This window comes from Pectobacterium jejuense, assembly GCF_026800125.1.
Classification (GTDB): domain Bacteria; phylum Pseudomonadota; class Gammaproteobacteria; order Enterobacterales; family Enterobacteriaceae; genus Pectobacterium; species Pectobacterium jejuense.
This window is the reverse complement of record NZ_JAPQKX010000016.1, coordinates 1-57,671: the sequence shown is the minus strand read 5'-3', so window position 1 is coordinate 57,671 and position 57,671 is coordinate 1. Positions and strand designations below refer to the sequence as shown.

Below are 57,671 nucleotides of genomic sequence, written 5' to 3'. Positions count from 1 at the left end.
TTTCATGAGTCGGCTTTTGGGGTGTCCACTCGGTAACATCATTTACGATCTCCTCTGGTTGAACCTTCTTTTTAGCAGAGAATGGCAATTTATCAACCACCTGGCGTCAGGTTACTGCCCGACGCCCGGCTTTTCTGCTTTTACACCGGCGTGCTCCTATGCGATCGGTTGACGCTGCACGGCAAAGCGTGAAAGCCCTGTTTCAGCGTGTGGCGCAGGCAATGCCAGCAGCGTTTGCAGGCGTTCAGCAAAATAAGCATGAACCGGATGTTTGCAGTCCAGCACGCTTCGCAGCTGTTCTTCCGTAAACGGCGTCAGCCTGAGCAGCGCTTCGAAGATCTCTTTCCGCTCGTCCTGCACGCTGAGTGACAGCGGCGTGATTCCATCATCATTGCTTTGGCGGAGATCCGCACCGTAGACATGCAGTATCGCCAGCATGCGGGCAGATACCGATTCAGGGCGCGGCGGGAAATCAATAGAGCGGCGGCTCGTTATCGCACACAGCGCGGGCGTCATTCCGTCTGCGCCACGTGCATTCGGATTTGCGCCATAGCGCAGTAGCACTTCCAGACAATGCTGTGCGCCCTGTTTCGCCGCCAGCATCAGCGGCGTCATCCCGTGTTCGCCCCACGCGATGTCTTTCTCCATCCCCAGTTGTAGCAGTACCTCAAGCGTTGTTTTACGCCTTTCCGACGTCACGCCCACATTATAAATAACGCGATGCAGCGGCGGAGCAAGGCGGCTTGCGGTTTCCGCACTGAGGCTAACGCCTTGTTGAATTAGCCAGTTCAGCACCTGTGGACGACACCCTGCCGCAGCGGCGTAAGCCATGTTCATCCCGTCTGGTGCCGTGCTATGCAGGTTCATTCCACAGAAATGCAGATGCCGGAAAATATCAAGCAGCACGCTTTCATGCGGGCTGGACGGTGAATACAGGAGAAGTGCCATCCCCAGCGGCAGCGCACCGCTTTCTTGCAGTACATGCTGCTGATTGAAATCAGCGCCATACGCTATCAGCAGATCGAGCAAGTCAGCATGATATTGTCCGGTGGAGATCATCGCGTCACAAAGCGTATAAAGCGCTGGCCACGTCGTAGGTGTGTCGTCCTCCTCCTCCCACATCGTATAGCCAATATTGGGAGAAGCGCCCAGTTCCAAAAGATGCTGGAGAGAGGAAGAAAACACGCGATGGACGCGGCTATCCGTTACCGCAGCCTTGACTTGCAGCACAAGATATTGCGCCAGCACCGTACCCTGATTTACATCATTTCCGCGCTCAGCATCGCGTTCGTACTCTGCGTCATCCTCATCATCGTCAGGTTCGTGCTGTTCAAAACGTAGCGGATAACGGCGATCGAGATCGGCAGTCCGTTCCGCAATACGCCGTACCAGCGCAGGAGGAAACGACCTTTCCAGCGCATCCAGCAGGACGCTGTGCGCAGGCACATCGCAGCGCATATCTGGGAATGCTTCTAATAAGAACGCACACAACGGCGCAGGCAAGCCGCAATACAGCGCCATTTCCAGCCAGGTCACCGAGGTTTTCTGTTCCTGATTTTTCAGGGTTTGATTAAACGACAGCGTGAAGCCCGATTCCAACATCCCTTCACGTGCAGCCTGTGCAACGATCGGCTGAAATACCTCCAGCGTCATCCATGATCCGGCGTGCCGAAATACCGTTTCCAGTATCGACGTTCCCGTCAGGCGTACCGGACTATCCACATGGAACAGCCGCATTAACAAAAAGCGATCCTGCTTTTCCAGCAGAATATCGACGGGATGGCGTTTCTCAGTCTCAGAATGGAACAGGACGGGCTGATTGATATCCAATCCGTTTGCCAGCAACACCCCCAACATCGTACTGCGCTGAGAATGGGTATAAACCTGACTTTCAGGCAGATCAAAAAAGCAGTGTAGCCAACCGCGCCCCTGATTATCATAAAAATCCAGCCGGGCACCGTGCTGTAAAAGTAATGCTGCAATCTCAGGAGAGTAAGACGTGATAGCCGCGAAGAGCGCACTTTCGCCCTCAGGCGTTTCGATACTCGCCCCTTTTTCCAGCAGATAGCGGACAAGATCGAGCTCCGTGTCGCGATCTCGACTCAACTGATGCAAAACCGTTTGCCCGTCGCTCAGCGCGTTGATGTCGCCTTTAGCTGTCAGATAGCGATCGATCAGTTTCCGCTTCTTGCTGGTGGGGACATCAGAGAAGCAAATCGTCTCTAACGTATCCGTTTTGGAAGATGAACCAAACATATGCGACGTCCTTATAGCGGCAACGAATGATGGGAAGACAACGACTCGCCAGCGCTGAGTCGCGCAATCTGTTGGCGCAGCTGATCGGAGAAATAGCAGTAGCGGTTGCCCTGCGCCAACCAGTCCAGCAGCCGATGCATGTCATCCAGACTGGGAGACAGTATCTCCAGTAGCGCTTTGAACACCGCTTCGTGTTTATTGCGGATACAGCGAACCAGTAGATCGTTACCCTCTTCGTCCACCCGCGTTATCGTCACGCCATACTGATGAAGCAGGGTCACAATTCGCGCCGCCGCCGCATCTGCGCGGTGTAGCGCACAGAGCAGGGGCGTCATACCATTAGCACTACGGGCATGCGGATTGGCTCCCCGCGCCAGCAATACCTCGGCACACTTCGCTTCGCCATAGTAGGCCGCGCACATTAGCGGCGTGAATTGTTCATCAATCGAGAGCTCATCAATATTCGCGCCGTTATCCAGCAGTACTGCGACGGTTTCAGCACGCCGTTCTGGCGTCAGTGCTTCATCGCTATACAGGCTGATGGTTTTATGCAGAACGGGGGAATTGTCGAATCCGCTCAGGGTGTGAATATCTACACCGTGCGCAATAAGCCACTGTAAAACCTGTGGTCGAGAGCCAATTCCCGCAGCGGCTGCCGTGTTGATCAGGTAAGCATTGGTCGCCTGCAAATCCATACCGTGTTCGTAGAGGTAGTTCATCACCTGAAGCAGCACATCTTCATGTGTCGAATTGTAGCCGCGCTGAAGCAGCGTAATGCAGAGCGGTTCGCTGACCGCACTTTTCTTCACGTTGAAATTCGCGCCGTGTGCCACCAGTAAATCCAGCAGGTCGGGGCGAAAGTTATTCGCCGACACCATTTCAACGCAGACGAGGTAAAGCAATGACCAGTTCCGCATTTCATAGCTGCGCCCTCCACTCATTTTATCGACCAGAGGCGACGCGCCGTATTGCAGCAACAGGCTCATGGCATCGTAAAAATAGGCGTAATAGTCAGGCTCGCTCAGCGCCTTTATCAGACGGTTGTCCACAAACTGCATCATGGCCGAGCTACCGACGTCAGGGTACGCATCAGCCTCCCACCCACTCTGTTTTTTCCGGCCAGAAGAAATGAACAGGGAATAAGGTCGGTCAATATCTGCCGTTTTTTGAATAATTCGCTCCACCAGCGCGGGCGAATAGCGGTTAAGCAAGACATCAAGAACAAAGCTGTAGCTGCTTAAATCGCAGCGGATATCAGGATAGGTATCGAGCAAGCACTCACAGAGCCGTTCGTCCGCAGCGTAAAAAATGGCCATTTCCAATAGCGAGCCATCAGTACGGATCTTCTTGTCTTCGGAAAGAATCACGCCGGGCTCACGATAAGCCGATCCCCCAGCCCGTTTCACGATCTGCTGAAAGAGCGGCAGTGGCAGCCACTCGCTTTTATAGTTAAAGAGGCGTTCAAAAATGCCGGTTTCGGCGAAATGAATCGGGGTATCGAGCTGAAAGATGTGCTCCAGCAGGCTCACATCCTTCTCACACATCACGATCTCGATCGGAAAGCTGGTTTCCAGTGATGTCCAGAAAATGGTTTCACGATTGAGATCCAAGCCGTAGCGTAACAACAGATCCAGCATTTGCTTACGCTGGTCGTCGGTGTAGGTATGTCGATCCTGAGGACAGTACAGGTAATTCAGCCACGAGTTGCTGAAGAAATTGAGGTAGTGCACATCAGCGCCGTACTGAAGATAAAGCTCGGCAAGCTCCAGATGGAAAAACTCGATCGCATTATGCAATGCGCTGAATCCTCCAGGCTGTTCAATAAAAGCCCCTTTATCCAGCAGGTAACGGACCAGTTCAATATCCGGTGCGTCCGTATTGACCGTTAGCAAACCGAGTATATTAGCAGTATGGCGTTGCCTTTCATTGATGCTGCCGCCCTGCGCCAGAAAGCGGTCGATTTGTCGTTTTTTCTTTTCCAGCGGTAGTTCTGAACAGCAGATGTCATGCAGGCTTTGCTGCTGACGAGACAATATTCCCCACATCATTGCATCCCTCAACGATCCCCAAACGGGTAAAAATGATAATTTATCAACCACCTGCGATAATAACGCACATCCATACTCTTGTCCGCGCAGGCTTCCCTAAAAAGCAGTTGCCGAGCGACGCCGGGTACTCAATACTCAGGTCTCTTCGTTTTCGTTCATTGAGAAGTGACACCTTATGCCACATTGTATCGCCGAACATTCCTCAGACATTGATATCAATGCCCTACTTCCTGCGATCTATCGCGGCGCGCTCGAATCCGGTTTATTTTCCAGTGACGGCAGCGACATCAAAGTTAGATCCCTCGCGTACGATAACTACACGACCGGTGGCCAACGGGCTAGCTTCATTCATGTGGCAGTCAAGATACTGTCCGGACGGACGGGGGAGCAGAAAAGCAGTCTCTCCAATCTGGTACTTCAGAAGATTGAAGCGCTGGGATTGAAGAACCTGTCAGTGACGGTTGAAGTGGTTGATATGGACAGGCTTTGCTACGCCAAAAAGCTCCTGTGATCGACGGTGCTCGTCTGGCAGGAACTGCGGCCTGTGTAGCGATAATTCGCCTGCACAGACCGTGCGTTACGCCTGATCTTTTATACTTTATCCTGCAACCATCCACTGATTTGCTGTAGTGCGCGGTGGAAATTCTGGTACACCGGCGAGAAATTAACCGGCAGCAGTTTCCCTTGTGCGGATGAATTCACAATCAGGTTGGCCTCTTCTTTCGGGCAGAGCGGATCGTTATCCCAGTAGCCTGCCAGCATCGGCGTCGGGCAGCGGCGTCCTAGCAGCCCCTGCGTTTTCAGCGAATAGCGCCCCAGCTCGGTTTTCAGTGAGGTATCCGTCGAGAACGGCATACCCAGACGGCTCGCCAGCACATCCATAAACATATCCGGCACCTGCTGCTGGCGATTCGGATCGCTTAACAGGTGGTGCACGACGGGTCCGAGACAGGCCACGCCGCGTAAGCGTTGCGATTCCAGGTACGCCAGCCGAACGGCAATATTGGCACCAAAGCGGAAGCCAAACGCCACAACGCGGGTGTGATCGACCCACGGGACATCCGGCAGCGCGCGCAAGACCTGCTGATGCAGGAAACTGGAATCCTGAGTCAGCTTCCAGCGGGAAGAAAATCCAACGGAGGGAACATCAATCGTCAGCATTGCCATGCCCGCTGGCGCAAAATAGTCCTGAAACAGGCGATGATAATCGCTCTGCAACATTTCCAGGCTGCCGCACATCAGAACAGTTGGGAAAGGCGCTTTCGCCTGCGCTGGCATATGCAGAAAACCGGTCAGCGTACCGCCGCCCGTAATCGGGAAGGTTAATTCTTTGAGTTCATAAGGCAGGTACTTGGCGGCCTCTTCATAGGCACGATTTGCCAGCGTTTGCGCCTGCTCCGCCAGCTCATCGCCTTTAATATGCGGGTAAGCAGCAATGCTGTAGAGGTTGGCAGCATTCAACCAGAGTTGCCCGGTTTGTGCATCCTCTTCACTCTCGAGCGCCCGCTGCTGCCAGTCTGCGCCCTGCTTCGCCCATTCATAAATCCAGTTACCGCCTCGGTAGCCGATCACCGTATCGAGCAGTTGCTCGCTGCTTCTGTCAGCCTTACTGGCAGCAATGCGCGACAGCACGTCTTCGATTTCCCACGGGTCGACACCACGCCAAATCCACATCAGCCGGTTAATCATCCGATACCAACTGCGGGTCTTCTCCCCTTCCAGCGTAGAATGCAGCCCCTGTACATCCTGACTATGCCGCGTACGTCTGACCAACGTCGAGGTTTCTGGATGTTTAAAGGATGGTTTGAATAGCGTTTCAGACAGGTTAGCTTGCGCCACAGCAGCCTCCGTTAATGTAAACCGCTGTTAGCGGACATCAGACGACTTCTTCGTCACCCGTTAAAGTGTAACGAACTCAGGCCAGAGAAGACAAATATCAACGGCAGAAACACACGATCGGATCAAAGCCTGCGCTAGAAATTACAACCGTTCAGAAACAACAATCGTCAAAAACAACAATGCCCGGCTAAACCGGGCATTGGGGGAAATCGATATTCGCTCTGGCGATTAACGGCCAGACAAAGGCGGAACAAACACCACGCCCATATCCCACGGCTGTTCAATCCAGGTGTCCTGGGGGATATCAATCACGTAGTCGTCAACCAGCGGTTTACCAGCAGGTTTCGCGAAAATGGTCACAAAATGCGCTTTCGGGTACATATCACGAATCGCTTTCGCCGTACCGCCCGTGTCAACCAGATCGTCAATCACGATAAACCCTTCGCCATCTCCCTCGGCACGCTTCAGCACTTTCATTTCGCGCTGGTTGTCATGGTCATAACTGGAGATGCAAACGGTATCAACGTGACGAATGCCCAGCTCACGCGCCAGTAGCGCGCTTGGCACCAGACCACCGCGGCTGACGGCAATGATGCCTTTCCATTGATCGGCAGGCAGTAAACGCTGTGCCAGTTTGCGGGCATGAATTTGCAACATATCCCAGGTTACGACGTACTTTTCGCTCATAAAATATATCCCAGCCGAATAAAAAACGGCTTAAGTTGAGTCTGAGGGGGGAAAAAGGTTGCGCGAGATTATAGATAGCCAACAACATAAAAACCAGTTTTTCTCAACGTGAGAATCGAGTTTTTCCTGACAACCTGCGCCCTGCCAAGCCCGTTGATTCATATTGCAGCAGGGAAAACAAGACAGGGCCGACGGTAATTCCCCTGCTTTGATGGAAAATGATATTCTGTTGTGACACGCCATGTTCCGTGGCTAACCGCGATTAACTTTTAACCTGTAGCCCTGCCTGCCAGAACACCAAGGCTGGCCGCTAAAAAGGAGACTGAAATAGTGTCTGAATTGTCTCAACTTTCCCCCCAGCCGCTGTGGGATATTTTCGCCAAGATCTGTTCCATTCCGCACCCGTCTTATCATGAAGAAGCACTGGCCGCGCACATTCTGGAATGGGCTAAAGAGAAAAGCATCTATACCGAGCGCGATCAGGTCGGCAATATTCTGCTGCGCAAAGCGGCAACCGCAGGCATGGAAAATCGCAAACCTGTCGTGTTGCAGGCGCATCTGGACATGGTGCCGCAGAAAAACAACGACACCGTACACGATTTCACTATCGATCCGATCCAGCCTTATGTTGACGGTGAGTGGCTGAAAGCACGCGGTACAACGCTGGGCGCAGATAACGGCATTGGTATGGCGTCTGCGCTGGCGGTGCTGGCCGATCCGAACGTCGAGCACGGTCCGCTGGAAGTGCTGCTGACCATGACGGAAGAAGCCGGTATGGATGGCGCGTTTGGTCTGCAACCTAACTGGCTTCAGGGCGAAATCCTGATCAATACCGATTCGGAAGAAGAAGGCGAGATCTACATGGGTTGCGCTGGCGGTATTGATTTCATTACCCGCCTGCCGCTGGTGCGCGAACTGCCACCTGCCGGTTACCACACGCTGAAGCTGACGATTAAAGGGCTGAAAGGCGGCCACTCCGGCGGCGACATCCATCTGGGACTGGGCAACGCCAACAAGCTGCTGGCACGTTTCCTGTTCGAGCAGGCGAAAGCGCTGGATATCCGCATTCTCGATCTGAACGGCGGGACGTTGCGTAACGCAATTCCGCGTGAAGCCTTCGCCACGCTGTCACTGCCTGCCGCGAACGTCGAGCAATTGAAATCGCTGAGTCAGGACTATCTGGCCGTGCTGAAAAATGAGCTGTCTGCCGTTGAGAAAAACGTAACCGTACTGGTGGAAGCCAGCGACAGCAATGAGCATCCGCTGACGCAGGACAGCCGCGATCGCCTGCTGGCACTGCTCAACGCCACGCCGAACGGCGTGATCCGCATGAGCGACGAAGTCAAAGGCGTGGTGGAAACGTCGCTGAACCTCGGTGTTGTTACGATGGAAGACGACCACGCGGAAATTATCTGCCTGATTCGTTCACTGATCGACAGCGGTAAAGACGCCGTCGTCGGTACGCTGACGTCGCTGGGCCAGTTGGCTGGTGCGAAAACGTCACCGAAAGGCGGCTACCCAGGCTGGCAGCCGGATGCCCATTCGCCGGTCATGGCGCTGGTGCGCGAAACGTATCAGAAGCTGTTCAACAAGACGCCGAACATCATGGTGATTCACGCCGGTCTGGAATGCGGTCTGTTCAAGAAACCTTACCCAGACATGGATATGGTTTCTATCGGGCCGACCATCACCGGGCCACACTCGCCGGATGAGCAAGTGCATATCGGCAGTGTCGATCTGTACTGGAAATTGCTGACAGCGCTGCTGAAAGCGATTCCGCCACGCGCGTAATCACGTAGTCGTAAAAATCAGGGCGGCGCAGAGACGTCGCCCTTTTTTATCCTCAACAGAACACTCTTATCCCCAATCAAACACCAGCTGTCGTTCAATTTGCGGGTCGAGCAGCGTCACATGCAATCCGACCAACCGGACGCCTCTGGATTTACGCCGCTCCTGCCAGGTTTGTTGCGCGATCTTCAACAGATCCTGTTTATTCAGCACCGGCCACACATGCTCCTGCGTCGTTTGCTGAAAATCATCAAACTTGAGTTTGACGCCCTGACGCGCAATATGCAGATCGGGTTTCACCCGTTTCAGGCGGACTTCCAGCTCCTCATAGAGCTGTTCGATCAGGTTTTCACACTGTTCCCAGTCGTGAATATCCTGCGCCAGCGTCTTCTCCACGCCGACCGACTTCCTCAGCCGATCGGGTGAAATCCGCCGCTCATCAATCCCCTGACATCGTTCCCACAGCACGCGGCCAAACTTGCCGAACTCTTTAAGCAGATCCGCCAGCGCATACACCCGCACATCCGCGCAGGTGTACAGGCCACGCTCCTCAAGCCGTTTCGCCGTCACCTTCCCAACGCCGGGGATCTTCTCCAGCGGTAGCGCCAGCAGGAAATCATCCACCTGCTCCGGTGTAATAACATATTGTCCATTCGGCTTATTTAACTCAGAGGCGATCTTCGCCAGAAATTTGATCGGCGCAATCCCCGCCGAGGCGGTCAGATTCAGTTCATCCGCGATGGTTCGACGGATGTCTTCGGCGATGCGCGTCGCCGAACCGTTGCAGTGCGGGCTATCGGTGACATCCAGATAGGCTTCATCCAGAGAAAGGGGTTCAATCAGCGACGTGTAGCGGGAGAAGATCTCGCGGATTTGGCGCGAGGTGGATTTATACACCTCCATGCGCCCCGGTAACAACGTGAGGTGTGGACAGAGACGTAAGGCGGTTGCCGTTGCCATCGCGCTGCGGACGCCGTAGCGTCGGGCAGGATAGTTAGCGGTGCTGATGACGCCGCGGCGATCGGCGCTTCCACCAATTGCCAGAGGAATATCGCGCAGGCGCGGGTTATCACGCATCTCAATTGCTGCGTAGAAGCAGTCCATATCAACATGAATGATTTTGCGCATACTGACCCTCTGATGACACTGTATAAATATACAGATCAAAGTCAGTATAGACAAGCTGCGCGATGTCTGCCGCGTTTACTGGGCGATCAGCATAACCAGCTTAAATTCGCTCTGCACGGCAGGGTGGAAAGTCTGTTGATGATAGGCAATATCGCCGAGCGAAGGATGGTGGAAACGTCGCTCGCCGCCTTCACGCGCGGTTACCGCCTGCTGTGACCACCAGAGGTTGAATTCACGGCTTTCTTCACATAGCGACATCACGATTTGCCGAACGGCGTCAGTCGGTGCGTAATGGCTTGATTCCGCACGGAACTCCGCCACCACCCGCTTCGCTCGCTCCGGCCAATTGACCACCAGCAATCGTGCCAGCGGATTCAGAAACATGAAACGCAGCAGATTCGGCTCGGGATCGTTCCCTAGCCATCCGGCAAACAGCTGTTCCGACGGCGCATTCCACGCCAGCATATTCCAGCTGCCATCCAGAAGATACGCAGGACAAGTAATGTGATGCAGGCTGGCGGCAACCTGCGCATCCGGCGACGTTGCCCTATTCTGTTTCTGAGGATCCTTCACGCCAGCAAGGCTAAAAAGATAATCATGCTCTGCGGGTTCCAGTTTTAACGCCTGCGACACGCGGAGCAGCGCCGATGCCGAAGCGGACACATCACGCCCCTGTTCAAGCCAGGTATACCAGGTGGTGCTGATACGGGCGATTTGCGCCAGCTCTTCGCGACGTAACCCACTGGTGCGCCGCCGTCCAGAGGCTGGCAGGCCGACCATTTCCGGCGTAGTCCGCTCACGCAGCACCCGTAAGAAAGCCCCCAACGCTTTTGGGCCGCTCAGAGAATTGGCAGGTATAAACGAATATGCAGACATAGTCAGATGTCCTTTTCATCCCGCTCGTCAAGGCAAGCTCGAGACGACAACAGCATGAGTGAAAGAGGTGTTAATCAAACAGGGAGTATTTTATACCCGTATAAATGCTCATATTGTACCCGTATTTTTCCCTCACTATAGTGTTCTTAGACCAAGGATAGTGTTCTCAGACCGACGTCTTCTTTAGTGGCTGGCGCGCCGCCGTTTAACCCATGATGAAACGAAAGCAATTCAGATAAAGCGAGAGCAATGATGGAAGAAAAACAGAACCATAATGATCGCGTCGAACACCAGTTCGGCTCACAGGCGCAGAACTACCTGACCAGCGCGGTGCATGCGCAGGGCAAAGATTTAACCCAACTGGCTGCTTTATTAGCGCCTTTCCCGCAGGCGCGCGTGATCGACCTCGGCTGCGGTGCCGGACACGCTAGCTTCGTTGCTGCACAGGCCGTCGCGGAGGTTGTCGCCTACGACCTGTCTTCCCAAATGCTGGACGTGGTGAGTCAGGCTGCCGCAGAAAAAGAACTGAATAACATCCGCGTTCAGCAAGGCGTAGCCGAGTCTTTACCGTTCGAGGATAGCAGCGCAGATATCATCATCAGCCGCTACTCTGCACATCACTGGCATGATGTTGGACAGGCATTACGTGAAATGCGGCGCGTCCTGAAACCGGGTGGGCGCGTGATCATGATGGATGTCGTGTCGCCCGGTCATCCACTGCTGGACAGCTATTTGCAGACGGTAGAGAAGCTGCGCGATACCTCACACGTGCGCAATTACGCGCCGGGTGAATGGCTGAGCCTGTTTACCGACGCTGGGTTTATCGTGCGTAACGTCACCAGCGACAGGCTGACGCTGGAATTCAGCAGTTGGATTGCACGTATGCGTACACCAGAACATTTCGCTATCGCGATTCGCGAACTGCAAAAAACGCTGCCGGACGAGGTGGTACTGCATTTTGACGTACAGGCAGACGGTTCCTTTGTCACCGACATTATGATGATAGAAGCCACCCGCGCCTGACGCACTTTCCCCGCAATTAACGGCCTCAAAACGATCTCACATTGGACGGCCCGCATCCTTTCGGGTCGTTTTTTGTAAATGTTATTTTTTAGCGCTTTTCAACGCTTGATTAATATGAAACCAATGATAATGTGATTTCGTTTTCGTCGTTACCTATTCGCCGACGAAATATATACCGATAACGGTTGTTCCAACGCCTTCTCGCCAAACGAATGGAGAATGCGATGCGGATGCCGCGTGTAGCACAGCACTCTTATTATCAGGAACCACGATGCAAAAAATCGCGCTGTCGTTTGCGATGTTGTTTTTTTTGCCTTCTCTTGTTGTTACCAGCGCCGCCAGCGAAACCGCACCGCCGCTAGCGCCGATAGCAAAAGAATTAAAACAGCAATTATTAGGCTCTCCGATCTATATTCAGATCTTTAAAGAAGAGCGAATATTCGAACTTTATGCGAAAGTCGGTAACGAATACCGTTTATTGGAACAATACCCCATCTGTAAATATTCAGGCGGATTAGGACCAAAACGCGTTGAAGGCGATTTAAAAAGCCCGGAAGGTTTCTATCAGGTTGACCTGCGCCAGCTCAAGCCAGACAGCCAATATTACCGTGCGATCAATATCGGCTTCCCCAACGACTATGATAAATCACAGGGATATTCTGGTCGCTATTTGATGATCCACGGCGAATGTGTGTCGGTTGGCTGCTATGCTATGACCAACACCTATATGGATGAGATTTATCGCTATGCCGAAGCGGCGTTACACAACGGGCAGGCGAAGATTGATATCGCCATCTACCCGTTCCGTATGACGGAACAGAACATGCAGCGCCACCGTAATTCCACCTACGCCAGCTTCTGGAAACAGCTTCAGCCGGGGTATACCTATTTTAATCAGCACAATCAGCCGCCGGCCGTCACGGTGTTTAACGGGCAATATGTCGTTAACCCACCGTTGATGACTAGCCAGCCGACCTTAAAGTATGCGCTCGCCGAAACAAAATAGAACGAATTCACCTGGCATAATCTGATGCCAGGTTTCGTTGCCCGTTAGCGGCTGCGTCGCCAGTACGGTGACGACATCATTGGGTGTCGTCTGCTGCTGAAAATCAATCTCTACATCCTGATCCAACAGCGTCGCTTTACCAAACGGCGCGCGGCGAGTAATCCAGTAGAGTTTGGTTGAGCAATATCCCATCACAAAGCGCCCGTCCGAGAGCAGCATGTTAAACACGCCTTTTTCCCGCAGGATATCCGCCTGTTTGGCGATATAGCGGAATACCGCTGGCCAGTTGCCCGGCGTACGCGGGTAGCGCTCAGCCAATTGGGACAGCAGCCAGCAGAAAGCAAATTCGCTGTCCGTCTGGCCGACAGGGCGAAACATTCCCGTTTTCAGGGTGTTGTAGCCTTTCAGCTGCCCGTTGTGGGCGTACGTCCAGTTCCGCCCCCACAGCTCGCGCGTAAAGGGATGGGTATTTTCCAGCGACACCGCGCCGCGATTCGCCTGTCGAATATGTGAAACCACCGCACACGATTTGATAGGGTAATCCTGTACCAATCGCGCAATCGGCGAGTTATAGCTTGGCAGCGGATCTTTGAACGTACGACAGCCGTTCCCTTCATAAAAGGTAATGCCCCAGCCATCCCTATGCGGTCCGGTTTTCCCACCGCGCTGTATCAGCCCGGTAAAGCTAAAGCAGATATCCGTCGGCACATTCGCGCTCATCCCCAGCAATTCACACATCTGACTTTCTACCCTTCCCTTCTTGCCCTTTTAGAGCGTATTAAGCGGCTTACTGATCCGCCATCTCTTTTTCAATCAGTTGAATCAGGATGTGAATCGCTTTGATATGGATTTCCTGAATACGGTCGGCATAGCCAAAGTGCGGAACACGAATTTCCACGTCGGCTGAACCGGCCATTTTACCGCCGTCTTTCCCGGTCAGCGTAATGACCTTCATGCCTTTCGCTTTTGCTGCGGCAATGGCTTTAATAATGTTGCCGGAGTTGCCCGAAGTAGAAATCCCCAGCAGCACATCGCCTTCACACCCCAGCGATTCGACATAGCGAGAGAAGACAAAGTCATAGCCAAAATCGTTGCTGACGCAGGACAGATGGCTCGGATCGGAAATCGCGATGGCCGGATAGCCCGGACGGTTCTCGCGGTAGCGGCCCGTCAGCTCTTCGGCAAAGTGCATGGCATCACAGTGTGAACCACCGTTACCGCAGGAGATCACTTTACCGCCCGCTTTAAACGCGTTAGCCAGCAGTACCGCAGCATTTTGAATCGATTGAATGTTCGCATCATCACTCAAGAAATTATTCAGTGTTTCTGCTGCTTCTTTCAGTTCACTACGGATTAAATCCTGATACATGGAATCCTCTCATTTTGTCTGGTGACAACATTCTTTTCTGTTCAGCAGTGTAGCGGATCGTACCAACAGCGAGAAGCGCGTAATCACGGGATTGAGAGGATCGCTGATGCCCGTCAGAAAACGCACGACTGCCGCTCGGTTTGTGAAGTGAGTTGTAATTATGATGTAAACGAATTGATAAAAATAATCAGATAAACTACAACGAATATAAGCAACAGGTCAGACCTCTTACGATATTGACCTACTACGCCTTATTTCACTGATGACACGGTTCTCGCTTTCCACTGCCACGCAACGCTTAGTGGAAAGGTGAAAGTCCTCAATTCGATCACAATGCTGGAGACACGTTATGGTTGCTGTCAGTATCCTCCTTCTACTGATTATCATCGGAGCGATGTTTTACCATCGGCTCAGTCTGCTGCTCGGCAGCGCCATCCTGCTGGCCTACTTCGCAGCCATGTCCGCCATGTTGCTGTGGCCCGCCTGGCTGATGATTCCGCTCGTGATTCTGCTGATTCCGATTACGGTTCCCTCTCTGCGTCAAAAGCTGGTTTCCGCTTCCGCGCTACGCATGTTCCAGAAGGTCATGCCGCCGATGTCGAACACGGAAAAAGAAGCGATTGATGCTGGGACAACCTGGTGGGAAGGCGACCTGTTTCGCGGCGCGCCGGATTGGAAAAAGCTGCATAACTACCCGCGTCCGCAGTTGACTGCTGAAGAGCAGGCATTTATCGACGGGCCGGTTGCTGAAGCCTGCCGAATGGCAAACGACTTTGAAATCACCCACGAACGCGCCGATATCCCGCCAGAACTGTGGGAATATTTAAAAGAACATCGCTTCTTCGCCATGATCATCAAGAAGCAGTACGGCGGGTTGGAATTCTCGGCCTATGCACAGGCGCAGGTACTGCAAAAACTGGCGGGCGTCTCCAGCATTGTGGCGATCACCGTCGGCGTCCCTAACTCACTCGGTCCCGGCGAACTGTTGCAACACTACGGGACAGAAGAGCAAAAAGATCACTACCTGCCACGTCTGGCACGCGGTCAGGAAGTCCCCTGCTTTGCGCTGACCAGCCCGGAAGCGGGTTCCGATGCAGGCTCAATTCCCGATACTGGCATTGTCTGCTACGGCAACTGGCACGGCGAACAGGTTTTGGGCATGCGCCTGACCTGGAATAAACGCTATATCACTCTCGCTCCCGTCGCCACCGTGCTGGGGCTGGCCTTTAAGCTGTACGATCCCGACCATCTGTTAGGCGATCAAGACGACGTAGGTATTACCTGTGCGTTGATTCCGACGGACACTGACGGCGTTAAAATCGGCCGCCGCCATTTCCCACTGAACGTGCCGTTCCAGAACGGCCCGACGCAGGGTGAGAACATTTTTGTTCCGCTGGATTACATCATCGGCGGCGCGAAGATGGCCGGTCAGGGCTGGCGTATGCTGATGGAGTGTCTGTCGGTCGGACGCGGTATTACGCTGCCGTCCAACTCTACCGGTGGGCTGAAATCGATTGCCCTCGGCATCGGTGCTTACGCGCATATTCGCCGCCAGTTCAAAATCTCCATCGGTAAGATGGAAGGCATCGAGGAGCCGCTGGCACGCATCGCGGGTAACGCTTACGTGATGGACGCTGCCGCAACGCTGATTACCAGCGGCATCATGCAGGGTGAAAAACCGGCGGTGCTCTCCGCTATCGTCAAATATCACTGTACCCACCGTGGTCAGCGCAGCGTGATGGATGCGATGGATATCGCCGGCGGTAAAGGCATCTGTCTTGGCCCGTCCAACTTCCTGGCGCGCAGCTATCAAGGCGCACCGATTGCGATTACCGTGGAAGGGGCGAATATCCTGACGCGCAGCATGATTATCTTCGGGCAAGGCGCTATCCGCTGTCACCCTTATGTGCTGGAAGAGATGGCAGCCGCGCAAGAGAACGACGTATCACGCTTTGACCGCTCGCTGGTTGGACACATCGGCCACGTCGGCAGCAACACAGTGCGCAGCTTCTGGCTTGGGTTGACCAACGGCCTTCTAAGCCGTGCGCCAGTGAACGACAAAACACGTCGCTACTATCAGCAGCTCAACCGACTCAGCGCAAACCTGGCACTGCTGGCGGATGTATCGATGGCGGTATTGGGCGGCAGCCTGAAACGTCGCGAGCGTATCTCTGCGCGTCTGGGGGATATTCTCAGCCAGCTCTATTTAGCTTCCGCGACGCTGAAACGCTATGAGGACGAAGGGCGTCAGAAAGCGGATTTGCCGCTGGTGCACTGGGGCGTGCAGGACAGTCTGCATCAGGCCGAGCAGGCACTGGACGATCTGCTGCGCAACTTCCCGAATCGTGCCGTCGCAGGACTGCTGACGTTCATCATCTTCCCGCTGGGTCTGCGCTGCGCTGCGCCGTCTGACCGCCTCGATCATGAGGTCGCGAAGATTCTGCAAACGCCGTCAGAAACGCGCAGCCGTCTGGGACGTGGTCAATATCTGGTTGCCAGCGAGCATAACCCTGTCGGACTGCTGGAAGAGGCGCTGCTGGATATCATAGCCGCCGAGCCGATTTACCAACGCCTGTCGAAGGCCAGCGACAAACCGCTGCCGTTCATGCGATTGGATCAGTTGGCAGAGCAGGCGCTGGTAGAAGGCCAAATTACCGCTGAAGAAGCGGATATTCTGACCAAAGCCGAAGCCAGCCGCTTACGTTCAATCAACGTGGATGACTTTGCATTCGACGCACTGGCTGCCAACAAGCCTGCGCCCGTACCGCAACCGGAAAGAAAAACTGAAGCAGCATAAATAGAATCAGGCCGCCAATATGGCGGCCTGTTATTTCCTTTAAAGGCATATCAGTTGTAAAATCCACATCATCTTTCCTTCTGAATGAAACCCGACACATGGCTTACATCCCCAAGAACTACGCCAGACTTGAAAGCGGCTACCGCGAAAAAGCGCTCAAACTTTTCCCGTGGGTATGTGGTCGCTGTTCACGCGAATTCGTCTATTCCAACCTGCGTGAATTAACCGTTCACCACATCGATCACGATCACAGCAATAATCCGGAAGATGGTAGTAACTGGGAAATGCTGTGCCTCTACTGCCACGACCATGAGCATTCGAAATATACCGATGCGGATATGTACGGTTCGACCGTCGTTGCAGGTGAAGATGCGCAGAAGGATGTCGGGGTTGCCACCCATAATCCTTTCGCGAATTTGCAGGCGATGATGAATAAAGGGAAGAAATAATCGGTTTGCCGCTCCCATCAGATTCGATGACGGGAGCGATTATAAAATAGCGTGGCTAACGACGACTAGGCACCGCTCTGCCGTACTCGCGCCAGCAGCGCATCCACATCCGCAATATGCAGAGCCGCCAGCACCAGCGTTCTGCCCAGCGAAATAGCATGACGCTGGCACGCTAAACGCGCTTCCGTCTCCTGAATGCCGTCCAGATCGGCGACGTGCGCCAGCCCAATCGTGCGGCGAATCAGCTCGGTGCCACAGTAGCCAACGGCATCCCGCCACACCTGCTGTAAAAACAGCGCGGCATAACCCGATTCAGCCAGCGCCGGATCGCGACTTTCGCTTTCGCTCAATGCCAGAAAACGAGCGGAAAAGGTCTGCCACAGTGTACGAATATCTTCCAGACGTCGTTCACGCCCCGCCGCCGCCTCGCGCGGTGCCAGCAGCCCCGGCAGGCCACAATAATTCAGCAGCAGATTGCCAATTGCCGTTCCGACATCAAAACCAATCGGCCCGTAGAAACCGAATTCAGCATCAATCGCTTTTAAACGCCCTTCTGCCACAAAGATCGATCCACTGTGGATGTCGCCGTGCAGCAGCGCCTCGGCTTTGCTCAGGAAGCCATGCTTCAGTCCGGCAACCGCCAGTTTCAGTGCCCGATCGTCACGCAACACCTGCACATCCGGCGTCAACGCAGCGTCAAACTGGTTTCTTTCATGATCGATATAAGGGTCGGTAAAGAAAAGATCTTCGGTAATCTGACACAGCTCGGGGTTAGTGAACTGGCTTACTGCCGCTTTCTTCTCATGCGGATGTTGATGAAAATCAGAAGTGTGGAATAACGTCTGTGCCAGATACTCTCCCAACTGTGCCGCCGCCTGAGGATAATCCGCGCCGTTAACCAGCTCGCTGCGCCAGATGCGATGATCGGAGAGATCTTCCTGCACCATCACCGCCAGTTCGGGATCGTGATGTAGCACGGTCACGGTATGCTGCGGACAAAACCGCGCGTGCGTCAGCAACGTTTCGGCCTCAATACGGGCGCGGTCAAGCGTCAGCGGCCAGGATTCCCCGACGCAGCGCACATAGGGTAGCGCCTGTTTGACGATCACTCGACTAACGCCCGTTTCATCTTTAATTTTAAACACCAGATTCAGATTGCCATCGCCGATCTCTTCTGCGGCTACCAGCGTTTGCGGCTGACTGACACCACCGTATTGGCGGGCATATTCAACAGCGTCATCCGCCGTAAAAGTGCGGTAAAGTGACATTCCAACCCCTCGCTATTCTGCAATCAACACTATTTCCGGAATCAAAACTGTTTCCGCAATCAAAACGATTCTAAAACCAAAGATACGGACATAAAAACGTTCGGACGTCTATACATCTATCAGGCATCTTGGCAGAATAAGAATATCGATGCAACATGGATTTAACGACCTATGCAGACACTTAACACAACCAGCCTGAAAATCGTTGATAACCAATTGTGGATCCTCGACCAGCAGGCGCTACCGCAAGAAAAACGCTGGAGCCCGTGCCCGGATGTCGCCTCACTGGTTGAGCATATCCAGACGCTGCGAGTACGCGGCGCACCGCTGATTGGCCTGTCCGCCAGCCTGCTACTCGCGCTACTGGCGGAGAAAGGGTTATCGCAGGCCGAACTGGCACAGGCGCTGGAAACGCTGAGAGCATCGCGCCCTACCGCCGTGAACCTGATGAACAATTTGGATCGCATGAAGCTGGCGCTGACACAGCCGCAGTTTGTCGATGCGCTGGTGCAGGAAGCCCTGCGTCTGGTAGAAGAAGATCGCGCTCTGTGTGAACGCATTGCCGATCATGGCGCTGCGCTGGTGAAGCCCAATAGCCGCTTGCTGACCCACTGCAACACCGGCGGGCTGGCAACGGCAGGCATCGGCACCGCCATCGGCGTGCTGCTGCGCGCACATCAGCAGGGAAAAGTCGCACAGGTGTGGGTCGATGAAACGCGCCCGCTCTTGCAAGGCGGACGCCTCACGGCCTGGGAGCTGGGTGAGTTAGGCATTCCTTATCAGCTAATCTGTGATTCGATGGCCGCCAGCCTGATGGCGCAGGGTCAGGTCGATGCGATTTGGGTCGGCGCAGACCGTATTGCCGCCAACGGCGACGTCGCCAATAAGATCGGCACTTACAGCCTCGCAGTACTGGCGCACTATCACCAGATTCCGTTTTACGTCGCAGCACCGCACACCACGCACGATCCCGCGTGCCCGGACGGTCGAGCCATCCCTATCGAACAGCGTGCTGCCACCGAAGTCACCGGCGTTTCCGGCAGCTTCGGCCACTGTCAGTGGGCCCCGCAGAACGCCGCGGTCTACAACCCAGCGTTTGACGTCACCCCCGCCGAATTAATCAGCGGCTGGATACTCGACACCGGCGTGGTCACGCCACAGGACGTGAAAGACGGGATATTTCAGGCAGCGTTAAAATAACCAAAGGTAATGTTGATATTTTTGGGTAGAGAATCACCTCGGCACTTCCCTATGAAGAAATCCTTGATACACCAATACAGAGGTATCTCGGATTTTGCCGTTATCCGGCGTAAAAAATTATGCTGAGGAGATAGCGGGCTTCGGATGAGCCGCACGGACGCGGCGAAAGCTTGCGCCACGTATGGAACGTGTCGCAAGCGGTCCGTTAAGCCTGATACCGACGAAGGTACCGCGTCAGCGGCATAATTTCTCGCCAAAAGCCAGGGTTCCCAGGGCGACGGCGACTGAGCCGCCCTGGGTCGGGCGTTTCGTAACATGCAACATAGAGCGGCAAATGTCGAAACGCACGAAACATACTCGTTCATTCACAGAGCGTTCGTTCACAACAACCGAGAGCGCTATCGTTCCAATTTCGGATACGCATCAGCGATCTTATCGCCGGTGAAATGCGCGATCCAGCCTTCCGGATTATCGAACAGGCGGATGGCGGTGAAGTGTGGCTCCGGCCCCATGTCAAACCAGTGTGCCGTGCCTGCGGGTACGGACAGCAGATCGTTCTTCTCACACAGGATCTGGTAAATCTTGCCGTTCAGGTGCAGGCAGAACAGTCCCGCGCCTTCCACGAAAAAGCGCACTTCGTCTTCATGGTGGACATGCTCGGATAAAAATTTGGTGCGTAGCTCCGCACGCTGCGGATTATCGGAACGCATGCTGATGACGTCCCAGCTCTGATAGCCTTTTTCTGCCACCAGCTTATCGATTTCATGCTGATAGGCCGCCAGCACTTCCTCAGACGACGGCGCGTCGCTCAGTTTCTGGCTAGCTTCCCAGCGTTCAAAACGTACGCCAATCTCGTTCAGTTGCTTCTGAATCGCCTCAGCATCCTGACTTTGCCAAATCGGCTGGCTCGCATCGCTGTCGCTAAAAATGGTTAATCCACTCATTGGGCGTACTCCGGTAAGTCGATCTGGTCAAAACGTGCCACCTGACGGTGACGGCTTACGTTATCCGCGTCATCACGAATAAGCTGGCAGGTGTGCCAACCGGCCTCCTGCGCGGCATCCAATTCCTGGCGAATATCTGACAGGAACAACAGTTGCTCAGCAGGCAGCCCGATGGCTTGCGCAATCGTGCGATAAGAATCGGTCTCCCGCTTCGCTCCAACGCGAGTATCAAAATAGTCGCTGAACAGCGGGCGCAGATCGCCGGCGTTGCTATAGCCGAACAGCAGTTGCTGCGCTTCCACCGACCCTGACGAGTACACATACAGGCGTAGGCCCTGCTGCTGCCATGCGGCGAGCTGCGCAGCCACTTCAGGATACAGATGCCCCTGAAAATCACCGTTACGGTAACCCGCACGCCAGATAATGCCTTGCAGCTGTTTCAGCGCGGTGGATTTACGATCTTCATCCATAAACTGGTTCAGCGCGGCAATCAGCGTCTCGCTATCCGCATCTGGCTGACCTAGCTCCTGACGCAGCGCGTCCAGCGCCTGCGCGATCTCAGGATCGCTACCGTGCTGCCGAACGGTGTCGGCCAGACGTTCGCGTGCATAAGGAAACAGCACGCTGTGAACAAAACGGATATCGCTGGTGGTGCCTTCGATATCGGTCACAATTGCCTTAATCATGCTTTCGCCTCCAACAGCCGACGTTGCAATTCGCACTGGAACAGGAACTCTAGCCCTTCCAGATGACGACGCGCTTCTTTCACCGTCGCGCCCCAGCAGTAAAGGCCGTGGCCGCGTACCAGAAAGCCGTAGCGAAGCGGCGTGTGGCTGGCGTACTCGGTTACCCGCTGCGCCAGCGCCGGAATATCCTGATCGTTATCGAAAATCGGGATAGCCACACGATCCAAATGGGTGGTTTGCCCCGCCAGCGACTTTTGCATTTCGTAGCCGTGCAGTACCAGTTCAGCGCCCTTCTCTACCCGAGACAGCACCGTCGCGTTCACCGAATGCGTGTGCAGCACCGCGCCGATAGTCGGCTCGCGGCGATACAGCAGCGTATGCAGCCCCGTTTCCGCCGACGGCGTGCGACCGCTCGGCACATGGTTAGTGGCAATCTCCACCAGCAGGAAATCCTCTGCCTGAAGGCTGCCTTTATCTTTACCTGATTCGGTAATCAGGCACTGCGCTTCATCAAGGCGCACGGACATATTGCCGCCCGTCGCCGGACACCAGCCCTTCTCACCTATCCAGTGGCAGGCCGCAAGCAGCGCCGTCAATTGTTGATTTTCAGTCATGAGGCTTCCCGTTTTTGGTCCATTTTTCTCGCTACTTTTCTGGATGCTTTTTGGCGATTTAGATGCTTTTGTTATGACTTAGTACATAAAAGCATTTAGCCGTTTAAACGTCCAAGCGTCTTGATTGCCAAATACTAACAGCATGTTATATTACCAAGCAATACAGGCTTGCAGGAGTTCCACCCCGCTATGAGCGCCGCTCTGATCCCCGACAGTAAACTGCCTTCGCTGGGCACCACCATTTTTACCCAGATGAGTGCGCTGGCCCAACAGCATCAGGCCATCAATCTATCACAAGGTTTCCCTGATTTTGACGGCCCGGACTATTTACAACAGCGGCTGGCGTATCACGTCAGTCAGGGTGCTAACCAATATGCGCCGATGACCGGTGTCGCGCCGCTGCGTCAGGCGATTGCCGAAAAAACAGAAGAACTGTACGGCTGGAGGCCGGATGCCGACAGCGAAGTGACCGTCACGGCGGGGGCGACCGAAGCCCTGTTTGCCGCCATTGCGGCGCTGGTGCGTCCCGGCGACGAAGTGATTTGTTTCGATCCCAGCTATGACAGCTATGCGCCCGCTGTGACGTTGGCTGGCGGCGTACTTAAGCGCATCGCCTTGCAGCCGCCCGCGTTTCGCGTGGACTGGTCGCATTTTGCCGATGTGCTGAGCGACCGCACTCGTTTGGTCATACTGAATACGCCGCACAACCCGTCCGCCACCGTCTGGCAGAAGGCGGATTTCGAGCAGCTGTGGCAGGCGATTGCCGCGCGTAACATCTTCGTGCTGAGCGATGAAGTCTACGAGCACATCTGTTTCGACAGTGAAGGACACGCCAGCGTGCTGGCCCATCCGTCGCTGCGCCAACGCGCGATTGCCGTTTCATCGTTTGGCAAAACCTTCCACATGACCGGCTGGAAAGTCGGCTACTGCGTCGCACCAGCGGCCTTGAGTGCGGAAGTGCGTAAGGTTCACCAGTATCTGACGTTCTCCGTGAACACGCCCGCGCAGTTCGCCATTGCCGACATGCTGCGTGAACAGCCGCAACACTGGCGCGAACTGCCCGATTTTTACCGCGCACGCCGCGATCGCTTCATCAAGGCGCTGGCAGACAGCCGTTTTGACATTCTGCCCTGCGAAGGCACCTACTTCCTGCTGGCGGACTATCGGGCGATTTCCGATCTGGACGATGTCAGCTTCTGCCGCTGGCTAACCGAACACGTTGGCGTCGCGGCGATTCCGCTGTCCGTCTTTTGCGCCGATCCGTTCCCACATACGTTGATTCGGCTATGCTTTGCTAAACAGGAAGCAACGTTGGATGCCGCTGCGGAGCGTTTATGTCGACTTTAAAGATTTCATTACTGCAACAGCCGCTGGTCTGGCGCGATGGCGAAGCTAATCTGCGCCATTTCGATACCTTATTAGCGGAGATGAGTGGGCGTGATGTGATTGTCCTGCCGGAGATGTTCACGACCGGCTTTGCGATGGAAGCCGCCAAAGGCAGTCTGGATCAGTCGGTTGTAGAGACGTGGCTGCACCAGTGGGCGCAGAAGACGAATGCGCTGATCGGCGGCAGCGTCGCGGTAAATACACCGAAAGGTGCGGTGAATCGGTTCCTGCTGGTCGATCCGCACGGCGAGGTGCACCACTACGATAAACGCCACCTGTTCCGCATGGCGGACGAACACCACCACTATCAGGCAGGCACGGAGCGGGTCACCCTGGAGTGGCGCGGCTGGCGCATCTGCCCAATGATCTGCTACGACCTGCGTTTCCCGGTATGGTCGCGCAATCGACAGGACTACGATCTGGCGCTGTATGTCGCCAACTGGCCAGCGCCACGAGCTGCACACTGGCAAACGCTGCTGGCGGCACGCGCCATTGAGAATCAGGCCTACGTTGCAGGCTGTAACCGCGTCGGTACCGACGGCAACGGCCACAGCTACCGCGGCGACAGCCTGATTATTAATGCGCAAGGGGAAATTCTGGCCTCTGCCGCTCCCAACCAGCCCGCCTGTCTGGACGCCGAGCTGTCGCTGGAAGCGCTGCAAAGCTACCGGGAATCCTTCCCCGCCTGGCGCGATGCCGACCGCTTTACGCTGTAGCTATAATTGCTGTAGTTGTAATGATGTAGCTGTCGTTACTGTGCAGAGGCGTGGTAGAACACCGCCTGATAGAACGCCTGTAGCGCCAGCGCCACATCTGCCGTGGTAACGGACTCATCAGGATGGTGGCTGATGCCGCCGCGGCAGCGGACAAACAACATCGCTACCGGCCAGCGTTCGGCGATGGCAATCGCATCGTGCCCTGCGCCGCTGGGCAGCATCAGCGTTTTCCCCTGCACCTGCGTCACCGCGTCGTTTAATACCGACTGCAACGCGGGATCGCAGCGGGTTGCCGCAATACGATAATACTCTTCGGCGCTGAACTGGCAGCCGCGCTGGTGCGCGATAGCCTGCCCTAGCGTCAGGAGTTTTTGTAGCAGCGCATCCAGCGGCGCATCCTCCGGCCCGCGAATATCCAGCGTCATCTTCACCTCACCGGGAATGACGTTCGCCGCGCCCGGTAAGCACTGCAATGTGCCAAACGTGGCGACCAGATGAGGATCGCTTTCCCGCGTTATCCGTTCTGCCTGCGCCATCCAGTCGGCTGCTGCCGCCAGCGCATCTTGCCGCTGCGTCATCGGCACAGTGCCCGCATGCCCCGCTAACCCGAGGAACGTGCAGTTGAGTCGCCGCGCCCCATTGATCGCGGTGACCACACCCAGCGCCAGATCCTGCTGTTCCAGACACGGTCCCTGTTCGATATGCAACTCCAGATAGGCGGTGATATCGCTGACCGGACGTGCCGCCAGTGCTACCTCAAGCGGATCCAGCCCCGCAATGGTCAACGCCTGCGCCACGCTGGTGCCCTCGGCATCCTGACACTCCAGCCAGTTCTCCGGCCAGGTCCCCGTCAACCCCCGACTGCCCAGCAGCGTAATGCCAAAACGCGTGCCTTCCTCATCGCCGAAGCCGATGATTTCCAGCGCCACGGGCAAACGCATCCCCTGTTGATGGAACGCACGTACCACTTCGATCGCCGTCAATACGCCCAGCATGCCGTCATATCGTCCGGCATTGCGCACCGTATCCAGATGCGAACCGAGCAACAGCGCTGGCGCATCCGGTGTTAATCCTTCATAGCGACCACAAATGTTGCCCACGCTATCCTGCCAGACGTTCATGCCCGCTTCGCGCATCCATTCTCCCACCTGCGCATTGGCACGCAGGTGCTCCAGCGACAGATAAACACGGGTCAGTTGGCCGGGCGTTTCGCTGATTTCCGCCAGCGCATCGCAGCGCGACATAATCTGCTCAGCAGCGGCCTGTGCGGCAGCGGGCAACATCAACATTTCACTCATGCACGTCCCTCATCTGCCGTGTAGCAATTCCAGGCGGCCTGCAAGGCTTCGCCCTGCACAGTGCGGAAGCCAAGTCGATTCAGCACCGCCTCCAGCGCCGTCAGCGTTTGCATCACGCAGTCTTTACGCGCGTTGTAGCCCATCGTCCCGATGCGCCAGATCTTGCCCTGAAGCGGGCCAAAGGACGTGCCGATCTCAATGGCGAAATCTTCCAGCAGCAGCTTACGCACCTGCTCGCCGTGAACGCCGTCAGGAATCACCACGCCCAGTACGTTATTCATTTTGTGAGTCAGTGAACCAAAGGTGTCCAACCCCATTCCCTGAATCCCTGCCACCAACGCACTACCGTGCAGCGCATGACGGGCAATGCTGCGATCCAATCCTTCTTCGAGGATCGTTCGGGCACACTCGCGTGCAGCAAACAGCATGCTCGTTGCCTCGGTATGGTGATTCAAACGCTCCGGCCCCCAGTAATCCATCACCATGCCCAGATCGAAATAGTTGGAATAGATCATCTCGTCGTCGCCGTCCTGATGGGCGTCCGTTCGGATCCCCTGCTCAATACATTTGCGACGGCGGATCACCGCTTCCATCTGCGGGCTGAGCGTGATCGGTGAACTGCCAGACGGCCCGCCCAGACACTTCTGCAATCCGGCGGAAACCGCATCCAGTCCCCATTTATCCGTTTCCAGCGGGTTGCCGCCAAAAGAGGCCGTGGCATCGGTATAGAACAGTACGCCGTGACGTCGGCAAATCTCGCCCAGTTCCTCTAGCGGTTGCAGCATGGTGGTCGACGTATCGCCCTGCACCGTCAACAGTAAACGCGGGCGTACTGCTTTGATCGCATCTTCGATCTGGTCCGGCGAGAACACCTCGCCCCACGGCACTTCAATGGTATGAACATCAGCACGACAGCGGCGGGCAATCTCGCACAGCAGATGACCAAAACGGCCAAACACGGGTACCAGCACCTTATCGCCGGGGCGGATCGCCGACAGCAAAATCGCTTCAATGCCCGCACGCGAGGTACCGTCTACCAGCATCGTCCAACGGTTTTCCGTACGGAAAAGCTGACGATAGAGCTCCATGACCTGATTCATGTAGTTCGTCATCGCGGGGTCATACTGCCCCACCAGTTGGCTGGCCATTGCCCGTAATACGCGCGGATCGGCATTGATCGGCCCCGGCCCCATCAGCAGGCGATGAGGGGGATTGATTTGCGCGTACAGTTCGCTGTTCATGGTTATGTGCTCCAGATTCCTTACATTACTGTTCTGCTAATCGAATGATTTCACATGTATTTCCGTGAGTGATTAGCTCAAAAGAGGGAAGCCTTACGCTTCCGACAGTCCTCGGACCGAGGCGATGAACTGTTTCAGTTCGCGGGTCTGCGGGTTGGCGAACAGCGTTTTGCTGTCGCCCTGCTCCCAGACCGTGCCCTGATGCATAAACACCACGCGGTCGCCCACTTCACGGGCAAAATTCATCTCATGCGTGACCAGAATCAGCGTCATGCCTTCTGCGGCCAGCTGTTCCAACACCTTCAGCACTTCGCCGACTAATTCAGGATCGAGCGCCGAGGTAATTTCATCGCACAGCAGGACTTTCGGGTTCATCGCCAGCGCGCGGGCAATCGCGACACGCTGCTGCTGGCCGCCCGACAGGTTGGCTGGGTAATAGTGAAGGCGCTCGCCCAGCCCCACCTTTTTCAACACCCGCTCGCCCAGTTCACGGCACTCCGCGGCGCTTTTACCCAGCACGCGGCGCGGTGCCAACATCACGTTTTCCAACGCCGTCATGTGCGGAAACAGATTGAAGTTCTGGAACACCATCCCGACCGAGCGACTGATTTCCCGCGCCTGTGAATCCCTGTCGGTGACCGTCATTCCGCCCAGCTTGATGCTGCCGTCCTGATAGCCTTCCAGACCGTTCATGCAGCGCAAGAGCGTGCTCTTACCGGAGCCGCTGCGTCCGATGATCGAAATGACCTCACCCATTTCGATATCCAGATCCACACCTTTCAGGACGTGGTTCTGGCCGTAATATTTTTGAACCTGATTAATGGTGATGAGCGGCATTGAATTTCTTCTCCAGATAGCGGCTGTAGTAAGAGAGCGGATAGCACATCAGGAAATAGCCCAACGCCACCAATCCGAACACTTTAAACGGCTGATAGGTCACGTTATTCAACATGGTTCCCGCCTTGGTCAGTTCGATAAATCCGATGATCGACGCCAGCGCAGTGCCTTTAATCACCTGCACGGAAAACCCCACGGTAGGCGCGATGGCAATACGCATCGCCTGCGGCGCAATCACCCGATAGAGCGTTTGGCCGAAATCCAGCCCGAGGCAGCGCGACGCTTCCCACTGCCCTTTCGGCAAGGCTTCCACGCTACCGCACCAGATATCCACCAGAAAGGCGCTGGTAAAGAGCGTCAGCGCCAGTGCCGCCGCCGTCCACGGGCTCACATCAATGCCGAACAGCGCCAGCCCGAAAAAGGCGAGAAACAGCTGCATCAGCAACGGCGTGCCTTGGAACAGCTCGGAATACAAATGGACAAGGCGCGTCGGCCATGTACGTTTAGTCAGCCGCAGCAGCATCAGCGGAAAGGTCACTATCGCGCCGCCGAGGAAAGCCGTCAGCGACAGCAGTAGCGTCCAACGTGCCGCCAGCAGCAGGTTGCGTACAATATCCCAGTCGGTAAATGTCATCATGACTGATTCCCCAGAAAGCGCCGACCTGCCAGCAGTAAGAGTTGTCGCATCAGAACAGACAGCACCAGGTAACACAGCGTGGTTGCCAGATACACTTCAAAGCTCAAAAACGTACGGGACTGAATCAGGTTAGCGGCAAAAGTCAGTTCCTCGTAAGACACCTGCGACACCACCGACGATCCCAGCATGACGATGATGCACTGGCTAACCAGCGCCGGATAAATCCGCTGGAGCGCGGGCGGCAGAATCACACGTAAAAAGGTTTGCATTCGCGTCAGCCCCAGCACACGGGCGGCTTCCCACTGGCCTTTCGGCGTCACCTGAATTCCCGCGCGGATAATCTCGGTGCTGTACGCCCCCAGATTAATCAGCATCGCCAACAACGCGGCCTGTCCGGCGGTGAGCTTCAAGCCCAGGCTCGGTAAGCCGAAGACGATGAAGAACAGCTGAACCACAAACGGCGTATTGCGGATCAGCTCGACGTAGACACCCCATAGCCGACTCAGCAGGGTGGGCTTGCCGCTGCGCAAGGCCGCACCGAAGATGCCGATAGCAATGCCGCCGAGGGTTGCCATGACCGTCAGTTCAATGGTGACCCACAACCCCTCCAGCAGCTCAGGCCAGAACGGAAACAGCGCGGAAAAATTAAGCTGATAGGTCATGGCGTGCTCCCGTTAAGCCTTGATGCTGGCCGGCAGCGGCGCTTTCAGCCATTTTTCCGACAGGGTATTGAGCGTATTGTCTTTCAGCGCCTGCTCAATCAACGCGTCGACTTTCGCTTTCAGCGCAGGCTCGTCTTTTTTCAGCCCGATGTAGCACGGCGAGTCTTTCAGCATAAACTTCGCGACTGGCGCTTTCGTTGGGTTCTGCTCGGCGATAGCCGCGACAACCAGGTTACCCGTCGCAACATATTCCACCTGCCCGGACAGGTACGCCGACAGCGTGGTATTGTTATCTTCGTAGCGCTTAATCTGTGCGGCTTTCGGCGCGATATCCGTCAGCACCATGTCTTCTACCGCACCGCGCGTAACGCCGATGCTCTTGCCTTCCAGCGCTTCAGACGATGTCAGCGTGCTGTCTTTCGGTCCAAATACGCCGAGGAAAAACGGCGCATAGGCGCGGCTGAAATCGATCACTTTTTCACGCTCGGCATTTTTGCCCAGACTGGAGATCACCAGATCAACTTTATTGGTTTGCAGATACGGCACGCGGTTGGCGCTGGTTACCGGAACCAGCTGCAACTTTAGTTTCATCTCTTTCGCCAGATAGCGAGCGATATCGATGTCATACCCTTGCGGTTGCAGATCCGTTCCCACCGATCCAAACGGCGGGAAATCCTGCGGGACGGCGACACGCAGCACACCGCGCTTCTCGATATCCTGCAACTGATCGGCCATCGCGCTACCAGCTTGAACCAGTAACATTGCCGCGCCCATCACCGCCAGTAACCCTTTTTTGATGCCCAGTTTATTGATCAACATCGTCTCTGCCCCCGGTTAGTATAATTGAAACGAAAGATTCTTTAAAAACAAAAATTGGAACCATCGTTGCAGATATTAAGCAAGGAGCATGCCAGATTAAATTAACGCCTTCTGTGCTATTGGGTACGGTGTGTCAGAAAGTTCGGCTAAAACATGGGATAGGACACTATGGATATGATTATGGATATGCGATACCGGTGAAAAATTTCGTGCGTGATTGCAGAAAGATAATTTATGCAACTCATGCACCACGCCCGACGTAGGGCTGCTCAGTCGCCGCAGCCCTACGAACCCTGGCTTTCGGCGTGAATTATGCCGCTACGCGGTACATTTGAAACGCGTGTCATCCTGTCGAACCGCCTGTGACGCGCTCCTGACGCGGCACAGGCTTTCGCAGCGTCCATGCTGCTCATTCGGGATGCCCCACGTTTCTCATCATAATTTTTTACGCCTATGAACAGATAACAACGAGAAACAATCCACAGCGCGACATCACAAAAATAATCCAGAGCTATCACGCCCGAAACGATCTGCATGGCTATATAACAATCAGCCAAAACGCACCAAAAAAGTGCGCAAGCACCATCCCAACGCACCATTAGCGTTGCTCTAGCTCATCTAATTCACCATAAAGATCCACGATCTGGTGGATGCGTTGGCGTCCGTCACGCAGCATTTCATGCAGCAGCGCATTGCTGATCACGTTCACTAAACTCATGGCAGACGAATAGCTGTCAAATGCCGAGACGCTGTCCAGCGGGACGCACAATGACCAGGTTGCCAGCGACATTAGCGTACTCACCTGTGGTTCACACAGCAGCAGCACAGGCACACCGCGCTTTTGCAGTTGCGCCAATAGCGGCTGAATCAGGCGCGGACGGCGGCGAAAAGCCACCACAATCACGACATCCTGTGCAGTGAGATCCACCAGCTCTTCGGAGAGCGTCTGCCCCGGCTGCGTCAGCAGCGTGACCTGTTGGCGGATCTGGAGCAGCTGTTGGCGCAGGTGCAGCGCCACCGGATAGCTATTGCGCAGCCCAATCAAACACAGGCGCTGCGCCTGCATCAGCGCCTGAATCACCGCGCCAAACTGCACGGGGTCAATCTGGTTTATCCACTGCGTCAGGTTCGCCATTTCCTGCTTGTAATGCCGCGCCAGCAGCGTATTCCCCTGCACGGCATCCCGGTTATCCGCCAGCGGCATCCCGCTTTGGCGCAGCGTTCTGAGTTCATCGCGCATGTCACGGTAGCTGGGGTAGCCCAGCCGTTTGAACAACCGGCTGACGGTCGCTTTGGAAACGCCGCTCAGCCGCGCCAGCTCGGCGCTGTTGTAGCTAATTAAATCGTCAAAGTGATCGAAGATGAAATCCGCGACGCGCTGCTCCTGCGGTGAAAGCTCGCTGTAGCGATCTCGTAATCGTTCATCTATTTGCATCATCGTCTCTCACCCGTTGCGCTTGCTGTAACATTTGTTTCATGTCGCAGAACATAGCACAGGATTGTCAGGATGATATAGATACCTCCTCCTGCACCGCAGACAGACTTTCCACCGCAATAAAAAACTGGAACGCCGTTTGCTTATAGCTAGGGTTAATAACACTCACCCTACATAACATTTAAAAAAGGAATTCCGGCATGATGCAAAGCAACACCGCCCCGCTGGGCATGGCGGTCGCACCTCATCATTTAGCCAGTGCCAGCGCGTTGGCGATTCTGCGTGAAGGCGGCAACGCCATTGAAGCCATGGTCGCAGCGGCGGCAACCATTGCCGTGGTCTACCCGCATATGAACGGGATCGGCGGCGACGGTTTCTGGCTGATTGTGCCGCCACACGGTGAGCCGATTGCTATTGATGCCAGTGGGGCGGCGGGGTCGCTGGCCTGCCGTGAGTACTATCAGGGCGAAAGCCGCATTCCACACCGCGGCCCAAAAGCGGCGTTGACGGTCGCGGGCACTGTCGGCGGCTGGCAAGAAGCGCTGGCCTATTCACAAGAACTTACCTATTTACAAAAAATAGACGGTACGCCAATGCCGCTGGCTCGCCTGTTATCTGATGCGATTCGCTATGCGTCTGACGGCATTCCCGTCACGCAGTCTCAGGAAGATGCACTCACCCAGCGCTATCACGAACTGAACGATTGTCCGGCCTTTAGCCAGCTGTTTATGCCGCAGGGGAATATCCCGCGCGCGGGCAGTCGTTTCACGCAGTCGGATTTAGCCGATACCCTGACAACACTGAGCCTTGAAGGGTTGGACAGTTTTTATCGCGGTTCCGTCGCTGCCAAGCTGTCGTCACAGATGGCGCAGCTCGGTATGCCGCTGACGGCCGACGATTTGGCAAATTACCGCGCCAGGCGGACAACGCCGCTGGTGCTGAAGCACAGTAAAGGCGACATCTATAACCTCGCGCCGCCAACGCAGGGGCTGGTGTCGCTCGCAATTCTCGGTCTGACCGATCATTTAGACATGGAAGATCTGAACGATAGCCAGACGATCCACCGTATTGTCGAATCGACCAAGCTGGCGTTTGGCCTGCGCGACCGCTTCATTACCGATCCCAAGCTGATGACGCAGGACGTTCAGGCGCTGCTGGAAAACGATGCGCTCGGCGTGCTGGCTCGACAGGTCGATACCCGAAAAGCCGCACCGTGGGGAGAAGGGAAAGGCCCCGGCGACACCGTCTGGATGGGCGTATGCGACAACAGCGGACTGTGCGTCTCTTTCATTCAAAGCATTTACCACGAGTTTGGCAGCGGCGTGGTCTTACCGGGAACCGGCGTGCTCTGGCAAAACCGCGGTGCCTCGTTCAGCCTCGATCCAGCACACCTGCTGGCGCTAGAGCCCGGTAAACAGCCTTTTCATACCTTAAACCCTGCCGCCGCACGCCTGTCCGACGGACGAACGATGGTCTACGGCTCAATGGGCGGTGACGGACAACCGCAGACGCAGGCGGCTATCTTTATCCGTCACGTTCAGCAAGGGCTGCCGCTACAACAGGCGATTACCGCCCCGCGCTGGCTGCTGGGCCGTACCTGGGGACAAGTATCCGATACGCTGAAGATCGAAGATCGTTTTAAACCCGCCACCGTAGATGCTCTGCGTCAGCTCGGTCACGACGTCGAACTCTTGAGCAGCTTTAGTGAAACAGTCGGCCACGCGGGGGCCATCGTGCGGCACACCAACGGCATGCTGGAAGGCGCCTTCGATCCGCGCAGCAACGGCAGCGCGGCAGGTTTTTAATCATGACTCAACAGGGAGAACACCGCATGACGACACCATCTATCGATAACGACACGCTAGCCGCTTATCTTCAGCACATGGAAACGCTGCTGGCGCTGCAACTCAGTCAGGAAAGGCGTCAGGAGCTATTAGTGCAGTTCAGCCGCATTCACGCCATGGCACAGCCGCTGATGGATTTTCCTCTTGATGAGCATCAGGAAATTGCCGGGGTTTATACGCTAGGAGCTTGTACGCTATGAGCTTACACGCCAGAAGCGCGTCCTCATCATTATCTATCCGTCAGATTCAGCAAGGTTTACAAGCCGGCACGTTCTCCGCCAGAGAGCTTGCACAGCAATCGCTGGGTGCCATTGAGCAGGCTAACCCCACCATTAATGCCTACACCCATGTCACCGGCGAACGTATGCTGGCAGAGGCCGAGCGTATTGACACCTGCCGCCAACGCGGGGAAACCTTGCCCGCGCTAGCAGGCGTGCCTTACGCCGTCAAAAACCTGTTTGACGTCAGCGGCGAAACCACGCTGGCAGGTGCCGAACTTTTCAGCCAGCGACCGCCCGCGGCACAGGACGCCTTTGCCATCCGCCAGCTTGCTGGTCAGGGCGCACTGCTGTCCGGCATGTTGAATATGGATGCCTATGCCTACGGCTTTACCACCGAAAACAGCCATTACGGCCCCACGCACAACCCGCTCGACACACAGCGCATCGCAGGTGGATCGTCTGGCGGATCGGCCGCCGCCGTCGCAGCAGGCTTGGTTAACTTCTCGCTCGGCAGCGACACCAATGGTTCGATCCGCGTGCCGTCGTCGCTCTGCGGCATTTTCGGGCTAAAGCCGACGTTTGGCCGTTTATCACGTCACGGCAGCCACCCGTTTGTCGCCAGCCTCGACCATATCGGCCCGCTAGCACGTAGCGCAGACGATCTGGCCTTGGTGTTCGATGCCTTACAAGGTCGGGATGAACACGATCGTTTTCAGGCCAAGCAGGAAACGCAGCATACCGCCGCACAGTTGGAAACGGGCAGTGACGGATTGCGCTACGCGGTGCTTGATGGCTATTTCTCCACGTGGGCCAGTGAGGAAGCCAGCGCCGCCGTTCGTCAGATCGCACAGGCGCTGGGCGCGCAGAACAGCCTGACATTAACCGATGCTGCACTGGCACGTAGTGCCGCCTTTATTCTGTCGGCCAGCGAAGGGGGAAATCAGTATCTGCCAGCCTTACGCACGCAGCCTGAGCACTTCGAGCCCCTGTCGCGCGAGCGACTGCTGGCAGGCGCAATGATCCCCGCCGCCTGGTATGTGCAGGCTCAGCGCTTCCGTAATTATTTCCGTCAACAGACGCTGGCGCTGTTTGAACACACCGACCTGCTGATCGCCCCGGCGACGCCCTGTTCCGCCACGCTCATTGGGCAGGAAACCATGCGCATTAATGATACCGACCTGCCCGTCCGCGCCAGTATGGGCATGCTGACACAGCCGATCTCTTTCGTCGGGCTGCCCGTCGTGACGGTACCGGTAGCGACCGCGAGTGGCCTGCCAATCGGAGTGCAGATTATTGCCGCACCGTGGCGCGAGGATCTTTGCCTGCGGACGGCGTGGGCGCTTGAGCAGCAGGGCATCACTTATACAGTAGAGGAAAGAAAATATGTTGCCTGAGGATATTAACCAGCCGGATGTGCTGGCCGACGTGACCGCTGCGTTCTATCGCTATGAGCAAGCCTTAACGGGTAATGACGTTGCGGTGCTGGATGAACTGTTCTGGCACGATGAAAAAACGGTGCGCTATGGTGCGGGAGAAAATCTGTACGGGATCGAGGAGATTCGCGCCTTTCGCCTCGCTCGTCCTTCTGCTGGTCTGGACAGAACCCTGCGTAATACGGTCATCACCACTTATGGTCATGATATGGCCGTCGCCAGCACGGAGTTTACCCGCGCAGGCAGTACGAAGATCGGCCGCCAAATGCAAACCTGGGTAAAAATGCCCGAAGGCTGGCGCGTTGTCGCCGCCCACGTCAGCCTGATGAGCGAATAGTAAAGGGGGACTTTCCCCCTCTTGCCCTGTCTATCGACCCCACATCCTCAAGGCTGGCGGTGATACACCGCTTCAATATTGTAACCATCGGGGTCGTGCACGAATGCAGCGTAGTAATCCTGATGATAATGCGGTCGCAGCTCTGGCGGCCCGTTATCTATGCCTCCTGCCGCAGTAGCGGCGGCAAAGAAAGCCTCAACATGCTCTCGCGAGGCGGCGCTGAACGCAAAATGCACCGCCGGACACGACTCGCCCTTCGACTGATAAATCCAGAACTCGCCGCCGGGATCGCTGGACTGCCCATATCCTTCCATCACTGCAAAGCTGACAGCGAATGACATGTCCTTAATCAGGCGATAACCCAACGGCTTGAGCGCCGCTTCATAGAATTGTCGGCTACGGATAATATCCCTCACCGGAATGCTCAGGTGATCTAACACTATGGCCCCCTTTCGATAATCGCTGTGGGTGATATCCAGCCACTATAACCACATCATCACCATGGATAATATGATCGAGATCGGCAAAAGAGAAACACGCGATGGTTAACGAAACATCCCATCGAATCAGCGCTACCACCCTGCTTTTATTCCTCCTAAATATGACAGATATATTATTCAGAACACTCTCATTTATTGGTGGGAATTAACGCAATCATTTTACCCGCTATATCTTTGCTATACTGTATAAAATACCGACAGATATCATAAGTAAAAAATGTACTTACGTCGGTCTATTTGAGTGTCTATAACCCGAAAAATGTGATTTATTTATCATATTATTCGATTAGTGAAATTCACTATAAATCGCGGTTTATCCACCATCAGAAAAGGTTATATCCCCCGCGAATCCAACGCGTAGAAATCAACAGATAACACACTGTTATAAAAAGAATTACCTTTCCATTCAAAAATCATAAAGATCACGTAAATCATGAAGATAAGACAGTAATAATAACGTTACTGTTATCGTGAATATTCGCCTTCCGGGAAACGCCCTTGAGGCAATCAAGGGTTGTCTCAGAATCTGATTATGGTAGGGTAGATTATGTTTAATCATTATCAGGGCTACGTTATAGAATTATAAACGACATAGGAAAACAATAATTTCATGGCAATTAAACTTGAAGTAAAGAATCTTTATAAGATATTTGGCGAGCATCCTGACAGAGCATTTAAACTGATTGATAAAGGCCTGAGCAAAGATCAGGTATTTGAAAAAACAGGGCTTACTGTCGGCGTGAAAGATGCCAGTCTGGCCATTGAAGAAGGCGAGATATTTGTCATCATGGGATTATCCGGTTCCGGCAAATCAACCATGGTACGCCTTCTCAATCGTCTGATCGAACCCACTCGGGGTCAGGTGCTGATCGACGGTGAGGATATCTCCAAGATATCCGATACCGCGCTGCGTGACGTACGCCGCAAGAAGATCAGTATGGTGTTTCAATCCTTTGCGCTGATGCCGCATCTGAACATCCTCAACAATACCGCGTTTGGTATGGAACTGGCTGGCGTGCCGAAAGCGGAGCGTGAGCAAAAAGCGCTGGATGCCTTGCAGCAGGTTGGTCTTGAAGCCTACGCCTCGTCTTACCCGGATGAGCTGTCTGGCGGAATGCGGCAGCGTGTCGGTCTGGCGCGTGCGTTAGCGAATGACCCCGATATCCTGCTGATGGATGAGGCGTTCTCCGCACTCGATCCCCTGATTCGTACTGAAATGCAGGATGAGTTAGTCAAACTCCAGTCTCGTCATCAACGCACCATCGTCTTTATCTCGCACGATCTGGATGAAGCGATGCGCATCGGCGACCGCATTGCGATTATGCACGGCGGTGAAGTCATTCAGGTCGGTACGCCCGATGAAATCCTGAATAACCCAGCCAATGACTATGTGCGCACCTTTTTCCGCGGCGTCGATATCAGCCACGTGTTTAGCGCCAAAGATATCGCTCGCCGTCGCCCGGTCACCTTAATCCGTAAAACGCCAGGCGTGGGTCCACGTTCCGCGCTGAAAATCCTTCAGGACGAAGACCGTGATTACGGCTACGTACTGGAAGGCGGCAAACGCTTCATTGGCGTCGTCTCGATTGATTCACTGAAGCAGGCGCTGAAAGAACAGCAGCCGCTGGAACAGGCGTTACTGCCCGAACCTGCTCCCGTGCCCGCAGATATGTCACTCAACGAGCTGATTTCTCAGGTCGCACAGGCTCCCTGTGCCGTTCCTGTCGTCGGCGAAAACCATGAGTACATTGGCATCATTTCCAAAGGAATGTTGCTACAGGCACTGGATAAGGAAGGAGTGACCAATGAGTAAATCAACATCAAATCCGTGGGACAACACCACGGCACAACATCAGCCGGCCGATCAAAACGCAGCCCCTGAACAGGCTAACGGCGCACAGCAAAACGATCCGTGGGCAACCAGCACGCAGAGCGCGCCCGCCGATCAGGCACCCGCACAGCATGGTGCGACGCCTGACCACGCAGCGCAAAGCGATCCCTGGTCTACTGGCGCGCCTGCTCAGGATGCACCCGCTAACGGCAGCGATGCCTGGAGCACCGCACCAGCTCCCGATGGTTCAGCCGATGCTGCCCATCAGGCGGCACAATCCGGCAGTGACTGGTTAAACAGCGCCGCCCCAGCGACACCCGAGCATTTCAACCTGCTCGATCCGTTTAAAGACACGCTGATTCCGCTGGACAGTTGGGTCACCCACGGGATCGATTGGGTTGTGCTGCACTTCAGACCGGTCTTTCAGGGCGTTCGCGTCCCGGTCGACTTCATTCTGAGCGGCTTCCAGCAGTTTCTATTGGGTATGCCTGCGCCGATTGCCATTCTGGTGTTCTCGCTGCTTGCCTGGCAGATGTCCAGCTTAGGCATGGGTGTCGCCACCCTGCTGTCGCTGATCGCCATCGGTGCGATTGGTGCCTGGTCTCAGGCCATGATCACGCTAGCACTGGTGCTGACCGCGCTGTTCTTCTGCGTGCTCATCGGGCTCCCCATGGGGATTTGGCTGGCGCGTAGCGAACGGGCCGCGAAGTTTATCCGACCGCTGTTAGATGCCATGCAGACGACGCCCGCGTTCGTCTATCTGGTGCCTATCGTCATGCTGTTCGGTATCGGTAACGTGCCGGGCGTCGTAGTGACGATAATCTTTGCCCTGCCGCCGATTATTCGCTTAACGATTCTGGGTATTCGTCAGGTGCCGGCCGACTTGATCGAAGCCGCTGAGTCATTCGGGGCCAGTCCGCGCCAGATGCTGTTTAAGGTTCAGCTCCCGCTGGCCATGCCGACCATCATGGCCGGTGTTAACCAGACGCTGATGCTGGCGCTGTCGATGGTGGTTATCGCCTCGATGATCGCCGTAGGCGGTTTGGGCCAGATGGTACTGCGCGGTATCGGCCGTCTGGATATGGGTCTGGCTGCCGTCGGCGGCGTCGGGATCGTTATTCTGGCGATTATTCTTGACCGCCTGACGCAGTCTCTGGGACGCGATCGCCGCAGCAAGGGCAACAAAAGTTGGTACACCAGCGGCCCGATTGGCCTGTTGACCCGTCCTTTCATCAAGCAATAACGCACGATAAAAACAGAGGGAATCATGATGCGTAACACCAAACTTTGGGCCGCCGCCCTGACTACCGCCCTGTTGAGTACGCAGGTTTACGCCGCAGACACCGCGCAACCTGGTAAAGGTATCACCGTTATTCCGGTGCAAAGCACCATCTCTGAAGAAACGTTCCAGACGCTGCTGGTCAGCCGCGCGTTGGAAAAGCTGGGCTATGACGTGCAGCCTCCGCGTGAAGTGGACTACAACGTGGCCTACACCTCAATTGCCTCCGGCGATGCGACGTTTATCGCCGTGAACTGGGATCCGCTGCACGCCGATCAGTACAAAGCCGCTGGCGGGGACGCAAAATTCTACCGTCAGGGTGAATATGTCTCCGGTGCTGCACAGGGTTATCTGATCGATAAGAAAACGGCTGAGAAATACAAAATCACCAATATTGCTCAGCTAAAAGATCCGAAAATCGCCAAGCTGTTTGATACCAATGGCGACGGCAAAGCCGATCTGACGGGCTGTACGCCGGGCTGGGGATGTGAAGCAGCCATCAACCACCACCTTCCTGCCTATGGCTTAACCAACACGGTAGAACATAATCAGGGTAACTATGCGGCGATGATTGCCGATACCATCACCCGTTATAAAGAAGGCAAGCCGATTCTGTACTACACCTGGACGCCGTACTGGGTAAGTGATGTGCTGGTGCCGGGACGTGACGTCGTCTGGTTGCAGGTACCTTTCTCTTCCCAACCGGGTGAAATGAAGGATGTCAGCACTAAGCTACCAAACGGTGCTGACTATGGCTTCCCAGTCAACACGATGAAGATTGCCGCGAATAAAGCATGGGCCGAGAAAAACCCGGCTGCGGCGAAACTGTTCGCTATCATGAAGCTACCGATTGCTGATGTGAATGCGCAGAACCTGCGTATGCACGAAGGCCAAGGTTCACAGAAAGATATCGAACGTCATGTTGATGGCTGGATCAAAGCCCACCAGCAGCTGTTTGATGGCTGGGTGAAAACCGCCGCCGACGCAGCGAAATAATCACCGGTAGATGAGCGCCCCTTTCACAGAAAGGGGCGTTTTTCATTGATGGGCGATAATTATGGCAGGTTAACGATTTCGACCCAGTTCGCGCCTTTTCCAGTCGGATATTGTCCGACTCGCACTAAATCCCCATTATCCTGATTGATGCGATACACCGACAGCGATGTCGATTTTTCGCCGCTGGCGATCAGGAATTTCCCACTTGGATCAATCTGAATGCCGCGCGGCTGTGTTTCCGTCGGATAGCGCGTGATGTATTGCAGCTGTCCGGTTTTCGGTTCTACCCGCAGCAGCGCAATCGTGCTTTTGGTGCGTTCCGATACGTACAGGAATTTTCCATTTGGCGTCAGACGTAAATCGGCGCTCCATACCTGTGGGCGACTGTCGGTGCTATTTTTATCCGGCGTAACGGTTCCCGCTCGCATCCCCGCATCGGCCGGCACGGTGTCTGTGTAATCCAACAGCGTGAGCTGCCCTGTATTTTCATTCAACGCCAGACGCGCGACTTTGCCAGACAGCTCATTGCTCACGTAAAGCGTTTTATTATCGGGTGATAACACCAGATGGCGCGGCCCGTTTCCTTTAGGCAGCTTAATTTCTGCCGGTTCATTTGGCGTCAGCGTGCCGGTTTTCGCATCAAACCGGAACTGTACGATTTGGTCGCTGCCTAGATTGCTGGCAAAAACGAACTTATTTTTGCGATCGGCAATAATACTGTGTGCCTTCTCGCCCGTTGGCACCACGGTGACGACACTCGCGTTCACCTTGCCGTCTTTATCAATGCCATTAACCGCCACTTTATTACCGCCGTACGAGGCGCTGAACAGCCACTTTCCCGTACGGTCCGTCGAGATGTAGGCCATGCTGTCCGGCAGTTCCGCTTTGCCTAATGGGCTCAGCGCACCGCTTTTAGGGTCGATTTTATAGCTAACCGCCGAGTAAGGAATGCCGCGCGTCGCAGCATAGAGGAAGGATTTATCTGGGCTAACGGCCATCGGCATCACTTTCGCGCCTGCGGCTGCTTTCCCAATAGCGGTTAATTCACCGCTTTGCGTATTGAGTGTGTAGGCATCAATTACGCCGTCAGTGGCAGCAGAGACGTAGACGGCCGTTACCGCCTGCGCGCCCATCGACCACAGCGCTGCTGCGGGCAGAAGTGCACATCCCATTAACACTGCAACGCTTTTTTTCTTAAATGTCTGATAATGCTTAAGCATAATGTCCCCTGTCGATAATGTTATGACGCCGGCGATAAGCTAAATCAATATCATTAAAAACAAAACAAACTTAAGAAGCGTAAAGATATTCTGGTATCTCATTAGGCTCTGCCGGATACTATACCCTCTGCTTTTAACATCATATTAACGTTCACACTATGTCTCTTCAGCAACAATCTGTATCACCCCAGCCGCAACCGGGGCTTAGCCTGTCTTTGACCCTGATTATGTCTGTCGCGACCGGTCTTGCCGTCGCCAGTAACTATTATGCCCAGCCGCTGCTGGAGACTATTGCCAGAGTCTTTGCACTTTCCGTCAATCAGGCTGGGTTTATTGTCACCGCTGCACAGCTGGGTTATGCCGTCGGTCTGCTGTTTTTGGTGCCGCTAGGGGATATGTTTGAACGCCGGACGCTGATTGTCGGCATGACGTTACTCGCCGCAGGCGGGATGCTGATCACCGCCTCTGCGCCCACACTCTGGATCATGATTGCGGGTACGGCGTTAACCGGGCTGTTCTCCGTTGTCGCGCAGTTGCTGGTGCCTCTCGCCGCCACGCTCGCGACGCCGGAAACGCGCGGTAAAGTCGTTGGCACGATTATGAGTGGCCTACTGCTGGGGATTCTGCTGGCGCGTACCGTCGCGGGTGCACTGGCTTCACTCGGTGACTGGCGCACCGTGTACTGGGTTGCCAGCACGCTGATGGTCATCATGGCGCTAATTCTGTGGCGGGCATTGCCGCGCATTCCTCAGCAAAACACGCTGAACTATCCGCAGTTGCTCGTCTCAATCTTCCGCCTGTTCTCCACCACCCCGCTGCTGCGCACGCGGGCCATCCTGGGCTGCCTGTCCTTTGCTAACTTCAGCATTCTGTGGACGTCAATGGCCTTCCTGTTGGCCTCACCACCCTACAGCTATTCCGAAGGCGTTATCGGCCTATTCGGGCTGGTTGGTGCAGCCGGAGCCTTAGCGGCATCACGCGCCGGGCGTTTAGTCGATCAGGGCAAGGCTAAGCCGACCACCAGCGTCGGGATCATCCTGCTTTTGCTGTCGTGGGGCTTTATCGCGCTCGGTATTCATTCCGTAGCCGCGCTACTCATTGGCATCATCGTGCTGGATCTGGCGGTTCAGGGCGTACACGTGACCAACCAGAGCGTGATCTACCGTATGATGCCCGAAGCACGTAATCGCCTGACATCAGGTTATATGACCAGCTATTTTATCGGCGGCGCACTGGGATCGATCCTTTCAGCTTCGGCTTACCAGCAGTGGGGCTGGCTGGGCGTCTGTGCCGCGGGCGGCATCATCAGCCTGTTGAATTTGTTGGTGTGGTGGCGAAGCCATCATCACGAAACGCAGGAAGCGATGGCGGCGCTGTAAACCTTCGTATTTGCAACACGCTCGCTTGAGACTGTCTTATTTTTAGACAGTTTCTCGCGAGAAAATTACGCCCGATACCATTGCAGCAAAAACCATCACGCCTGTTACGCAATAACGTGAAATTCCGGTGACGCTTTGCTAGTGTTACCGGTTAATTTCCTTTAAGAACACAACATATCAAGCCAGTGAAGACATTAACCTCATCTGCACCGACAAAATCTGCGTCTTTTAGCGAAGGCGTATTTGACAGTCTGCCGATTGTTATCGGCTACATGCCCGTAGCATTCGCGTTTGGCATGAACGCCGTCAAGCTAGGTTTTACCCCGCTGGAAGGCATTTTCCTTTCTTGCATCATTTACGCTGGGGCCAGCCAGTTCGTCATCACCGCCCTGCTCAGCGCAGGCATGTCCATCTGGGTGGCAGCGTTGACCGTCATGGCGATGGATGTCCGCCATGTGCTGTATGGACCCGCGTTACGGCATCGTATTGCGCAGCGGTTGCCGACCCGAAAAACCGCGCTCTGGGCGTTCGGTCTGACGGACGAAGTCTTTGCCGCAGCCGCCACCCGACTGGCGAAAGATAACCGCCGCTGGTCAGAAGAGTGGATGATGGGCGTGTCGCTGCTCGCCTGGCTCTCATGGGTGCTCGGCACGGTGATCGGCGCCGTGTTCGGTAACGGCCCGCTGAATGATTACCCCGCCGTCGAAGCGGCACTGTCTTTCATGCTGCCCGCACTTTTCCTAAGCTTTTTACTCGCGTCCTTCAGGCGGAAACAGAGTCTGGTCGTCGCCTGTGCGCTCGGCGGCGCGCTGCTTGGTCTGCTGCTTTCCTCCATCCCAGCCGCCATACTGTTCGGCATTCTCAGCGGCTGCCTGGCTTCGCTGATTAATCCTGCCACGCCACAGGTGAACGCATGAGTACAGAAGTCATTCTTATCGGGCTGATTGTCGGGCTGGTAAACTACCTCTTCCGCTATCTGCCGCTACGGCTGAGCGCCTCACGCGCTTCCGGCTCGCTGCAACGCGGTAAAAAAGCGCTGTTGCTTGATAGTATCGGCATTGCTTCCATTTGTGCGCTGCTGATTGTTTCCAGCGTGCCGGATATTCTCGCGCATCGTGAAAAGCTGCTGCCAACGCTGGTAGGATTTATTACGCTGACCGCCTGTTTTTATAAAACCCGCAGTATCGTCTTATCCACGTTACTGGGCGCGCTCTGCTACGGCATTGCCTTTAAACTGCTTTGAATCCGCGGCGCGAATTATCAACTAACATTTTGATTTAAATAAAATAAGTGGTGAATAATCTTCATTTTCAGAGATTCTCCGCTTACTTTCTGTCACAGAAATAAGCACAATTTCCCACCTTAATGCCGTTTACCCAGTTAGTAACATTAGTTACTATGCACTCCGTGATTAATGAGGTTTATATAAAAAATGGACAGTTCATTCACTCCTATAGAACAAATGCTCGACCTGCGTGCTTCGCGTAAGCCCGACTTCCCGCGTCAGGAAGTGCTATTGCTGCGTTTATTCATGCACGTACAGGGCAAAATCCTGGAACACAGAAACCGAATTCTGAAAGAACAGGGCATCAATGAAACCCTCTTCATGGCATTGCTGACGCTGGAATCTCAAGAGTCTTATAGCATTCAGCCCTCTGAACTCAGTGCCGCACTGGGATCGTCACGTACCAATGCGACGCGCATTGCCGACGATTTGGAGAAGAGAGGCTGGATTGAACGACGCGAGAGCAGTAGCGACAGACGCTGCCTGCATCTGCATCTGACAGAAGAAGGCAAAGCATTTCTTGGCCAATTACTTCCACCGCAGCACCACAGCCTTCATGTGCTTTGCTCTGCGCTTGAATCCGGTGAACAAAAACAGCTCGAAAGCCTGATGAGAAAGATGCTGGTCCGACTGGATGAGATGGACGAGTCAGTCAACGAATAACAGAAAAAACAACAACAAAAAACAATAGTCAGCACCTTTCCACCCGGAATGACCCGATGCTTATGTATCGGGCGGAGGCGTTTTGCTGCAAAAAAATAGGCATAACCTCTCAGCAACCGCGATATGCGGCTTAGCAAAACGGCAATCTCACGCTCCGGGCGGGCAACCTTAAGCCCCCCGGGCCGCACAGCAAAATGAATTCATTGCGACTATCGCCAGGCTGCTCTGTCTGGTGCGATAGCCGATACAAAGAAAATAAAAAGAGAGAGAAGAGCATGAGTGAAAGTGTGGAAAATCAGGTGCCGCAAACGCCACAGAAAAACAAAAAACAGCAGCGCAAACGCGTGTTATCGCTGCTGACGTTTATTTTCGTCGTGCTGGGCTGTGCCTGGCTGGTTTACTGGTTCCTGGTGCTCAGACACCACCAAAGCACTGACGACGCCTACGTCGCAGGCAATCAGATTCAGATCATGGCGCAGGTCAGCGGCAGCGTCACCCATGTTAACGTCGACAATACCGATTTTGTTAAGCAGGGGCAGGTTCTGGTGGAGTTAGATCCGACCGATGCCCAGCAGGCGTTTGAACGTGCGAAAACCGGGCTGGCCAACAGCGTCCGCCAGACGCACCAGTTGATCATCAACAGCAAGCAGTATCAGGCCAATATCGAGCTGCGCCAAACCGAGCTGAACAAGGCACAAAGTGACTTGAGCCGCCGGGAAGCACTCGGCAGCGCCAATGCTATCGGGCGTGAAGAAGTGCAGCATGCTCGCGATGCCGTTGCGACCGCCAAAGCCGCACTGGAAGTCGCCAGACAGCAATATCAGGCAAATCAGGCCATGATTCTGGATACGCCGCTTGAGAAGCAACCCGCCATACAGCAAGCCTCCGTAGAAATGCGCGATGCCTGGCTGGCGCTACAACGCACCAAGATCGTCAGCCCGATTGACGGCTATGTCTCACGCCGCAGCGTGCAGATTGGGGCGCGAATCTCTTCGACATCAGCGCTGATGGCCGTCGTCCCCGCCAATCACCTGTGGGTCGATGCGAACTTCAAAGAGACGCAGTTAGCCAATATGCGTATCGGCCAACCGGCTACCGTGATCGCGGATATCTACGGTGACGACGTCGTGTATCAGGGGAAAGTGGTCGGCCTCGATATGGGAACCGGCAGCGCGTTCTCTCTGCTACCCGCTCAGAACGCCACCGGCAACTGGATCAAGGTCGTGCAGCGCCTGCCCGTGCGTATTGAGATCGATCCGAAGCAGGTCGCCGAACATCCGCTGCGCATCGGTCTGTCCGCGCTGGTTAATGTCGATACCGCCAATACCGAAGGCAGTGCGCTGGCAGAAACCTCACGCACTACGCCAGCCTACCAAAGTGATGCTCTGACGTTGGATCTCACGCCTGTTAATCAGGAAATCAGCGCCATTATTCAGGCGAACGCCGGTTAATCGGGCAGGAGAGAAACGTGCAGAGAGAACCGCTTAAAGGCGCGAGTCTGGCCTGGATGACCGTTGCTCTGTCGCTGGCAACGTTTATGCAGGTGCTGGACTCCACCATCGCCAACGTCGCTATTCCGACCATCGCCGGTAATCTGGGTGCGTCCAACTCACAGGGAACGTGGGTCATCACCTCGTTCGGCGTCGCCAACGCCATCTCTATTCCTATCACCGGTTGGCTAGCCAAACGGTTTGGTGAAGTCCGCCTGTTTTTATGGTCAACGGCGCTCTTCGCCCTGACGTCCTGGCTGTGCGGGATATCCACCAGCCTGGAAATGCTGATTTTCTCCCGCGTGTTGCAGGGGATTGTCGCCGGGCCGCTGATCCCGCTGTCACAGAGCCTGTTGCTCAGCAATTATCCCCCCGCAAAACGCAGTATCGCTCTGGCGCTGTGGTCGATGACCGTGGTCGTCGCGCCGATCTGTGGCCCGATTCTGGGCGGCTGGATTAGCGACAACTATCACTGGGGCTGGATATTCTTCATCAACGTGCCGTTGGGCATCGCCGTGGTGTTCATTGCCATGCAAACGCTGCGCGGACGGGAAACCAAAACCGAGATCAGGCCCATCGATACCATCGGGCTGGCGTTGTTGGTTGTCGGCATCGGCAGCCTCCAGATGATGCTCGATCGCGGCAAAGAGCTGGACTGGTTTAACTCGACGGAAATCATCACCCTGACCGTGGTGGCGGTGATTGCGATCGCGTTCCTGATTGTCTGGGAGCTAACGGACGACCACCCGGTGGTGGATTTGTCGCTGTTTAAATCGCGCAACTTCACCATTGGCTGTCTGTGTATCAGCCTTGCCTATATGTTCTACTTCGGGGCAATCGTACTCTTGCCGCAGCTGTTGCAGGAGGTGTATGGCTATACCGCCACCTGGGCGGGACTGGCGTCCGCACCAGTTGGGCTGATGCCGGTGGTGCTGTCGCCGATCATCGGTCGATTCGCACCGCGTCTGGATATGCGCAAACTGGTGACATTCAGCTTTATCATGTACGCCGTCTGCTTTTACTGGCGAGCGTACACCTTCGAACCGGGCATGGATTTCGGTGCATCGGCCTGGCCGCAGTTCGTTCAGGGATTTGCCGTCGCCTGCTTCTTCATGCCGCTGACGACCATCACGCTGTCGGGTCTTCCGCCGGAACGTTTGGCGGCAGCATCGAGTCTGTCGAACTTTACCCGAACGCTGGCGGGATCGATCGGGACGTCGATTACCACCACGCTCTGGACACAGCGCGAATCGCTGCACCATGCGCACCTGACGGAATCTATCACGCCGTATAATCCGATCGCACAGGAAACGTACCAGCAGCTTCAGGCGATGGGGATGAGCCAAACGCAGGCTTCAGCCTACATTGCAGAGCAGATTACCGCACAGGGCCTGATTATTTCCGCCAACGAAATCTTCTGGGCAGCGGCAGCCGTATTTTTGGTCCTGCTGGTGCTGGTCTGGTTCGCTAAACCGCCGTTTACCACTGGCGGTGGAGGCGGTGGCGCGCACTAATTCACTGTCCGCTTTCTTTCCCCTTCTGCCAGCAACTGGCCGAAGGGGAATGCTCTTTTACCCTTCCCACCGTCCCCTGATGACTCGAATACATCCCCCCTTCTTATAGCGCTGTAGCGAATAAGGATTTACAGATTCGGGATAAACATATTTTCACATTCCGATTACAATGCGCCTCTTTTATTCAGGGATTACGTGGTTCTTCTATGTCACAGGTTTTACATTTCATTTTGGCAACGGCAGCCATTTTTTTGCTGGCACTGCTCGTCAGTCACGACAGAAAACGCATCCGACTGCGCTTTATTGTGCAACTGCTGGTGATTGAAATTTTGCTGGCCTATTTCCTTTTACATTCCAGCATTGGGCTTAACGCGATTAGCGCCTTTGCCGGCTTGTTTGAAAAGCTCTTATCTTTTGCCAATCAAGGCACCGACTTTGTGTTTGGTGGGATGAACGCGCAGGGACTTTCCTTTATCTTCCTCAACGTGCTCTGCCCTATCGTCTTTATTTCTGCGCTGATCGGCATTTTGCAGCACTGGCGAATTTTACCGCTGATTATCAAAGGCATCGGTACTTTGCTGTCCAAGGTCAACGGGATGGGGAGACTGGAGTCGTTTAACGCCGTGAGTACGTTGCTGCTCGGGCAGTCAGAGAATTTTATCGTCTATAAAGGCATCATTGCCGACATGTCGCCACGGCGGATGTACACCATGGCCGCGACGGCGATGTCGACTGTGTCCATGTCGATTATCAGCGCCTACATGACCATGCTGGACGCCAAATACGTCGTTGCGGCACTGATTCTGAATATGTTCAGCACCTTTATCATTCTGTCGATCATCAACCCTTATCAGCCTGACGACGAACCCGAACTGAAGCTGGAAAAGCTGCATGAAGACCAAAGCTTCTTTGAAATGCTGGGGGAATACATTCTTGCCGGCTTTAAAGTGGCGATGATTATCATGGCGATGCTGATCGGCTTCGTGGCCTTGATTGCCGCCGTGAATGCGTTGTTCAGCACCGTCTTCGGCATTAGCTTCCAGGCAATTATGGGCTATGTTTTTTCACCGCTGGCCTGGCTGATCGGCATTCCGTCTTCCGATATCCTGAACGCGGGCAGCATCATGGCGACCAAGCTGGTGGCGAATGAATTCGTTGCCATGATCGAACTGAAGAAGATCGCGGCAGAGATGTCGCCACGCGGCTTGGGCATTTTGTCCGTATTCCTGATTTCCTTCGCTAACTTCGCGTCAATCGGCATTATCGCGGGTGCCATCAAAGGGCTGAATGAAGCACAGGGCAACGTGGTATCACGCTTCGGCCTGAAGCTGGTTTATGGTTCTACGCTGGTGAGTTTACTGTCTGCGGCAGTAGCGGGACTGGTGCTGTAATACGTGTGTGATGAAAATCATCAGCCCCTGAAAAGGGGCTGATGGAAAAATCAGAAGGCGACGCAGACGGGTGCATCAATCCGCATGACGGATTCCTGCGCGAAACGTGATTTGTAGATGGTACGCAGCGCTTCAATATCACGCTCCCGGTCGGGGCCGTGAATCAACATCAGCGCCTTGCTGTTCTCTCGGGCAACCACGCCATCGTTCCCTAGCCATTGTCCTTTGGCATCAAATACCGTCAGCCCTTCTTTAAAGCGTGGCGTAACGTCACCATCCAAAAATGCTTTCCACTCAGCATCTGAAATCACCGGGCCAGCAGGGCGATTCAAACCAAAATAAAGCGTGGTCTGCACCTGCTTATCGCCAATCTGACACGCATCAGCGGCTGGCGTAGCGGCAACAGACGAGTGCGGAAGCGAACTGCAACCGCTGACCAGCAATGTACCCAACAGCAACGATACCGCGATAACTTTCTGCTTCATCAATCGTCCTCTCATCCGTGGTGACACCTACCCAGAGAGCCCACGCTCCCTGAGCGTCGACGCGTGATATCAGGCCAGGTTCTGTCGCCACCATTCGGACAGCAAAATGCCCGTTGCGACAGAAATATTCAGGCTTTCCACCTTACCGGTACCGCCGATAGAGACTTTTACGTCCCCCTGTTGCCAGGCGCTATCCGACAGACCATCGCCTTCCTGACCCAGCACGATCACAGTTTTCGCTGGAAGCGTCGCTTGCGACAATGCCGTGCCTTTATGGCTGGACGTGGTCACGATGGTATAGCCTGCGTTACGGAATTCCGCCAGCACGGACAGGAAATCGTCAGCGTTGATCGCTTTAACGTGTTCCGCACCGCCTTCTGCCGTACGCACGGCTGCGCCAGATTCCAGCAGCGCCGCATCCTGCACCAGAATACCTTTCACGCCGAAATGCGCGCAGCTGCGCATAATGCCGCCGAGGTTGTGCGGGTTACCCACATCTTCAAGCGCCAGTACACAGTCTTGCTCGCCAGCCGTTTTCAGGTACTCACGCACATCCAGTCCCTGACGTTTTTTAATCAGGAAACAGACGCCGCCGTGGTGCTCGGTGCCGGAAGCCTTAATCAGCTCTTCCTCTTCCACAACGTGGTAAGCCTTGCGGTTTGCCGCCATCCAGCGCAGTGCATCACGGAAACGCGGCGTCACTTCTTGCAGGAACCAGGCACGAACGATTACCTCAGAGCGGTTTTTAAACAGCGCCTGACAGGCATTTTCACCGTAGACACGTGTTTCTTCCTGACGCTGGCGACGCAGTTGCTCAGGATCGATATGGCTCTTGCCCGTGATCCCGCCATGGTCCGGCGTTTCGCTGTCGCTTGGCGCACGAGATACGGTTTTCCACGGTGATTCATAACCACCGGAATCGTCACCACGCGGCCGACGAGGCTTATCACCGCTGCGTTCGTTACGATCTTTATTGCCCCACGGCGATTTCGCATTGCTATCGCCGTCGCGGGACGGATTTTCCCGGGCATAGCGCGGGTTAACGTCACGCGGATGCTTCGGCTTTTCGCGTTGATCGCGAGAGCCACCGCCATCACGCCGATCGCCACGGCGATCTTTGTCAGTTGGGCGCTTGTTTTTATTCTCTTTCTCGCCCTCATCATCACTGCGGACGTACATCACACGGACTTTGCCGCTTTTACTATTGAATGAATCGCTCATTGTTCTCTCCACCTACGCGCTGGGCGCGAAGATTACCTTATGTACACCCGCTTAGCCACACGCTTGTGGTAAAAGAGCGCTAACAGTCAGAAGCTATTGTAGCTATTGGGCAAACCACGTTGTTGCCATAATGTCTCCCCACCATAATTTATTCACGCTTAAGCAACATGACGTTGACTTTACAATGCCGCATTGCGCGCATTTTATCAGCGACATCTTTATTTTAGCCCTTTTATCTGAGGCCCTGTTATGAATACGGTATGTGGATCTTGCCAAACAACCAATCGCCTGCCAGAAGAGCGTGTTGATGACCATGCAAAGTGTGGTCGTTGCGGAGAAACCTTATTCAGCGGTGACGTTACCAATGCCACAGAAGCGACGCTCGATAAGCTGTTACAGGACGATCTTCCCGTCGTGATCGATTTCTGGGCGCCCTGGTGTGGCCCCTGCATCAACTTTGCTCCGGTGTTTGAAAATGTCGCGCAAGAGCGTAGCGGGAAAGTGCGCTTTATTAAGGTCAATACCGAAGCCGAACCGGCACTCAGCGCACGTTTCCGCATCCGCAGTATTCCAACCCTCATGATCTTTAAACAGGGCCAGATGGTCGACATCCTCAACGGCGCGCTGCCAAAAGCACAGTTCGAGAGCTGGCTGGACGAATCGCTGTAGGGAATTAGGGTAGGAGCGTAGGTATTATTGCCTCCTACCCTTTTGGTCAACCCGCCTGTCGATTAGAATGTCGCCTTTCTGAATCAGCTTCTCAATGATGAAAACGAAGCCGGTTCGTTGCAGAATCTCATGGCGTCATCTATTTCATGCTCAACCATCCTTTAATGGTCAATCGTCCCCTCATGGACAATGCCGTACTCCGTCTGCGCCAGCAACGTCTTGAGCAGTCAACCAAACCGTTCCGCGCCCGTGGCTGCCGCGTAGTACGCTGTCAGCAGTGTTTATTACCCGCAACCAACTGCCTGTGCCACACCATTCAGGCACAGCAATCCCGCAGCCGCGTCTGTCTGGTAATGTTTGATACCGAACCGTTAAAGCCAAGCAATACCGGACGTCTTATCGCCGATATTCTCCCTGAGACGCAGGCATTTCGCTGGTCACGCACCGAGCCCGATCCCGAGTTGCTTGCTACTTTGCAAAACCCGGACGTTCAGCCGTATCTGGTTTTCCTTGCCGATGCCGCGGAAGAAGGACGCCAGGTGTTTCACCAGCTTCCCGCAACGGAAAAGCCCGCGCTATTTGTCTTACTCGATGGTACGTGGCCGGAAGCGCGTAAAATGTTCCGCAAAAGCCCTTATCTGGACAACCTGCCGATCCTGTCACTGAATGTAGAAGCGCTTTCCCGCTATCAACTTCGTGAAGCCAGTAGCGCAGGACAGCACTGCACCGCCGAGATTGCCATCGCACTGCTCGCACAGGCGGGGGACATCGTCGCGGCCGACGCACTATCACAGCATTTTGACCGTTTCCGACGGCACTATCTGGCGGGGAAACCACATCACAGCGTGCGGGAAAATTTACCCATCGTCACAGCACAAGCGGCAGAAAGCGTTTAGTATCAAAGGGGATTGATCTAAAGGAGTGACGCATGAGCCAGCGCGGATTGGAAGCACTGTTACGCCCTAAGTCTATCGCCGTCCTCGGCGCGTCAGAAAAGCCGGGACGAGCCGGTTTTCTGATGATGAAAAACTTGCTGGACGGCCATTTCAGCGGTCCCGTGCTGCCTGTTACACCGAAATATCGTGCCGTTTGCGGCGTGCTGGCCTACCCGACGGTCGCCAGCCTGCCCATGACGCCCGATCTTGCCGTGATTTGCACCAATGCCAGCCGTAATCTCACGCTGTTAGAAGATCTAGGACAGAAAGGCTGCAAAACGGTCATCATCCTCTCCGCACCGCCAACTCAGTTCAGCGAATTAAAGACCTGCGCCGTGCGCTACCACATGCGCCTGCTTGGCCCCAACAGCCTCGGGCTACTCGCGCCCTGGCAAGGCCTGAATGCCAGTTTCTCCCCAGTTCCGATTATGAAAGGCAAACTGGCGTTTATCTCGCAGTCGGCCGCCGTGTCCAACACGATACTGGACTGGGCGCAGCAGCGCGGTATTGGCTTTTCCTATTTCATCGCTCTGGGCGACAGTCTGGATATTGATGTCGACGACCTGTTAGATTTTCTGGCACGCGATGGCAAAACCAGTGCGATTCTGCTGCATCTGGAACACATCAGCGATGCGCGCCGCTTTCTTTCCGCCTCCCGTAGCGCATCCCGAAATAAACCGATACTGGTGATAAAAAGCGGGCGTAGCCAGCAGGCACAGCAGTTACTGAATGACCAGCGCCACGGTCTGGATGCCGCCTATGACGCGGCAATTCAACGCGCAGGCTTACTGCGGGTACGGGATACGCATGAGCTTTTTTCCGCGGTGGAAACCTTAAGCCACCTGCGGCCGCTGCGTGGTGAACGCTTGATGCTGGTGAGCAATGGCGCATCGCCGGCCGCACAGGCGCTAGATCAGCTCCTCAGCCGACAAGGCAAGCTGGCACAGCTCTGCGAGGCGACCCAACAAGCACTACAGGAAGCGTTGCCGCCAACCGTCACGATTGGCAATCCACTCGATCTGCGTGATGACGCGACTGCGGCCCGCTATCAGGCAGCGGTTTCGGTATTACTGGACAGCGATGAAGTCGATGCACTATTAATCATTCACGCCCCTAGCGCTGCTGCCCCCAGCACCGATAGCGCTGCGCAATTGATTACGCTCTTCCAACAGCATCCGCGTGGGAAAAGAATTACCCTGCTGACCAACTGGTGCGGTGAATTCTCCTCGCAGGAAGCACGGCGCTTGTTTAACGACGCAGGCATTCCGACCTATCGCACGCCGGAAGGCGCGGTTACGGCATTTATGCATATCGTCGAATATCGGCGTAATCAGAAACAGCTGAAGGAAACTCCGGCGCTGCCGCTGAATTTAGGCATCAACGCCAGTCAGGCACATGCGCTGATTCATCAGGCGCTGTCAGACGGCGTGACGCAGCTTGATACGCATGAAGTTCAGCCGATCCTGCAAGCCTACGGTTTGGATACCTTACCCACTTGGATCGCGGGCGACAGCGCCGAAGCCGTCCATATCGCCGAACAAATTGGCTACCCGGTTGCGATTAAGCTGAGATCGCCCGATATTCCGCATAAATCGGAAGTTCAGGGCGTCATGCTCTACCTGAGAACCGCCAGAGAAGTCCAGCAGGCGGCAGATGCCATTCTTGACCGAGTGAAACGCACCTACCCACAGGCACGCATTTACGGCCTGTTAGTGCAGAGCATGGCAAATCGCGCCGGTGCGCAGGAGCTTAGGATTGCCGTCGAGCAGGATCCCGTTTTCGGCCCGCTGATTATGCTGGGGGAAGGCGGCGTTGAGTGGCGAGAAAAACAGGCTGCCGTCGCACTGCCGCCGCTGAATATGACGCTGGCTCGCTATTTGGTGCTGCAAGCGGTGAAAGGTGGCAAGATTCGGGAATACAGCGCGCTGCGTCCGCTGGACATTCCCGCGCTCAGCCGCTTGCTGGTTCAGGTATCGAACCTGATTCTCGACTGTCCTGAAATTTCCCGGCTAGATATTCATCCTCTGCTGGCATCTGGGGACACCTTTACGCTGCTGGATGTCACGCTACATCTGACGCCGTTCAGTGGCGATCCGCAGTCAAGGCTGGCAATCCGCCCTTATCCACACGAGCTGGAAGAAACGGTTACCCTCAAAAATGGTGATAGCTGTCTGTTCCGGCCAATTTTGCCGGAAGATGAACCGCTGCTCAGTTCGTTCATTGCAAGAGTGACGAAAGAAGACCTGTATTACCGTTATTTCAGCGAAATTAATGAATTTACTCACGAAGACTTAGCCAATATGACACAAATTGACTACGATCGTGAGATGGCATTCGTTGCCGTGCGCCAGCTCGGTGAGGAGACTGAGATTATTGGCGTGACGCGTGCGATTTCCGATCCGGATAATACGGATGCGGAATTTGCCGTGCTGGTGCGATCCGATCTAAAAGGGCTGGGCCTTGGCAGACGTCTGTTGGAAAAGCTGATTGATTACGCCAAAGCGCATGGCCTCTCCCGCTTGACCGGCATCACCATGCCGCATAATCAAGGCATGATCCAACTATCCAAAAAGCTCGGTTTTCACATCGACGTACAATTAGAAGAGGGAATTGTGACACTGGAATTGCCGCTGAAGAATGGATAGCAAGACGTGACATGGCTCTTGCAACGGGAATTGTGATACCGATTCAATGGCAAAACAGACTCACAACAGCCGGAAAGTAATGGTATTATCGCCCATTCGGCTACTCCTTAACTTTTGATAATGACCAGAAGGTCATATACCCTAATGCAGCTCGAAGTATGGTGGGTATAAACTGATGAGAGAAGAAACGCACTGTGATGCTGTCAAATTTTAAACGCAATAAATACCAACAGCACCTTGCACAACTGCCCAGAATTCCTCAGAACGCAGATGATGTTCAGACGTTGCATTCGCCTGAGCTTTTCCGCACGACGCTGATTAACGCCATTTTGAGTGCTAAAAAACGCATCTATATCGTGGCGTTATATCTTGAGCGCGATGATGGCGGCATGGGGGTTCTATCCGCAATTTATGAAGCCAAACGGCAGTGCCCAGAGCTGGATGTCCGCGTTCTGGTAGACTGGCATCGTGCTCAGCGCGGCAGGATCGGCGCAGTGGCAGAAAATACCAATGCTGACTGGTATTGCGATATGGCGAAAAAACATCCAGACACGCATTTCCCTATCTATGGTATTCCTGTCAACACACGTGAAGCGTTGGGCGTACTGCACCTGAAAGGCTTCATTGTCGATGACACTGTCATCTACAGCGGAGCCAGCCTGAATGACGTTTATCTGCACCAACATCAGAAATACCGTTATGACCGCTATCAGCTGATTCATAATCCGGTATTGGCCGATACGATGGTGCAATATATCCAGACCATGCTGACGGCTCCGGCAGTACAGCGATTGGATCATACCGATCGTCCGAAAAGCCTGGAAATAAAAAATGATATCAAGCAGTTCCGCCAAACGTTACGTACTGCCAATTATAAGGCTCCGGAACACAGCACGGACGCGAACGAATTAACCGTCACACCACTGGTCGGGTTAGGAAAACAAAGCCCGCTGAATAAGACCATACATCACCTGATGTATTGCGCTGATGAGCATATAGTTATCTGCACTCCGTATTTCAACCTGCCAGCTCTGCTGGTGAGAAATATCATCCGGCTATTGCGAGACGGTAAAAAAGTAGAAATTATTATCGGTGATAAGACCGCTAACGACTTCTATATTCCAGAAGATCAGCCTTTCAAAATCATCGGCGCATTACCGTATCTCTATGAGATCAACCTACGCCGTTTCCTGAGTCGTCTGGAACGCTATATTGAGAATCAGCAGCTTGTTGTGCGGCTATGGAAAGACGGTGATAACAGCTTCCATCTGAAAGGCATGTGGGTAGATGACAAGTGGCAACTGTTGACGGGAAATAACCTTAACCCGCGCGCATGGCGTCTGGATCTGGAAAATGCCATCCTGATTCACGATCCTCAGAAGGTTCTATTGCAGCAACGTCTGGACGAGCTGGACACGATCAGGACGCATACTCACGTCGTACAAAGCTATACGGAACTGGAGAGCATTGCGCAATACCCGGTGAAAGTCCGCAAGTTGATACGACGTCTGCGCCGTATCCGTATCGATCGACTCATCAGTCGTATTCTCTAAGACCCGTGATCTGCTTTAAAAAAACCTCGGAAGCCGAGGTTTTTTATTGTCATTTGGGAGCCTGGCCGATGCAGCTACCAGCCAGGCGTTATGGCAGCGATCTGAAAACTAAAGCTTCATTCCTTTGCCTCTGCGATGCAGCGTCAATGACACAATAAACGCAACAGCCCCCATCACTGAGACGTACCAGAAGAAAGCCGTTTCCATACCAAACGATTTCAGCGAAAGTGCAACATACTCAGCCGACCCACCAAACAGCGCATTAGCAACCGCGTAAGATAAGCCTACCCCCAACGCCCGGACTTCAGGCGGGAACATTTCTGCTTTTAAAATGCCGCTGATAGACGTGTAGAAACTGACAATAATCAGTGAAAGCATCACCAGTGAGAAAGCAATGACAGGGCTAGTCACACTCTGCAGTACCGTCAGAATGGGCACCGTCAGCAATGCCGCAAGTCCGCCGAAACAGAGCATGGAGCTACGACGACCAATCTTATCCGACATCGCACCAAAGAACGGCTGTAGCAGCATAAAAATAAACAGTGCGAGGGTCATTAACCCGCTAGCCGTTTTCGCATCCATTCCTGCCGTATTCACCAGATACTTTTGCATGTAAGTGGTAAACGTATAAAAAGCTAAAGAACCACCGGCCGTAAAACCCAGTACGGTAATAAAGGCGCGACGATGTTTCCATAAACCCGCAAGTGAGCCAGCATCTTTATGACCACGAGTCGTTTTATCAGACGTTTCATTCAAAGAGCGACGTAAATAAAGCGCAACAATCGCCAAAATAGCGCCGAGAGCAAAAGGAATACGCCATCCCCACGCCCGTAAATCTTCATCACTCAGAATCTGCTGTAATATTACAACCACTAACAGCGCCAGCAGTTGACCGCCAATCAGCGTGACATACTGAAAAGAAGCATAGAATCCCTTCCTTCCCTCAACAGCAACTTCACTCATATACGTTGCGCTAGTGCCGTATTCTCCACCGACAGAAAGCCCCTGAAATAAACGGGCTAATAACAGTAAAAAGGGAGCCCAGGTGCCAATGGTTTCATATCCCGGTAAACATGCAATAACCAGAGATCCAAAACACATCATGCAGACTGAAATTAGCATTGAATTTTTACGACCATGCTTGTCTGCAATGTAACCGAAAAGCCAACCGCCTATCGGTCTCATTAAAAAGCCTGCTGCAAAAACCCCTGCGGTTTGTAGTAATTGAGTGGTGGTATTTCCCGAAGGGAAAAAGATATGGGCAAAATAGATTGAGCAAAAGGAATAAACATAAAAATCAAACCACTCAACCAAATTACCCGATGAAGCGCCAACTATAGCTCGGATACGCTGACGCGTATCTTTCGCATTTTCCGTTAGATCAGTCATCCTATTTTATTCTCCTGTTTTTCCGGGCATAAAACGATGCCCGCTATAGTAAAGCAGCACTTAAACCCTGAGGCAAAAAGTTCCTGATTGTAATAATTTATTAATGTAACAACGCAAGCCGTGCCTTTAATTATCATTAACTGAAACACGGATAAATAAAGCGGTAACAAACAGGACGTTATTATGAGGTGGGTTAATAAGAAGATAAGCAGAGTCTATTCAGGTAAAAGGAAGAGTTTACTATCCTGAAATAGAAATAAACAAAAGGCCATCCTGTTAAGGATGGCCTTTTGTCTTAATTGAAACCTGGCAGTTCCCTACTCTCACATGGGGAAGCCCCACACTACCATCGGCGCTACGGCGTTTCACTTCTGAGTTCGGC

General features: G+C 54.5%; 51 protein-coding genes, 1 rRNA gene and 1 pseudogene (1 of these 53 running past the window's edge). 27 read left to right on the top strand and 26 right to left on the bottom strand.

Features of this window, described 5'->3' with window-relative positions:
• The 3 genes from crl to NXT09_RS21075 all read right to left on the bottom strand — a co-directional run.
• Nucleotides 1-42, bottom strand: the beginning of a protein-coding gene (crl, locus tag NXT09_RS21085; protein WP_205554750.1) for a sigma factor-binding protein Crl. 333 nt of this gene lie to the left of the window's left edge; 42 of the gene's 375 nt are visible here — the first part of the coding sequence; its start codon is at nt 40-42; its stop codon lies off the left edge, out of view.
• 114 nt (nt 43-156) lie between these two features.
• Entirely contained in the window at nt 157-2,256 is a 2,100-nt protein-coding gene (locus NXT09_RS21080; RefSeq protein WP_268581073.1) for an ankyrin repeat domain-containing protein, read from the bottom strand.
• An 11-nt stretch (nt 2,257-2,267) separates the two neighbouring features.
• Nucleotides 2,268-4,304 carry an ankyrin repeat domain-containing protein gene (locus tag NXT09_RS21075; protein WP_268581072.1) on the bottom strand — a complete coding sequence of 679 codons (2,037 nt, stop codon included), beginning with the start codon at nt 4,302-4,304 and terminating at the stop codon, nt 2,268-2,270.
• Between the two features lie 175 nt (nt 4,305-4,479).
• Here NXT09_RS21075 and NXT09_RS21070 point away from each other — a divergent pair, with 175 nt between their 5' ends.
• Nucleotides 4,480-4,815: a 5-carboxymethyl-2-hydroxymuconate Delta-isomerase gene (locus tag NXT09_RS21070; protein ID WP_268581071.1), complete on the top strand. Its 336-nt coding sequence runs from the start codon at nt 4,480-4,482 to the stop codon at nt 4,813-4,815.
• An 80-nt stretch (nt 4,816-4,895) separates the two neighbouring features.
• Here NXT09_RS21070 and frsA read toward each other — a convergent pair whose 3' ends face one another.
• Both frsA and gpt read right to left on the bottom strand, forming a co-directional pair.
• On the bottom strand, nt 4,896-6,143 hold the full coding sequence (gene frsA / locus NXT09_RS21065; protein ID WP_268581070.1) for an esterase FrsA: 1,248 nt from the start codon (nt 6,141-6,143) through the stop codon (nt 4,896-4,898).
• 228 nt (nt 6,144-6,371) lie between these two features.
• A complete protein-coding gene (gene gpt / locus NXT09_RS21060) occupies nt 6,372-6,830 on the bottom strand; it encodes a xanthine phosphoribosyltransferase (RefSeq protein WP_010282559.1) in 459 nt (152 codons plus the stop codon).
• Nucleotides 6,831-7,160: 330 nt separating this feature from the next.
• Here gpt and pepD point away from each other — a divergent pair, with 330 nt between their 5' ends.
• Nucleotides 7,161-8,621, top strand: coding sequence for a beta-Ala-His dipeptidase (gene pepD / locus NXT09_RS21055; protein WP_268581069.1), 1,461 nt, complete (start codon nt 7,161-7,163; stop codon nt 8,619-8,621).
• A 66-nt stretch (nt 8,622-8,687) separates the two neighbouring features.
• Here the strand turns inward: pepD and dinB are convergent, their stop codons facing one another.
• The gene (dinB, locus tag NXT09_RS21050) at nt 8,688-9,746 is read right to left on the bottom strand and encodes a DNA polymerase IV (RefSeq protein WP_268581068.1); all 1,059 of its coding nucleotides are present in this window, start codon (nt 9,744-9,746) and stop codon (nt 8,688-8,690) included.
• A 75-nt stretch (nt 9,747-9,821) separates the two neighbouring features.
• The gene (locus NXT09_RS21045) at nt 9,822-10,622 is read right to left on the bottom strand and encodes a helix-turn-helix transcriptional regulator (protein WP_268581067.1); all 801 of its coding nucleotides are present in this window, start codon (nt 10,620-10,622) and stop codon (nt 9,822-9,824) included.
• Between the two features lie 240 nt (nt 10,623-10,862).
• Between NXT09_RS21045 and NXT09_RS21040 the strand changes: the two are divergent.
• Nucleotides 10,863-11,645, top strand: a pseudogene (locus NXT09_RS21040) (class I SAM-dependent methyltransferase); the annotation flags it as partial.
• A 271-nt stretch (nt 11,646-11,916) separates the two neighbouring features.
• Nucleotides 11,917-12,651 carry a peptidoglycan meso-diaminopimelic acid protein amidase gene (gene dpaA, locus NXT09_RS21035; RefSeq protein ID WP_205554730.1) on the top strand — a complete coding sequence of 245 codons (735 nt, stop codon included), beginning with the start codon at nt 11,917-11,919 and terminating at the stop codon, nt 12,649-12,651.
• Here the strand turns inward: dpaA and NXT09_RS21030 are convergent.
• Together NXT09_RS21030 and lpcA are read right to left on the bottom strand one after the other, a co-directional pair.
• Nucleotides 12,622-13,389, bottom strand: a complete 768-nt coding sequence (locus NXT09_RS21030) for a class II glutamine amidotransferase (RefSeq protein ID WP_268581066.1) — start codon at nt 13,387-13,389, stop codon at nt 12,622-12,624. The two genes, dpaA and NXT09_RS21030, sit on opposite strands and share 30 nt — an antisense overlap.
• A gap of 49 nt (nt 13,390-13,438) precedes the next feature.
• Nucleotides 13,439-14,020, bottom strand: coding sequence for a D-sedoheptulose 7-phosphate isomerase (gene lpcA / locus NXT09_RS21025; protein WP_268581065.1), 582 nt, complete (start codon nt 14,018-14,020; stop codon nt 13,439-13,441).
• 349 nt (nt 14,021-14,369) lie between these two features.
• On the opposite strand from lpcA, the gene fadE reads away from it, so the two are divergent.
• Nucleotides 14,370-16,817 (top strand): acyl-CoA dehydrogenase FadE, encoded by a 2,448-nt coding sequence (fadE, locus tag NXT09_RS21020; RefSeq protein WP_268581064.1) that lies wholly within the window; start codon nt 14,370-14,372, stop codon nt 16,815-16,817.
• Between the two features lie 98 nt (nt 16,818-16,915).
• Nucleotides 16,916-17,266: an HNH nuclease YajD gene (gene yajD, locus NXT09_RS21015; RefSeq protein ID WP_010282592.1), complete on the top strand. Its 351-nt coding sequence runs from the start codon at nt 16,916-16,918 to the stop codon at nt 17,264-17,266.
• A gap of 65 nt (nt 17,267-17,331) precedes the next feature.
• On the opposite strand, the gene mtnK is transcribed toward yajD, so the two are convergent.
• A complete protein-coding gene (gene mtnK, locus NXT09_RS21010) occupies nt 17,332-18,534 on the bottom strand; it encodes an S-methyl-5-thioribose kinase (RefSeq protein ID WP_268581063.1) in 1,203 nt (400 codons plus the stop codon).
• A 171-nt stretch (nt 18,535-18,705) separates the two neighbouring features.
• Here mtnK and mtnA point away from each other — a divergent pair, with 171 nt between their 5' ends.
• Entirely contained in the window at nt 18,706-19,734 is a 1,029-nt protein-coding gene (mtnA, locus tag NXT09_RS21005; protein ID WP_268581062.1) for an S-methyl-5-thioribose-1-phosphate isomerase, read from the top strand.
• Between the two features lie 398 nt (nt 19,735-20,132).
• On the opposite strand, the gene NXT09_RS21000 is transcribed toward mtnA, so the two are convergent.
• Genes NXT09_RS21000 through NXT09_RS20990 form a run of 3 tightly spaced genes read right to left on the bottom strand, consistent with a single transcriptional unit; the run spans nt 20,133 to nt 21,978 of the window.
• The gene (locus tag NXT09_RS21000; protein WP_039508764.1) at nt 20,133-20,678 is read right to left on the bottom strand and encodes a 1,2-dihydroxy-3-keto-5-methylthiopentene dioxygenase; all 546 of its coding nucleotides are present in this window, start codon (nt 20,676-20,678) and stop codon (nt 20,133-20,135) included.
• Nucleotides 20,675-21,364, bottom strand: a complete 690-nt coding sequence (gene mtnC / locus NXT09_RS20995) for an acireductone synthase (RefSeq protein ID WP_268581061.1) — start codon at nt 21,362-21,364, stop codon at nt 20,675-20,677. The genes NXT09_RS21000 and mtnC overlap by 4 nt, the downstream gene beginning before the upstream one ends.
• Nucleotides 21,361-21,978: a methylthioribulose 1-phosphate dehydratase gene (locus NXT09_RS20990; RefSeq protein WP_010306952.1), complete on the bottom strand. Its 618-nt coding sequence runs from the start codon at nt 21,976-21,978 to the stop codon at nt 21,361-21,363. Before NXT09_RS20990 ends, mtnC begins: the two co-directional genes overlap by 4 nt.
• A gap of 189 nt (nt 21,979-22,167) precedes the next feature.
• Here NXT09_RS20990 and NXT09_RS20985 point away from each other — a divergent pair, with 189 nt between their 5' ends.
• Nucleotides 22,168-23,325, top strand: coding sequence for a pyridoxal phosphate-dependent aminotransferase (locus NXT09_RS20985; RefSeq protein ID WP_268581060.1), 1,158 nt, complete (start codon nt 22,168-22,170; stop codon nt 23,323-23,325).
• On the top strand, nt 23,313-24,080 hold the full coding sequence (locus NXT09_RS20980) for an amidohydrolase (protein ID WP_268581059.1): 768 nt from the start codon (nt 23,313-23,315) through the stop codon (nt 24,078-24,080). The genes NXT09_RS20985 and NXT09_RS20980 overlap by 13 nt, the downstream gene beginning before the upstream one ends.
• A 35-nt stretch (nt 24,081-24,115) precedes the next feature.
• Here the strand turns inward: NXT09_RS20980 and hpxK are convergent, their stop codons facing one another.
• From hpxK to NXT09_RS20945, 7 genes are all read right to left on the bottom strand, one after another.
• Nucleotides 24,116-25,378, bottom strand: coding sequence for an allantoate amidohydrolase (gene hpxK / locus NXT09_RS20975; RefSeq protein ID WP_268581058.1), 1,263 nt, complete (start codon nt 25,376-25,378; stop codon nt 24,116-24,118).
• Entirely contained in the window at nt 25,375-26,619 is a 1,245-nt protein-coding gene (locus NXT09_RS20970) for a pyridoxal-phosphate-dependent aminotransferase family protein (protein WP_268581057.1), read from the bottom strand. Before NXT09_RS20970 ends, hpxK begins: the two co-directional genes overlap by 4 nt.
• Before the next feature lie 93 nt (nt 26,620-26,712).
• Nucleotides 26,713-27,456 carry an amino acid ABC transporter ATP-binding protein gene (locus NXT09_RS20965; RefSeq protein ID WP_014916424.1) on the bottom strand — a complete coding sequence of 248 codons (744 nt, stop codon included), beginning with the start codon at nt 27,454-27,456 and terminating at the stop codon, nt 26,713-26,715.
• Nucleotides 27,437-28,090 (bottom strand): amino acid ABC transporter permease, encoded by a 654-nt coding sequence (locus NXT09_RS20960; protein WP_268581076.1) that lies wholly within the window; start codon nt 28,088-28,090, stop codon nt 27,437-27,439. The genes NXT09_RS20965 and NXT09_RS20960 overlap by 20 nt, the downstream gene beginning before the upstream one ends.
• Nucleotides 28,090-28,755, bottom strand: a complete 666-nt coding sequence (locus tag NXT09_RS20955; RefSeq protein ID WP_039523347.1) for an amino acid ABC transporter permease — start codon at nt 28,753-28,755, stop codon at nt 28,090-28,092. The genes NXT09_RS20960 and NXT09_RS20955 overlap by 1 nt, the downstream gene beginning before the upstream one ends.
• Before the next feature lie 12 nt (nt 28,756-28,767).
• Nucleotides 28,768-29,553: a transporter substrate-binding domain-containing protein gene (locus NXT09_RS20950; protein ID WP_481130296.1), complete on the bottom strand. Its 786-nt coding sequence runs from the start codon at nt 29,551-29,553 to the stop codon at nt 28,768-28,770.
• Between the two features lie 619 nt (nt 29,554-30,172).
• Nucleotides 30,173-31,012: a MurR/RpiR family transcriptional regulator gene (locus NXT09_RS20945; RefSeq protein ID WP_039486985.1), complete on the bottom strand. Its 840-nt coding sequence runs from the start codon at nt 31,010-31,012 to the stop codon at nt 30,173-30,175.
• 197 nt (nt 31,013-31,209) lie between these two features.
• On the opposite strand from NXT09_RS20945, the gene NXT09_RS20940 reads away from it, so the two are divergent.
• From NXT09_RS20940 to hpxZ, 4 genes are read left to right on the top strand one after another with little or no spacing between them, the layout of a single operon-like run.
• The gene (locus tag NXT09_RS20940; protein WP_268581056.1) at nt 31,210-32,814 is read left to right on the top strand and encodes a gamma-glutamyltransferase family protein; all 1,605 of its coding nucleotides are present in this window, start codon (nt 31,210-31,212) and stop codon (nt 32,812-32,814) included.
• A gap of 26 nt (nt 32,815-32,840) precedes the next feature.
• Nucleotides 32,841-33,053, top strand: coding sequence for an oxalurate catabolism protein HpxX (gene hpxX, locus NXT09_RS20935; RefSeq protein WP_205554707.1), 213 nt, complete (start codon nt 32,841-32,843; stop codon nt 33,051-33,053).
• Nucleotides 33,050-34,468: an AtzE family amidohydrolase gene (locus NXT09_RS20930; RefSeq protein WP_268581055.1), complete on the top strand. Its 1,419-nt coding sequence runs from the start codon at nt 33,050-33,052 to the stop codon at nt 34,466-34,468. Before hpxX ends, NXT09_RS20930 begins: the two co-directional genes overlap by 4 nt.
• Complete coding sequence (hpxZ, locus tag NXT09_RS20925; RefSeq protein ID WP_109412993.1) at nt 34,458-34,844, top strand: oxalurate catabolism protein HpxZ; 387 nt, start codon at nt 34,458-34,460, stop codon at nt 34,842-34,844. The genes NXT09_RS20930 and hpxZ overlap by 11 nt, the downstream gene beginning before the upstream one ends.
• 47 nt (nt 34,845-34,891) lie before the next feature.
• Here the strand turns inward: hpxZ and NXT09_RS20920 are convergent, their stop codons facing one another.
• Nucleotides 34,892-35,284 carry a VOC family protein gene (locus tag NXT09_RS20920; RefSeq protein ID WP_240583639.1) on the bottom strand — a complete coding sequence of 131 codons (393 nt, stop codon included), beginning with the start codon at nt 35,282-35,284 and terminating at the stop codon, nt 34,892-34,894.
• Between the two features lie 670 nt (nt 35,285-35,954).
• On the opposite strand from NXT09_RS20920, the gene proV reads away from it, so the two are divergent.
• The 3 genes from proV to proX are packed head-to-tail and all read left to right on the top strand — an operon-like array spanning nt 35,955 to nt 39,450.
• Nucleotides 35,955-37,157, top strand: coding sequence for a glycine betaine/L-proline ABC transporter ATP-binding protein ProV (gene proV / locus NXT09_RS20915; protein ID WP_205554702.1), 1,203 nt, complete (start codon nt 35,955-35,957; stop codon nt 37,155-37,157).
• Entirely contained in the window at nt 37,150-38,418 is a 1,269-nt protein-coding gene (gene proW / locus NXT09_RS20910; RefSeq protein WP_268581054.1) for a glycine betaine/L-proline ABC transporter permease ProW, read from the top strand. Before proV ends, proW begins: the two co-directional genes overlap by 8 nt.
• A 27-nt stretch (nt 38,419-38,445) precedes the next feature.
• Nucleotides 38,446-39,450 carry a glycine betaine/L-proline ABC transporter substrate-binding protein ProX gene (proX, locus tag NXT09_RS20905; protein ID WP_205554838.1) on the top strand — a complete coding sequence of 335 codons (1,005 nt, stop codon included), beginning with the start codon at nt 38,446-38,448 and terminating at the stop codon, nt 39,448-39,450.
• A 59-nt stretch (nt 39,451-39,509) separates the two neighbouring features.
• Here the strand turns inward: proX and NXT09_RS20900 are convergent, their stop codons facing one another.
• Complete coding sequence (locus NXT09_RS20900) at nt 39,510-40,670, bottom strand: lactonase family protein (protein ID WP_268581053.1); 1,161 nt, start codon at nt 40,668-40,670, stop codon at nt 39,510-39,512.
• Between the two features lie 158 nt (nt 40,671-40,828).
• Between NXT09_RS20900 and NXT09_RS20895 the strand changes: the two genes are divergently transcribed.
• The 7 genes from NXT09_RS20895 to NXT09_RS20865 all read left to right on the top strand — a co-directional run bounded on the left by NXT09_RS20895 (nt 40,829) and on the right by NXT09_RS20865 (nt 48,392).
• The gene (locus NXT09_RS20895; protein ID WP_205554696.1) at nt 40,829-42,049 is read left to right on the top strand and encodes an MFS transporter; all 1,221 of its coding nucleotides are present in this window, start codon (nt 40,829-40,831) and stop codon (nt 42,047-42,049) included.
• Nucleotides 42,050-42,234: 185 nt separating this feature from the next.
• Nucleotides 42,235-42,966 (top strand): AzlC family ABC transporter permease, encoded by a 732-nt coding sequence (locus NXT09_RS20890; RefSeq protein WP_205554694.1) that lies wholly within the window; start codon nt 42,235-42,237, stop codon nt 42,964-42,966.
• Nucleotides 42,963-43,292: an L-valine transporter subunit YgaH gene (gene ygaH, locus NXT09_RS20885; protein ID WP_014916438.1), complete on the top strand. Its 330-nt coding sequence runs from the start codon at nt 42,963-42,965 to the stop codon at nt 43,290-43,292. The genes NXT09_RS20890 and ygaH overlap by 4 nt, the downstream gene beginning before the upstream one ends.
• Before the next feature lie 189 nt (nt 43,293-43,481).
• Complete coding sequence (gene mprA, locus NXT09_RS20880; RefSeq protein WP_240583644.1) at nt 43,482-43,997, top strand: transcriptional repressor MprA; 516 nt, start codon at nt 43,482-43,484, stop codon at nt 43,995-43,997.
• 275 nt (nt 43,998-44,272) lie between these two features.
• The gene (gene emrA, locus NXT09_RS20875; RefSeq protein WP_010282662.1) at nt 44,273-45,448 is read left to right on the top strand and encodes a multidrug efflux MFS transporter periplasmic adaptor subunit EmrA; all 1,176 of its coding nucleotides are present in this window, start codon (nt 44,273-44,275) and stop codon (nt 45,446-45,448) included.
• A gap of 17 nt (nt 45,449-45,465) precedes the next feature.
• Complete coding sequence (gene emrB, locus NXT09_RS20870; protein WP_268581052.1) at nt 45,466-47,001, top strand: multidrug efflux MFS transporter permease subunit EmrB; 1,536 nt, start codon at nt 45,466-45,468, stop codon at nt 46,999-47,001.
• Nucleotides 47,002-47,207: 206 nt separating this feature from the next.
• The gene (locus NXT09_RS20865; protein WP_203470820.1) at nt 47,208-48,392 is read left to right on the top strand and encodes a NupC/NupG family nucleoside CNT transporter; all 1,185 of its coding nucleotides are present in this window, start codon (nt 47,208-47,210) and stop codon (nt 48,390-48,392) included.
• A 50-nt stretch (nt 48,393-48,442) separates the two neighbouring features.
• On the opposite strand, the gene NXT09_RS20860 is transcribed toward NXT09_RS20865, so the two are convergent.
• Entirely contained in the window at nt 48,443-48,877 is a 435-nt protein-coding gene (locus NXT09_RS20860) for a DUF3574 domain-containing protein (protein ID WP_268581051.1), read from the bottom strand.
• A gap of 69 nt (nt 48,878-48,946) precedes the next feature.
• Nucleotides 48,947-50,098: a tRNA/rRNA methyltransferase gene (locus NXT09_RS20855; protein ID WP_268581050.1), complete on the bottom strand. Its 1,152-nt coding sequence runs from the start codon at nt 50,096-50,098 to the stop codon at nt 48,947-48,949.
• A 249-nt stretch (nt 50,099-50,347) separates the two neighbouring features.
• Between NXT09_RS20855 and trxC the strand changes: the two genes are divergently transcribed.
• The 4 genes from trxC (at nt 50,348) to pssA (ending at nt 55,900) form a co-directional block, all read left to right on the top strand.
• Nucleotides 50,348-50,767 (top strand): thioredoxin TrxC, encoded by a 420-nt coding sequence (trxC, locus tag NXT09_RS20850; protein ID WP_039277103.1) that lies wholly within the window; start codon nt 50,348-50,350, stop codon nt 50,765-50,767.
• Between the two features lie 182 nt (nt 50,768-50,949).
• A complete protein-coding gene (locus tag NXT09_RS20845) occupies nt 50,950-51,663 on the top strand; it encodes a tRNA-uridine aminocarboxypropyltransferase (RefSeq protein ID WP_306417557.1) in 714 nt (237 codons plus the stop codon).
• Nucleotides 51,664-51,695: 32 nt separating this feature from the next.
• Entirely contained in the window at nt 51,696-54,347 is a 2,652-nt protein-coding gene (locus NXT09_RS20840) for a bifunctional acetate--CoA ligase family protein/GNAT family N-acetyltransferase (protein WP_268581049.1), read from the top strand.
• Nucleotides 54,348-54,544: 197 nt separating this feature from the next.
• A complete protein-coding gene (gene pssA, locus NXT09_RS20835) occupies nt 54,545-55,900 on the top strand; it encodes a CDP-diacylglycerol--serine O-phosphatidyltransferase (protein ID WP_268581048.1) in 1,356 nt (451 codons plus the stop codon).
• A gap of 108 nt (nt 55,901-56,008) precedes the next feature.
• Here pssA and NXT09_RS20830 read toward each other — a convergent pair whose 3' ends face one another.
• Both NXT09_RS20830 and rrf read right to left on the bottom strand, forming a co-directional pair.
• Entirely contained in the window at nt 56,009-57,289 is a 1,281-nt protein-coding gene (locus NXT09_RS20830; RefSeq protein WP_240583649.1) for an MFS transporter, read from the bottom strand.
• A gap of 304 nt (nt 57,290-57,593) precedes the next feature.
• Nucleotides 57,594-57,671 (bottom strand): 5S ribosomal RNA (gene rrf / locus NXT09_RS22655); the annotation flags it as partial.

Bases quoted from the DNA above. Each gene is read 5' to 3' on its own strand.
- trxC (WP_039277103.1), top strand. From the start codon at position 50,348: ATGAATACGGTATGTGGATCTTGCCAAACAACCAATCGCCTGCCAGAA.
- proV (WP_205554702.1), top strand. From the start codon at position 35,955: ATGGCAATTAAACTTGAAGTAAAGAATCTTTATAAGATATTTGGCGAG.
- hpxK (WP_268581058.1), bottom strand. From the start codon at position 25,378: ATGAGTGAAATGTTGATGTTGCCCGCTGCCGCACAGGCCGCTGCTGAG.
- lpcA (WP_268581065.1), bottom strand. From the start codon at position 14,020: ATGTATCAGGATTTAATCCGTAGTGAACTGAAAGAAGCAGCAGAAACA.
- NXT09_RS20990 (WP_010306952.1), bottom strand. From the start codon at position 21,978: ATGACTGAAAATCAACAATTGACGGCGCTGCTTGCGGCCTGCCACTGG.
- NXT09_RS20940 (WP_268581056.1), top strand. From the start codon at position 31,210: ATGATGCAAAGCAACACCGCCCCGCTGGGCATGGCGGTCGCACCTCAT.
- pssA (WP_268581048.1), top strand. From the start codon at position 54,545: ATGCTGTCAAATTTTAAACGCAATAAATACCAACAGCACCTTGCACAA.
- NXT09_RS20945 (WP_039486985.1), bottom strand. From the start codon at position 31,012: ATGATGCAAATAGATGAACGATTACGAGATCGCTACAGCGAGCTTTCA.
- NXT09_RS21030 (WP_268581066.1), bottom strand. From the start codon at position 13,389: ATGTGTGAATTGCTGGGGATGAGCGCGAATGTGCCGACGGATATCTGC.
- hpxX (WP_205554707.1), top strand. From the start codon at position 32,841: ATGACGACACCATCTATCGATAACGACACGCTAGCCGCTTATCTTCAG.
- NXT09_RS20960 (WP_268581076.1), bottom strand. From the start codon at position 28,090: ATGACATTTACCGACTGGGATATTGTACGCAACCTGCTGCTGGCGGCA.
- emrA (WP_010282662.1), top strand. From the start codon at position 44,273: ATGAGTGAAAGTGTGGAAAATCAGGTGCCGCAAACGCCACAGAAAAAC.
- mtnK (WP_268581063.1), bottom strand. From the start codon at position 18,534: ATGTCACTTTACCGCACTTTTACGGCGGATGACGCTGTTGAATATGCC.
- NXT09_RS20855 (WP_268581050.1), bottom strand. From the start codon at position 50,098: ATGAGCGATTCATTCAATAGTAAAAGCGGCAAAGTCCGTGTGATGTAC.
- NXT09_RS20985 (WP_268581060.1), top strand. From the start codon at position 22,168: ATGAGCGCCGCTCTGATCCCCGACAGTAAACTGCCTTCGCTGGGCACC.
- proW (WP_268581054.1), top strand. From the start codon at position 37,150: ATGAGTAAATCAACATCAAATCCGTGGGACAACACCACGGCACAACAT.
- ygaH (WP_014916438.1), top strand. From the start codon at position 42,963: ATGAGTACAGAAGTCATTCTTATCGGGCTGATTGTCGGGCTGGTAAAC.
- NXT09_RS20900 (WP_268581053.1), bottom strand. From the start codon at position 40,670: ATGCTTAAGCATTATCAGACATTTAAGAAAAAAAGCGTTGCAGTGTTA.
- fadE (WP_268581064.1), top strand. From the start codon at position 14,370: ATGGTTGCTGTCAGTATCCTCCTTCTACTGATTATCATCGGAGCGATG.
- yajD (WP_010282592.1), top strand. From the start codon at position 16,916: ATGGCTTACATCCCCAAGAACTACGCCAGACTTGAAAGCGGCTACCGC.
- mtnC (WP_268581061.1), bottom strand. From the start codon at position 21,364: ATGATTAAGGCAATTGTGACCGATATCGAAGGCACCACCAGCGATATC.
- NXT09_RS20895 (WP_205554696.1), top strand. From the start codon at position 40,829: ATGTCTCTTCAGCAACAATCTGTATCACCCCAGCCGCAACCGGGGCTT.
- NXT09_RS20965 (WP_014916424.1), bottom strand. From the start codon at position 27,456: ATGCCGCTCATCACCATTAATCAGGTTCAAAAATATTACGGCCAGAAC.
- NXT09_RS20955 (WP_039523347.1), bottom strand. From the start codon at position 28,755: ATGACCTATCAGCTTAATTTTTCCGCGCTGTTTCCGTTCTGGCCTGAG.
- NXT09_RS21045 (WP_268581067.1), bottom strand. From the start codon at position 10,622: ATGTCTGCATATTCGTTTATACCTGCCAATTCTCTGAGCGGCCCAAAA.
- gpt (WP_010282559.1), bottom strand. From the start codon at position 6,830: ATGAGCGAAAAGTACGTCGTAACCTGGGATATGTTGCAAATTCATGCC.
- NXT09_RS21000 (WP_039508764.1), bottom strand. From the start codon at position 20,678: ATGAGTGGATTAACCATTTTTAGCGACAGCGATGCGAGCCAGCCGATT.
- NXT09_RS20980 (WP_268581059.1), top strand. From the start codon at position 23,313: ATGTCGACTTTAAAGATTTCATTACTGCAACAGCCGCTGGTCTGGCGC.
- NXT09_RS20860 (WP_268581051.1), bottom strand. From the start codon at position 48,877: ATGAAGCAGAAAGTTATCGCGGTATCGTTGCTGTTGGGTACATTGCTG.
- NXT09_RS20930 (WP_268581055.1), top strand. From the start codon at position 33,050: ATGAGCTTACACGCCAGAAGCGCGTCCTCATCATTATCTATCCGTCAG.
- NXT09_RS21070 (WP_268581071.1), top strand. From the start codon at position 4,480: ATGCCACATTGTATCGCCGAACATTCCTCAGACATTGATATCAATGCC.
- dinB (WP_268581068.1), bottom strand. From the start codon at position 9,746: ATGCGCAAAATCATTCATGTTGATATGGACTGCTTCTACGCAGCAATT.
- mtnA (WP_268581062.1), top strand. From the start codon at position 18,706: ATGCAGACACTTAACACAACCAGCCTGAAAATCGTTGATAACCAATTG.
- NXT09_RS20830 (WP_240583649.1), bottom strand. From the start codon at position 57,289: ATGACTGATCTAACGGAAAATGCGAAAGATACGCGTCAGCGTATCCGA.
- hpxZ (WP_109412993.1), top strand. From the start codon at position 34,458: ATGTTGCCTGAGGATATTAACCAGCCGGATGTGCTGGCCGACGTGACC.
- NXT09_RS20865 (WP_203470820.1), top strand. From the start codon at position 47,208: ATGTCACAGGTTTTACATTTCATTTTGGCAACGGCAGCCATTTTTTTG.
- NXT09_RS20845 (WP_306417557.1), top strand. From the start codon at position 50,950: ATGGACAATGCCGTACTCCGTCTGCGCCAGCAACGTCTTGAGCAGTCA.
- NXT09_RS20840 (WP_268581049.1), top strand. From the start codon at position 51,696: ATGAGCCAGCGCGGATTGGAAGCACTGTTACGCCCTAAGTCTATCGCC.
- NXT09_RS21080 (WP_268581073.1), bottom strand. From the start codon at position 2,256: ATGTTTGGTTCATCTTCCAAAACGGATACGTTAGAGACGATTTGCTTC.
- NXT09_RS21075 (WP_268581072.1), bottom strand. From the start codon at position 4,304: ATGATGTGGGGAATATTGTCTCGTCAGCAGCAAAGCCTGCATGACATC.
- proX (WP_205554838.1), top strand. From the start codon at position 38,446: ATGCGTAACACCAAACTTTGGGCCGCCGCCCTGACTACCGCCCTGTTG.
- dpaA (WP_205554730.1), top strand. From the start codon at position 11,917: ATGCAAAAAATCGCGCTGTCGTTTGCGATGTTGTTTTTTTTGCCTTCT.
- NXT09_RS20970 (WP_268581057.1), bottom strand. From the start codon at position 26,619: ATGAACAGCGAACTGTACGCGCAAATCAATCCCCCTCATCGCCTGCTG.
- mprA (WP_240583644.1), top strand. From the start codon at position 43,482: ATGGACAGTTCATTCACTCCTATAGAACAAATGCTCGACCTGCGTGCT.